The following is a 57671-nucleotide window of genomic DNA, read 5'->3' as shown; positions in this document are numbered from 1 at the left end:
CCATCAACGCCAAGCCCACCAACCCGGTGAGGATCACCGCCGTGGTGCGGTTGATCAGCTTGGGCGCGATGTTCTGGAAGTCATTGGTGGGCGAGACGATGTTTGCAGCGGTGTTGGTGGACAACGTGGCGACGATAATCAGCGCCATGGCCACGGCCACCCATACCGGGCTCTGGATATGGCCGATCAGGGTCACCGGGTCGGACACGCTGACGCCCACCAGTTTCACCGAGGCGGCGGTCATGATCACGCCGAGGGCGGCGAACAGGAACATGGTCAGCGGCAGGCCGAAAATCTGCCCGAGGATCTGGTCCTTCTGGCTTTTGGCGTAGCGGCTGAAGTCGGGAATATTCAGCGACAAGGTGGCCCAGAAGCCCACCATCGCGGTAAGGCCGGCCATGAAGTAACCGGTCAGGCTCGCGCCTTCGGGACGCTTGGGCGGGATTGCCATCAACTCGCTGATCGACACGTTGGGCATCGCCCATACCAGCAGGCCGATGCCCACCGCCACCAGCAACGGCGCCGACAAGGTTTCCAGGCGCTTGATCGACTCGGCACCGCGCAGCACCACCCACAGATTCAGGCACCAGAAGATCATGAAGCCGATCACTTCGCCGGTGCCGCCGAGGGATTTCCATCCCTCGAAAATCGAGCCCAGGAACAGATGAATCGCCAGCCCGCCGAACATGGTCTGGATCCCGAACCAGCCGCAGGCCACCAATGCCCGAATCAAACACGGCACGTTGGAGCCGAGGATGCCGAAGGACGAACGCAGCAACACCGGAAACGGAATGCCGTACTTGGTGCCGGGGAAGGCATTGAGGGTCAGCGGGATCAGCACCACGATATTGGCCAGCAAAATCGCCATCAGCGCCTCGCCCACCGACAGGCCGAAATACGCGGTGAGCACACCGCCCAGGGTGTAGGTGGGCACGCAGATCGACATGCCGACCCACAGCGCGGTGATGTGCCACTTGTTCCAGGTGCGTTCGCGCACCTTGGTCGGTGCCATGTCGTGGTTGTAGCGAGGGCTGTCGAGGACGTCGGGGCCGGCGTCGAGTTCGTACAGGCCGTTGCGCTCAATGACTTGCGATCTGTTCTGTTGCATGGCCGCTCCACGGTTTTTTCGAATTATTGTTGCTCACCCCGCGCTGAACACAGGGTGGCCGGAGTACCTCGTAAACAACATGACATCACGGGCCCGGCCAGCCGCCACTGCACTCAATAACCGTGCCGACAACTGCCCTTTGACCCGCACCGCTTATATAACTCGCTGATGTTAATCAGCTTTCCGATTGTGCCTGCGGTACTTGCCGCGCTACTCAGGCTAAATAACGCGCCAATTATCCGAACTGTCAGGACTCAATCTGGTGCACCACAATTATTTTTATTGACCGACCCCGTCAAGAGGCATGTCTCAAGCGTCTGATTTGCAATAAGAAATGTTGCTCATATTGGGAACCTGTCAAGTGCGTCAAAATGGTGAGAGACCGCTACATTTTGGTGATTTTGTATTTTTATCCTTATAAATCAATGGACTAAATAAGATATAAGCTTATAAAAAATCTTCTTGCTCAATCGAAAAACTCAGTCTAGTTTCTATTCCTGTCACCGATGACAGGAATTAACCGACCATCGGCGCGTAGCCATACAACACTTAGAACTGGCACAAGCCGGTCAAGCCTGTGAGGAACTCGACATGTCGCTGTTGATCCGTGGCGCCACCGTTATTACCCATGATGAAAGTTACCGCGCCGATGTTTTATGCGCAGGCGGTCTGATTCGCGCCATTGGCACGGACCTGGATATTCCCGCCGGCACAGAACAACTCGATGGCAGCGGACAATATTTGATGCCCGGCGGCATCGATCCCCATACCCATATGCAACTGCCCTTCATGGGCACGGTGGCCAGTGAAGATTTTTTCAGCGGCACGGCGGCGGGTCTGGCCGGGGGCACCACTTCGATTATCGACTTCGTGATTCCCAACCCGCAGCAATCGTTGATGGAAGCGTTCCATCAGTGGCGGGGCTGGGCGGAAAAATCCGCGTCCGACTATGGCTTTCATGTAGCAATCACCTGGTGGAGCGAGCAGGTGCGCGAGGAAATGGCCGAACTGGTCAGCCAGCACGGCATCAACAGCTTCAAGCATTTCATGGCCTACAAGAACGCGATCATGGCGGCCGACGATACCCTGGTGGCCAGCTTCGAACGCTGCCTGGAACTCGGCGCCGTGCCCACCGTGCATGCGGAAAACGGCGAGCTGGTGTACCACCTGCAACGCAAACTGATGGCCCAGGGCATCACCGGGCCGGAAGCGCATCCGCTGTCGCGCCCGTCCCAGGTGGAAGGCGAAGCGGCCAGCCGCGCGATCCGTATCGCCGAGACCATCGGCACGCCGCTGTACCTGGTGCACGTGTCCACCCGGGAAGCGCTGGATGAAATCACCTACGCCCGGGGCAAGGGCCAGGCGGTCTACGGCGAAGTGCTCGCCGGCCACCTGCTGCTGGACGACAGCGTCTACCAGCACCCCGACTGGCAAACCGCCGCCGGCTATGTGATGAGCCCGCCGTTCCGCCCGCGCGGGCATCAGGAAGCGCTGTGGCATGGCCTGCAATCCGGCAACCTGCACACCACCGCCACCGACCACTGCTGCTTCTGCGCCGAGCAAAAAGCCGCCGGGCGTGACGACTTCAGCAAGATCCCCAACGGCACCGCCGGTATCGAAGACCGCATGGCGCTGCTGTGGCACGAAGGGGTCAACAGCGGGCGCCTGTCGATGCAGGAATTCGTCGCGCTGACCTCCACAAACACCGCGAAGATCTTCAACCTCTACCCACGCAAAGGCGCGATCCGCGTGGGTGCGGATGCCGACCTGGTGCTGTGGGATCCCGAAGGCACGCGGACCATTTCCGCCAAGACCCATCATCAAAAGGTCGACTTCAACATCTTCGAAGGCAAGACCGTGCGCGGCGTGCCGAGCCACACCATCAGCCAGGGCAAGCTGGTCTGGGCCGATGGCGACCTGCGCGCCGAGCGTGGCGCCGGGCGCTATGTGGAACGGCCGGCATATCCGTCGGTGTTCGAGCAGTTGAGCAAGCGGGCGGAGCATTCCAGGCCGGTTGCTGTGAAGCGCTGAGACCGCTATCGGGGGCAAGCCCCCCCCACACTTGACCGCATTCATTCAGATACAACTCGGTCGAATGTGGGAGGGGGCTTGCCCCCGATGAGGCCCGAACAGGCAACAAAAATGCCCACTTAGAGGCAATCCAAAAAAACCGTGAGGCTCACACCGTGATCCAGACCCTGACCCACCTCCCCCATCCCCATGAAGACGGCGCCACCCTCGCCAGCCATTTCACCGACCTGGCGCCGCCCCTCAACGCGCGCCAGGCCCAACTGGAAGCCTCGCGCTGCCTGTATTGCTATGACGCCCCGTGCGTGAACGCATGCCCCAGCGAAATCGACATCCCGTCGTTCATCCGCAATATCCACACCGACAACGTCCAGGGCGCCGCGCAGAAAATCCTCTCGGCCAACATCCTTGGCGGCAGCTGCGCGCGAGTTTGCCCAACGGAGATCCTCTGCCAACAAGCCTGCGTGCGTAACAACGCCGAAGAGTGCGCTCCGGTGCTGATCGGCCTGTTGCAGCGCTACGCCATCGATAACGCCCACTTCAGCGAACACCCGTTCCAACGTGCCGCCCCCACCGGCAAACGCATCGCCGTGGTCGGCGCAGGTCCCGCAGGGCTGGCCTGCGCCCATCGCGCCGCTGTGCACGGGCACGACGTGGTGATCTTCGAAGCGCGGGAAAAGGCCGGCGGCCTGAATGAATACGGGATAGCCAAGTACAAGCTGGTGGACGACTTCGCCCAGAAGGAACTGGATTTCCTCCTGCAGATCGGCGGCATCGAAATCCGCCACGGCCAACGCCTGGGCGACAACCTCACCCTGAGCGAACTGCACCAGCAATTCGACTCGGTGTTCCTCGGCCTGGGCCTGGCGGCCAGCAAGCAACTCGGTCTACCCCATGAGGACGCCCCCGGCCTGCTCGCCGCCACCGACTATATCCGCGAACTGCGCCAGGCCGACGACCTGAGCCAACTGCCCCTGGCCGACCGCTGCATTGTGCTCGGCGCCGGCAATACCGCCATCGACATGGCCGTGCAAATGGCCCGGCTCGGTGCCCGTGATGTGAACCTCGTCTACCGCCGTGGCCTGGCCGATATGGGCGCCACCCACCATGAGCAGGACATCGCCAAGGCCAATCAGGTGCGCCTGCTGACCTGGGCCCAACCCGAAGCAGTCCTGCTCGACGACCAGGGCCACGTACGCGGCATGCGCTTCGCCCGCACCCGCCTGGAAAACGGCCGCCTGCAATCCACCGGAGAAACCTTCGAACTGGCCGCCGATGCCATCTTCAAGGCCATCGGCCAGGGCTTCGACAACGACGCCTTGCACGATCCCCTGGCGCAACAGCTGCACCGCGTCGGCGAGCGTATCTTCGTCGACGAACAGCTGCGCACCAGCATCCCTGGGGTCTATGCCGGCGGTGACTGCGTCAGCCTCGGCCAGGACCTCACCGTGCAGGCGGTGCAACACGGCAAGCTGGCCGCCGAAGCCATGCACGCCCAACTCATGCTGAATGTGGAGGCTGCGTAATGGCCGATCTCTCGATTGTGTTCGCCGGTATCAAGGCCCCCAACCCGTTCTGGCTGGCCTCCGCGCCGCCCACCGACAAGGCCTACAACGTGGTCCGCGCATTTGAAGCCGGCTGGGGCGGCGTGGTGTGGAAGACCCTGGGTGAAGACCCGGCGGCGGTCAACGTGTCATCGCGCTACTCGGCGCACTACGGCGCCAACCGTGAAGTGCTGGGCATCAACAATATCGAATTGATCACCGACCGCTCCCTGGAGATCAACCTGCGGGAAATCACCCAGGTCAAAAAGGACTGGCCCGACCGCGCGCTGATTGTGTCGCTGATGGTGCCCTGCGTAGAGGAGTCCTGGAAAAACATCCTGCCCCTGGTGGAAGCCACCGGCTGCGACGGTATCGAGCTGAACTTCGGCTGCCCCCACGGCATGCCCGAACGCGGCATGGGCGCGGCGGTGGGCCAGGTGCCGGAATACGTGGAACAGGTGACGCGCTGGTGCAAGACCTATTGCTCGCTGCCGGTGATCGTCAAGCTCACGCCGAATATCACCGACATCCGCGTGGCGGCGCGGGCGGCGTATCGCGGCGGTGCGGACGCGGTGTCGCTGATCAACACCATCAACTCCATCACCAGCGTGGACCTGGAACGCATGGTCGCCCTGCCGATGGTCGGCACCCAGAGCACCCACGGCGGTTACTGCGGTTCGGCGGTCAAGCCGATTGCCCTGAACATGGTTGCCGAAATCGCCCGTGACCCGCAAACCCAGGGCCTGCCGATCTGCGGGATCGGCGGCATCGGCAACTGGCGCGACGCCGCGGAATTCGTCGCCCTCGGTTGCGGCGCGGTGCAGGTGTGCACGGCGGCGATGCTGCATGGTTTTCGCATCGTGGAAGAGATGAAGGATGGGCTGTCGCGGTGGATGGACAGCCAGGGCTACACCAGCCTGCAAGAATTTTCCGGGCGCGCGGTGGGCAACACCACGGACTGGAAGTACTTGGACATCAACTACCAGGTGATCGCCAGGATCGACCAGGCGGCGTGCATTGGCTGTGGGCGTTGCCATATTGCCTGTGAGGACACCTCGCACCAGGCCATCGCCAGCCTGAAACAGGCGGACGGCACGCATAAATACGAAGTGATCGATGACGAGTGCGTGGGCTGCAACCTGTGCCAGATCACCTGCCCGGTGGCGGATTGCATCGAGATGGTGCCCATCGACACGGGCAAGCCGTTTTTGAATTGGACGCAGGATCCGAGGAATCCGTACCGGGAGGCTGTGTAGTCCTGTAGACCGCTATCGGGGGGGGGGGCAAGTCGAATCGTCGCACCGCCCCTCCCACCTTTTGATTTGTGAACACAGTCAAGTGTGGGAGGGGGCTTGCCCCCGATGAGGCCCTCAGCCCCACCACAACACTCAAGGCTCCAACCCAATCCCGCGCAAAATCACACTGGTCACCGTCTGGATCGCCTTCTCGAACTGCATATCCGACAACGGCTGGTGATCATTCAAAATCTTCACCTGGTGATCAAAGTCGGCATAGTGCTGGGTCGACGCCCAGATCATGTACAGCAGGCTCGACGGCTCCACCGGCAGGATGCGCTTGTCTTCCACCCACTGGCGAATTTTCGCTTCCTTCATCTTGGCCCAGTCGTACAGGCTTTCATCCAGGGCCTCACCGAGTGTCGGCGCGCCGTGGATGATTTCGTTGGCCCAGACCTTGGAGCCATAGGGCCGCGTGCGCGAGCGCTGCATCTTGGCGCGGATATAGCTGCTGAGCACCACCCGGGGGTCATCGAAGGTTTCGAAGCTGAGGGCGTCCTGCTTCCACACTTCCAGCAGGTCGAACAGCACCGCGCTGTACAGCTCGCTCTTGGTGGTGAAGTAGTAATGCAGGTTGGAGCGCGGCAGTTGCACTTCTTCGGCGATATCGGCCATGGCGGTGCTGCCGTAGCCCTTTTCGGCGAAGATTTTCTCCGCCGCCAGCAGGATTTTCTCGACGTTGACCCGGCGAATTCCGCTCTTGTGATTGCCCATAAGGGCTCCCTGAAAAAGACATGCCCCAAAGACTACCACCGCTCTAGATCGGGGCGACAGGCGCAGTCGAAACTTCGTACACTGCCCGCTCCTTACCATTGATGGGTATTGCACCATGTCGATCAAGAAAACCCTGACCACTGTCGCCCTGCTCGCCTCCCTGCTGGGTGCCTCGGCGGCGTTTGCCCATGCTCATCTGAAAAGCGCCACGCCTGCGGCGGACAGCAGCGTCACCGCGCCCGAAGACCTGCGCCTGACCTTCAGCGAAGGCGTCGAAGCCACCTTCACCAAAGTCTCCTTGAGCAAGGACGGCACCGAAATCGCCATCAAAGGCCTGGAAACCCCGGACGCCGACAAGAAAACCCTGGTGGTGACACCGGCCGCCCCACTTGCGGCGGGCACCTACAAGGTGGTGTGGAATGCGGTGTCGGTCGACACCCACAAAAGCAACGGTGAATACAGCTTCAAGGTCGGCCAATAACCCATGGCAACGCTGCTGGTGCTGTGCCGGTTCGTGCATTTCATCGTCGTGCTGTTGATGTTCGGGGCCAGTGTATTCAGGCCCTGGCTCCTCGGCGCTGCAGCGCAGCCCATGCTCGACCGGCAATTGCTGCGCATCACCCGTGGGCTGGCATGGACGGCCCTCGCGTCGGGGCTGATCTGGCTGGGGTTGATTACCGCCAGCATGGCCGGTTCATGGCCGGCGGCGCTGGAACTGTCGACCGTGCAGTTGGTGCTGGGCAAGACCTTTTTTGGCCAGGTATGGACCTGGCACCTGATCGTCAATGGCTTGCTGGTCATCGCCCTGATGACCCCGTGGAAAGCCCCGCGCCTGCCATTGCTCACACTGCTGCTGATGACCCTCGCCCCGGTCGGGCATGGCGCCATGCTCGACGGGCTGAGCGGACAGTTGTTGATCCTCAACCAAGTGGTGCACCTGATATGCGTCGGCGCATGGCTGGGTGGGTTACTGCTGCTGGTATTGATCCTCAGGCAGCCACACCGTGTTGAACTGGCGCCTGTCCTGCGTCGTTTCAGCGGCGTGGGTTATGGCCTGGTCACCGGCTTGCTGGTGACCGGCCTGATCAATGTGCGCGTACTCACCGGACAGCTGTGGCCCACGCCGTTGTTCAGTGGTTTTGCCCTGATTCTGTTGATCAAGGTGATGCTGGTACTGGGCATGTTGGCGCTGGCACTGTTGAACCGGTTGCGCCTGGATAACGGCGAACAGCGGCTGGGCAGCTTGAAGGCCAGCGTGATGCTGGAATGGCTGCTCGGTGTTTGTGCAGTCGCGGCCGTTTCACTCCTTGGCACTTTGCCGCCGATGGTCCTGGCGGGCTGAATGTGGAAGGGGCAAGTCGAATCGTCGCATCGCCCCTCCCACATTGACCCTGTGCGCTCTGGATCAACCCACACCTAGTCATCGTATAACTTCTGCTTGACACACCCTGAAAACCCCGCAAATATCCGCTCCAATGTTGTACGACGACGTATAACAAATAATAAAAACAACAAATGAAAGGGAGCGTCACTGTGAGTCCATTCGCCCGCAATTCGTCCGCGCGTCTCAGTGTTATCGGCCTGTTTACCCTGCCCCTCCTCGCCCACGCCGACGGTTTCGTCGACGACGCCAAGGCCACGCTCAACCTGCGCAACGCCTACTTCAACCGCAACTTCACCAACCCGAGCAACCCCCAGGGCAAGGCCGAAGAGTGGACGCAGAGTTTTATTCTCGACGCCAAGTCCGGCTTCACCCAGGGCACCATGGGGTTCGGCATTGATGTGCTGGGGCTGTATTCCCAGAAGCTCGATGGCGGCAAAGGCACCGGCGGTACCCAGTTGCTGCCGATCCACGATGACGGCCGCCCCGCCGACAACTTCGGGCGCCTGGGCGTGGCGCTGAAAACCAGGCTGTCGAAGACCGAATTGAAGGTCGGCGAATGGATGCCGGTGCTGCCGATCCTGCGCTCCGACGATGGCCGCTCGCTGCCCCAGACCTTTCGCGGCGGCCAGGTGACGTCCAACGAAATCGCCGGCCTGACCCTCTACGGCGGCCAGTTTCGCGGCAACAGCCCGCGCAACGACGCGAGCATGGAAGACATGTTCATGAACGGCAAAGCGGCGTTCACCTCCGATCGCTTCAACTTCGGCGGCGGCGAATACACCTTCAACGACAAGCGCACCCAGGTCGGCGTGTGGTACGCCGAGCTGGCCGATATCTACCAGCAGCAGTACCTCAACCTGACCCACAGCCAGCCCGTGGGCGACTGGACCTTGGGGGCCAACCTCGGTTTCTTCAACGGCAAGGAAGACGGCAGCGCCCTGGCCGGCGACCTCGACAACAAAACCACGTTCGCCCTGCTCTCGGCCAAATACGGCGGCAACACCTTCTATGTGGGCCTGCAAAAACTCACCGGCGACAGCGTGTGGATGCGCGTCAACGGCACCAGTGGCGGCACCCTGGCCAACGACAGCTATAACGCCAGCTACGACAACGCCAAGGAAAAATCCTGGCAGGTGCGGCATGACTTCAACTTCGTGGTACTCGGCGTGCCAGGGCTGACCCTGATGAACCGCTATATCAGCGGCAGTAACGTACATACCGGGGCGATCACCGATGGCAAGGAATGGGGGCGCGAATCGGAGCTGGCCTACACCGTGCAGAGCGGTGCGTTGAAGAACCTCAACGTTAAGTGGCGCAACTCGACCATGCGTCGAGATTTCAGCAACAACGAGTTCGACGAAAACCGGATCTTTATCAGCTACCCGATCTCCTTGCTTTAACTCACGCCGGCCGCCCTAGCGTAGCAGCTGTCGAGCCCCGGCGAGGCTGCGTCGGCCGCGACTCGAGCTTGAATCGGCAGCGCGCCCGACGCAGCCTCGCTTGCGCTCGGCAGCTGCTACGGTTTTGCGCGGATTTGGATAAGACGGTATCTACGTGCGGACTAATTCGATCAATGGCGCGTTGACAACCTGGGGGATCCCTAACAATACTTCGGCATAGTCATACGACAACCTACAACAAAAATTTGGAATCCCCATGACCACGACCACCCCCACTCCCTTCAACCGCCTGCTGCTCACCGGTGCCGCCGGCGGCCTCGGCAAAGTCCTGCGCGAACGCCTGCGTCCCTACACCCAGGTGCTGCGCCTGTCGGACATCGCCAGCATGGCCCCGCCGGTGGATGCCTCGGAAGAAGTCCAGGCCTGCGACCTCGCCGACAAACAAGCGGTGCACCACCTGGTGGAAGGCGTCGACGCCATCCTGCATTTCGGTGGTGTATCGGTGGAGCGTCCGTTTGAAGAAATCCTCGGCGCCAATATCAGCGGTACCTTCCATATCTACGAAGCCGCACGCCGCCATGGGGTAAAACGTGTGATCTTCGCCAGTTCCAACCATGTGATCGGCTTTTACAAGCAGACCGAAACCATCGACGCCCACTCCCCACGCCGTCCCGACAGTTACTACGGCCTGTCCAAGTCCTACGGCGAAGACATGGCGAGTTTCTACTTCGACCGCTACGGCATCGAGACCGTGAGCATCCGTATTGGCTCCTCGTTTCCCGAACCGCAGAACCGCCGGATGATGCACACCTGGCTGAGCTTCGACGACCTGACCCAACTGCTCGAACGCGCGCTGTATACGCCGAACGTCGGCCACACCGTGGTCTACGGCATGTCGGATAACCTCGACACCTGGTGGGACAACCGCTACGCCGCGCACCTGGGCTACGCCCCGAAAGACAGTTCCGAAGTCTTCCGCGCCCAGGTCGAAACCCAGCCACCGGTGGCCGCCGATGACCCGGCCAAGGTCTATCAGGGTGGGGCGTTCTGCGCCGCCGGGCCGTTCGGTGACTGAGTTCACACCAACCCAAGGGAATGAGTGGCCATGACTGCTGAATTGATTGTCGACGCCCGCAATGCCGTGGGCGAATGCCCGGTGTGGGTGCCCGAGGAAAACGCCCTGTACTGGGTGGATATCCCCAACGGCGGCCTGCAAAAATGGAGCGCCGCCAGCGGCCACGTTGCCGCCTGGAAAGCCCCGCAGATGCTTGCCTGCATTGCCCGCACCACGGCGGGCAACTGGGTCGCCGGGATGGAAACCGGTTTCTACCAACTCACGCCGCACAACGACGGCAGCCTCGATACCGCGCCGTTGGCCAGTGTCGAGCATCCACGCCCGGACATGCGCCTGAACGACGGCCGTTGCGACCGCCAGGGCCGTTTCTGGGCCGGCAGCATGGTGCTGAACATGGGCGCGAATGCGGCCGAAGGTATCCTCTATCGCTATGCATCGGGTTCAGCCCCCCACGCCCAGCTGGACGGTTTTATCACCCTCAACGGCCTGGCCTTCAGCCCCGATGGCCGCACGATGTATGCCTCGGATTCGCACCCGCTGGTCCAGCAGATCTGGGCCTTCGACTACGACATCGACACCGGCACGCCGTCCAACCGTCGCGTGTTCGTCGACATGCACAACTTCCTCGGCCGCCCCGACGGCGCCGCCGTGGACGCCGATGGCTGCTACTGGATCTGCGCCAACGACGCCGGCCTGATCCACCGTTTTACCCCCGACGGGCGCCTGGACCGCTCCCTCACCGTACCGGTGAAAAAACCCACCATGTGCGCCTTCGGCGGCAGCCGCCTGGACACTCTGTTCGTCACCTCGATCCGTGACGACCAGAGTGAACAGTCAGTGTCCGGCGGCGTGTTCGCCCTCAACCCCGGCGTCCAAGGACTGCCTGAACCGACGTTCACCCTCTAGCTGCATCGCTGTGCCTTGAATACAACAATAACAACACAGGAGTGACCTCCCATGGACTTCAAACGCACCTTGCTCGCCGCCGCAGTCTTTACCCTCAGCAGCGCCGCCCATGCGCTGGAAATCAAATTCGCCGACATCCACCCCGCCGGCTACCCCACCGTCGTCGCCGAAGAAAACATGGGCAAGGCCCTGACCAAGGAAAGCAACGGCGAACTGACCTTCAAGTACTTCCCCGGCGGCGTGCTGGGCTCCGAGAAGGAAGTGGTCGAACAGGCCCAGGTCGGCGCCGTGCAGATGACCCGCGTCAGCCTCGGCATCGTCGGGCCGGTGGTGCCGGACGTGAACGTGTTCAACCTGCCGTTCGTGTTCCGCGACCAGGCGCATATGCGCAAGGTCATCGATGGCGAGATCGGCGATGAAATCCTCGCCAAGATCACCGACTCCGAGTTCGGCCTGGTGGCCCTGGCCTGGATGGACGGCGGCACACGCAACCTCTACACCAAGAAGCCGGTGCGCAAGATCGAAGACCTCAAGGGCATGAAGATCCGCGTGCAAGGCAACCCGCTGTTCATCGACGCCTTCAACGCGATGGGCGCCAACGGCATTGCCATGGACACCGGCGAGATCTTCAGCGCCCTGCAGACGGGGGTGATCGACGGCGCGGAGAACAACCCGCCGACCCTGCTGGAACACAACCACTTCCAGAACGCCAAGTACTACACCCTCACCGAGCACCTGATCCTGCCTGAGCCCATCGTGATGTCGAAAATCACCTGGAACAAGCTCACCCCGGCGCAACAGGTCATGGTCAAAAACGCCGCCAAGGCCGCTCAGGCCGATGAGCGCGCGCTGTGGGATGCCAAGTCCGCCAGCAGTGAGGAAAAACTCAAAAAGGCCGGTGTCGAGTTCATCACCGTCGACAAAAAGCCCTTCTATGACGCCACCGCAGCGGTTCGCGCCAAGTACGGCGCGCCTTACGCCGACATCATCGCGCGCATCGACGCCGTTCAATAACCTCCCCTGCCTCTCGCACAAGGCCCGGCGCGGTCTGCACCGACGCGCCCGGTTACGGTGAACGCCATGAAGAATCTACTGCTGCGCATCAACGACCGCATCTACATGACCTGCATCTGGGTCGCCGGCCTTTCGGTTCTCGGCGTCGCGCTGATCATTCCCTGGGGCATCTTCGCCCGCTACGTCCTCGGCACCGGCTCCAGCTGGCCGGAGCCCACCGCCATCCTGCTGATGCTGGTGTTTACCTTTATCGGTGCCGCCGCCAGCTACCGCGCCGGCGCGCATATGTCGGTGGCCATGGTCACGGACCGCCTGCCGCCCGCCCAGCGCCGCATCGTCGGCATCCTGTCGCAACTGCTGATGGGCACCATCTGCCTGTTCATGGCGATCTGGGGCACCAAGCTGTGCCTGTCCACCTGGAACCAGTTCATGAGCGCCATCCCGACCCTGCGCGTGGGCATCACCTATATGCCGATCCCGATTGGCGGGCTGCTGACCCTGATCTTCGTGGTGGAAAAACTCCTGCTCGGTGACCAGAGCAACCGGCGCGTGGTGCGCTTCGACCTGGTGGAAGAAAGCGAAGGGGCTGCCTGATATGGACGCATTGATTCTGCTGGGCAGCTTTATCGCCTTGATCCTGATCGGCATGCCGGTGGCCTACGCCCTGGGGCTGTCGGCACTGATTGGCGCATGGTGGATCGACATCCCGTTCCAGGCCCTGATGATTCAGGTGGCGGGCGGGGTAAACAAATTCTCGCTGATGGCGATTCCGTTCTTCGTGCTGGCGGGGGCGATCATGGCCGAGGGCGGCATGTCGCGGCGCTTGGTGGCATTTGCCGGGGTGCTGGTGGGGTTTGTGCGCGGTGGCCTGTCGCTGGTGAACATCATGGCCTCGACGTTCTTTGGCGCCATCTCCGGCTCGTCGGTGGCCGACACCGCCTCGGTCGGCTCGGTGCTGATCCCGGAAATGGAGCGCCGTGGCTACCCACGGGAATTTGCCACCGCCGTCACCGTCAGCGGTTCGGTGCAGGCGCTGCTGACCCCGCCCAGCCATAACTCGGTGCTCTACTCCCTGGCGGCGGGCGGCACGGTGTCCATCGCCTCGCTGTTCATGGCCGGCGTGGTGCCCGGCTTGCTGATGAGCGCGTGCCTGATGGTGCTGTGCCTGATCTTCGCGAAAAAACGCAACTACCCCAAGGGCGAAGTGATCCCACTCAAGCAGGCGCTGAAAATCTGCGCCGACGCGCTCTGGGGCCTGATGGCCATGGTGATCATCCTCGGCGGCATCCTGTCGGGCATCTTCACCGCCACCGAGTCCGCCGCGATTGCCGTGCTGTGGGCGTTCTTCGTGACCATGTTCATCTACCGCGACTACAAATGGAGCGAGCTGCCCAAGCTGATGCACCGCACGGTGCGCACCATTTCCATCGTGATGATCCTGATCGCCTTCGCGGCCAGCTTCGGCTACATCATGACCCTGATGCAGATCCCGGCGAAGATCACCACGCTGTTCCTGACCCTGTCGGACAACCGCTACGTGATCCTGATGTGCATCAACGCCATGCTGCTGTTGCTCGGCACGGTGATGGACATGGCGCCGCTGATCCTGATCCTCACGCCGATCCTGCTGCCGGTGATCCTCGGTATCGGCGTCGACCCGGTGCACTTCGGCATGATCATGCTGGTCAACCTCGGCATTGGCCTGATCACCCCGCCGGTGGGCGCGGTGCTGTTCGTGGGCGCGGCGGTGGGCAAGGTGAGTATCGAGAAGACCGTGAAGGCGCTGCTGCCGTTTTATGGCGTGCTGTTCCTGGTGCTGATGGCGGTGACGTACATTCCGGCGCTGTCGTTGTGGCTGCCGAGCGTGGTGCTGTGATGATTGAACTCGAAGATAACCTGACCCACCTCACCGTGAATCCGGCCGTGGGCGGCAGCCTCGTCAACTGGACGGTGCGCGCCACCGGCCAGCCGTTGTTGCGCCATAACGACCAGCAGGCGATCCATACCGGTTTGCCGGGCAAGCTGGGGTGCTATCCATTGGTGCCCTGGTCCAACCGCATTGCCCACGGCGGTTTCGACAACCCCGACGGCTGGCTCGCGCTCACGCCCAACAGCCTCACCGATCCGCTGCCGATCCATGGCTCGGCCTGGCAACAGGCGTGGCAGGTGGTCAGCCACACGGCGGATGAAGTGGTGCTGGAGGTACTGTGCGAGACACCGTTTGCCTATCGCGCCGAGCAGCGGATTCGCTTGAGCGATGGGATGCTGAGTATCGAGCTGCATGTGACGCACCTGGCCGAAACAGCCGCATGGCATGGCCTGGGCTTGCATCCGTACTTTCCGCGCCGGCCGGGTACCCGGTTGCAGGCCAGGGCCGCACAGGTGTGGATGAGTGACGCATCCAAGCTGCCGACGGGGTTGGCGCCGGTGCCGGGCGAGTGGGATTTCCAGGCATTGAAGCCCCTGCCCGAAGGCCTGGTGGACAACGGTTTTTGCCAGTGGGACGGCTATTGCCGGATCGAACAGCCGGACCTGGGCTATGCGCTGGAATGCCAGGCCAGCGGGGCCGATTACTTCCTGCTGTACTGCCCGCCGGGGCTGGGGTTCTTTTGCATCGAGCCGGTGAGCCATCCGGTGAATGCTCATCACCTGGCGGGACGGCCGGGCCTGAAACTGCTGGAACACAATCAGTCGGTCCAACTCAATTTCAACCTGAAATACACCCCCCTGTAGGAGCGAGCTTGCTCAAGGTGGGGAGTTTTTGAGGCGGCCGGCGGTATCGATACTCACGACAACCGACAACCCCGGCCGCAACCGCTCGCTCTCAGCCTGATCCGGGTCCACCGTAATCCTGACCGGCACGCGCTGGGCAATCTTCACAAAGTTGCCCGTCGCGTTGTCCGCCTGCAACAGGCTGAACTCCGAGCCCGTGGCTGGGGAAATATGCTGCACCGTGCCGCGAAACCTGCGGTGGTTGAGCGCATCCACGGTGAAAGTCACCGGCTGGCCGACCTGCACATTGTCCATCTGGGTTTCCTTCATGTTGGCGATCACCCACAGCTGCTTCGGCACCAGCGCCATCAACTGCGCGCCGGAGTTGACGTAGGCCCCCAGGCGCACGCCAATCTGCCCCAACTGCCCGTCACGCGGCGCGGTAATGCGGGTGTTGGACAGGTCGATCCGCGCCAGCTCCACCGCCGCCTCGGCACTCGCGACCGCCGCTTCCAGGGAGCCGCGATTGACGATCACCGTCTGCAAATCCTGCCGCGCGATTTCCAGGCTGGCCTGGGCCTGGGCCACCGCCGCGATGGTCTGGGCATTGGCGGCGCGGGTCACGTCCAGCTCGCGCCGGGATACCGAACCGTCGCTGATCAGCTCTTCGTTGCGGCGCAGGTCGGCGGTGCTTTTGCGCGCCTGGGCCTGGCTGTCCACCAGTGCGGCCTGGCGCAGCTTGATGGTGGCTTCGGCACTGTTGCGTTGCTGCACCACATTGGCCAGCGCGGCCTTCTGCACCGCCAGTTGCGCCAGGGCCTGGTCGAGGCGCTGCTTGTAGATGCGGTCGTCCAGGCGCACCAGCAGGTCGCCGGCCTTGACGTACTGGAAGTCCTGCACCGGCACCTCGAACACATAGCCGCTGAGCTGCGGGCCGATAATGGTCACCTGGCCGCGCACCAGGGCGTTCTCGGTGGTTTCCACCGCGCTGCTGAACGGCGGCAATTGCCAGGCATACAGCACGATCAGCACGCCGACGATGGCAATCGCGGCAAAGCCCAGGGACGAGAGAATGCGCACGCGCAAGGAGCGCGGCTCGGTGACCGTGGCGCCGGGCGGCGTGGTGCCTTCCGGGGTGGCGGCGATGGCGTTGGTGGTCGTGGTGGTGGGTTCGGTCATGAAGTAGCGCCGCTGGGTTGAACGGGAGTGGCTGCTTTAGTGGTGCTCATCAGCCACAGACTGCGGATAAAGATCCAGATCATGGTCAGGATCGCGACAATCGCGATCAGCATGAACACATCGTTGTAGGCCATGACATTGGCCTCGCGGGTCGCCGCCGTGGCCAGGCTGCGGATGCCCATGAGGTTCCGCAGTTCCGGGTCGGCGACGATACCGCCATAGGCCGAGCCGCCGCCCTGCACCCGCGCGGCCACACGCGGGTCGAGCAGCGTCAGGTGCTCGACAATCATGCTGGAATGATACTTCTCGCGCACGATCTGGAACGTGCCGAGCAAGGCCGCGCCGATCAGGCCGCCGAGGTTCTGGCAAATCCCGAACATCACCGAAAAGCTCACCAGGTTACGCGGGTTGGCCAGCACGTTTTTGGTCCCCAGCACCATGGTCGGCCCCAGGAAGAAGGTGCCACCGAAGCCTAGCAGGAACTGGCTGATGTACAGGTTCTGCGGGCGCGTGAGGTTGCTGGAGAAACTGTCCATCACCGAGCCGGTGGCCATCAGCGCCAGGGAAATCACCAGCGGCATCAGCAGGTGCGCCGGGTTGATCGTCAGCGCACTGACCGCCAGCCCGCTGATCGCGCCGGCCAGCATCACCACGTACAGCGTATGCATCTGCTGGTAGCTCATGTTCAGCATCTGCATGAACCCCACCGCACCGGTGGACTGCTCGGACAGCACCATGCGAATCAGGATCACCGCCAACGCCAGGCGGATCATGGTGCCGCTGCCCAGCCAGCGGGTCATCAGCATCGGGTTGGCGCGGTTATGCTCGATGGCCAGGCCGGCCATGATCAGCACCAGGGAACAGGCCGAGGCCACGCCGATCCACGGCGCTTCCAGCCACCAGTCGATACGCCCCAGGGACAGCACCGCACACAGCAGCGCGACACCGCTGGCGAGAATGGCGAAGGTGACGAAGTCGAGTTTTTCAAAGGTCTTGAAGCGGTCGCCGGGGGGCAGTTTGAGCAGGAATACACACCCCAGGCAGATCAGCGCCAGGCCCAGTTCGAACAGGTAAAGCCCGCGCCATTCGGCGATCTGCAGCAAGTCCTCGGAGAACAGTCGCGCCAGGGGCAAGGCCAACTGCGCCGTGCCCAGCCCCAGCACCAGGGATTTCAACCGCCACTTGGCCGGGAACGCCTGGATCATGTAGTACAAGCCCAACGAACTCAGCGCCGCACCCACCATGCCATGGGCCGCCCGTACGGCGATGGCCGAGTTGAGGTCGTTGACGAACAAGTGGCCGAAGGTCACCAGCGCATACAGCACCAGGAACACCTCGGTAAACGCCCGCAGACCGAATTGCTGGCGGAACTTCACCAGCAGCAGGTTCATGCACACGTTGGTCATCACATAGGCGGCGGGCAGCCAGGCCATTTCCGCGGTGGTCGCACCGAGGGCGCCTTGCAGGTATTGCAGGTTGGCGATGACCAGCGCGTTGCCCAGGCCACCGGTGATTGCCACCAGCACGCCGACCATCGCAAACAGCCAGCGCTTGTGCGTCGGATGCAACGGCGTCGACGGCGAGCCCGGCAGGCTCGGGCGCTCGTGGGGTTCCCAGGGGCGGGGGGTGTATTTGTCCATTCGATGACCTAGATGAGCCGACGGGTGACGTCGGTAAAACCACTACTCAGAGTAGTAAACCTGAGCGGGGTTCATCTTGCCATCTTGGGCGCGTCGGTCAGCGCCCATCTTGCCACTCATGCGCTGCTTTCTTTACTCGATGGCAGGGATGCCATTATCTCAGCGCGGCACGTTTCCAATATTTCATCCGCCAGGGCCGAGTCATCCGGACACGCCCGCGACAGCATGATCGCACCGATTGCATGGGCCAGCAGGGCGATCATCTTCGCGCGTGCCTCTTGCCTGGTGACATCCACCGCCTGCGCGTACTTGTCCCCAAGGGCTGCAAGCGTATTTTCAACGCCACTGGCAAAGGTCGCCTTCAGTTCATCGGACTGGCGGGCGGCGTCACCACACAGGGCTGCCAGGGTGCACCCCGCTCCCCTGCCATCTCGGTGATCCCTGGACACGTACAGGTTTACAAATCCCGGCACGTCGAGATCGCAGATACTCGACAGGGATTTGGCCAGGCTGTTTTCGGCCGCTTCGGCCATCAGGTCGGCCTTGGAGCCAAAGTGTTTGTAGAAGCCTCCCTGGGTAAAACCCGCAGTAGCCATAAGCTCTGCCACACCCACACCGTCATAGCCACGCTCACGAAACAGCTCTGACGCCGTCTCCACAATATGAGCTCGATTGGCGAGTGATTGCGTCTTGGTGATCTTCATTTCGCGGCCCTTACGACTCCTGAACAATGACCTGATCATACTCTGATGTCGGTCATAATCAAAACCATTGACAGCTTTGATTATGATAGACATCATAAAACCACCCGCACCTATCCCTGCGGCTGTGTGGCGCCGATCGCCGTACCTGATCATCCTGAACACTCAAGAGCACCCATTTATGAGCACTCCCGAAACCGTACTGATCACTGGCGCCTCCACGGGCATTGGCGCGACCTACGCCGAGCGTTTTGCCCAACGTGGGCACGACCTGGTGCTGGTTGCCCGCGATAAAGGCCGACTGGACGCACTGGCCTCGCAGCTGCGTGAGAAACACGCGGTGTCCATTGACGTGATCCAGGCCGACCTGACTCAAACCGGTGACCTGGCCCGCGTCGAAGCACGCCTGCGTGACGACGCCAGTATCGGCATCCTGGTGAACAATGCGGGCGCCGCCCTCTCCGGCAGCTTCATCGAGCAATCCATCGACAGCGTTACCAACCTGGTCGCGCTCAACACCACCGCCCTGGTGCGACTCGCCAGCGCCATCGCGCCACGCCTGGTACACGCCGGTAACGGCGCGATCATCAACATTGGCTCGGTGGTGGGGCTGGCACCGGAATTCGGCATGAGCGTCTACGGTGCAACCAAGGCGTTCGTGCTGTTTCTATCCCAGGGGCTGAGCCTCGAACTCTCGCCCAAGGGCGTCTACGTGCAAGCCGTTCTTCCAGCCGCCACCCGCACGGAAATCTGGGATCGCGCAGGCATCGACATCAATACTCTGAGCGAAATCATGAGCGTGGACGAGTTGGTCGATGCTGCGCTGGTCGGTTTTGATCGTCGCGAGCCGGTGACCATTCCGCCATTGCAAGACGCCGCCCGCTGGGATGCCCTGCAAGCCGCCCGCCAGGGTTTGCTGTCAGAGATTCGCCAGTCGGTCGTCGCCGAGCGCTATCAAGCCAAGGCGTGATTGTCACGTATAGCCATGGGAATTGAACGATGAAAGCCTTCCTGATCGACCGTTACGGCAAGCATCAAGGACGCCTTGCCGAGGTACCGGACCCGGAACCGGGCATCCACGACGTACTGGTCAAGGTACATGCCAGCAGCGTCAACCTGCTGGATTCGAAGATCAGCAAGGGTGAATTCAAACTGATCCTGCCCTACAGATTCCCGCTGATCATGGGCAACGACGTGGCCGGCGTCGTCGTGCGCGTAGGGTCAGGCGTGCGCACCTTCAAGCCCGGTGACGAGGTCTACGCGCGCCCGCCCGAGGCGCGCATCGGTGGCTTTGCCGAGCTGATCGCGATTGAGGAAAGTGCCCTCGCACTGAAACCCAACAACACCAGCATGGAACAAGCCGCCGCCCTGCCCCTGGTGGCACTGACCGCCTGGCAGGTGCTGGTTGAAACAGCCCGCGTGAAGAAGGGGCAAAAAGTCTTTATCCAGGCGGGCTCCGGTGGTGTCGGCAGCATTGCCATCCAGCTGGCAAAACACCTGGGGGCTTTCGTTGCCACCACGACCAGCACCGCCAACGTGGAGTGGGTCAAGGCGTTGGGAGCAGACGTGGTCATCGACTACACGCAGCAAAACGTCGAAAACGTGTTGCGTGACTACGACGTCGTCTTGAACAGCCTCGGCCCCGCCGAACTGGAAAAATCCCTACGCATTCTCAAGCCGGGTGGGCAGCTCATCTCCATCTCGGGACCACCGACCGCCGAGTTCGCACGCGAGCAAAAGCTGTCCTGGGGACTGGGCTGGGTCATGCGCCTGTTAAGCAGCGGCATACGCAGAAAAGCCCGCAGGCAGGGTGTTGACTACGGGTTCGTGTTCATGCGTGCGAGCGGTGCGCAATTGCAGCAAATCACCGCGCTCGTCGAGTCCGGCGCTATCACACCGGTGATCGACCGAACCTTCCCTCTCGAGGCAACGGCTGAGGCCTTGAGCTACGTCGAACGGGGCAGAGCCAAGGGGAAGGTGGTGATCAAGGTCCTATGACTAAGCCCACCCAACGCTCAAGCTGATGGCGATGCAGACTTGTCCCCCGTGAGGGTGCGAAGCGCCCCCAATGAAGGACGAATGGGGTGTACCCGATATTGCGCAGTGGCTGGTTTTGGGGCTGCCGAGCAGCCCAGCGCGGGACAAGCCCGCTCACCACATCCACAGTGGATCCCATGGGCATCCACAAGCGCATTTCAAATCAGATCCAACCGAGCCAGCTCCAGTAAGTCGCCGCAAACACCAACATCAACCCATACCCGATCAACGTCACCAGGATCCCCACCTTGGCAAACTGCCGCGCCGTAAACGTCCCGGTCCCCAGGCACACCATGTTCTGCGGCGCATTGATCGGCAGGATAAACCCGTAGCTCATCACAAACCCCAACAGCATGGTCATGCCCAAGCGGTTGAACTCCCCCGGCAAGGTCTGCAGCACCGCAATCAATATCGGCAACAACGCCGAAGTCAGTGCCGTGGCGCTGGCAAAGCCCAGGTGGATCACAATCAGAAACGCCCCAAGGATCGCAAACACCCCCAGCGGCCCGACCTGATCCAGGCCGGTGTGCGCCACCACCTGGGACCCCAGCCATTGCCCGGCCAGGGTGGTCAACAATGCGGTACCGAGGCTGATGCCCACGCCAAACACAATCACCGTGCCCCACGGGATGCGCGATTGCACATCCTTCCAGGTCATCACCCCGATGCCCGGCAGCAGCAGGAACACCAGCCCGGCGTAGGTGGTCGAGGTGGTGTCGAACGGGTGCAGACGCCCTTCCGTGGCCCACGCCAACAGCAGCAGCACCGACACCGTCAGCAAGCGTTTCTGCGGGCCGGTCATCGGGCCGATGTCCACCAGGGACTGGGCCACGGCCTCCTTGCCACCGGGGATGCTGTCGGTTTCCGGCGGCAGCAGCTTGATCACCAGGAACAGCAACACCGCCGACATGATCACCGCCCACGGCGCGCCGGCGATCAGCCAGTCGATCCACGACACGCGCTGGCCGAGCATCTTGTCCATAAAGCCCACGGTCAGCAGGTTTTGCGCGGCGGCGGTCTGGATGCCGACGTTCCAGATGCTGGTGCCCTGGGCTACCACGATCATCAGGCCGGCGGCGATGTTGGAGCGCTTGTCCACGCCGAACGCGGCGACCACGCCCATCATGATCGGCACCACACAGGCGCTGCGCGCCGTGGCGCTGGGGACGACGAGGCTGAGCAGGATCGTCACCGCAATCGCCCCCAGCAGAATGCCGCGGGTACTGGTGCCGACGCGGGTCAGGGTCACCAGGGCGATACGCCGGTCCAGGCCGGTGTGGGTCATGGCCGCCGCAATGAACAACGCGCCCGCCACCAGGGCCAGTGCCGGGTTGGAAAAGCCGGTGAGCGCCATGCTGATGGCAGGGCTGGAACCGATCAGGTGCGTGGGGTCTTGCAGCGACGGCGCGGTGCCGAGCAAAAACGCCATGAGCGAGGTGATCATGATCGCGCTGGCTTCATAGGACACCGCCTCGGTGATCCACACCACCACGGCAAACGCGAGGATCGCCAGCATGCGCTGCCCGGCCACCGGCAGGTCGGCGGGCAGCGGCAACAGCAGCACGCCGACCATCACCAGTACGCCGATCACCAGGCCCAGGGGCAACTTGAAAGAGGCTGCGGTTGTTGCGGGGGCGTTCATGGCGGGCTCCGTCGGGCGCTGAATCAGAGCCCGCAGCATGGGGCAAAGCGCCGCAACAGGTGTTGACGGGTATCAACCCTAGGTCAATAACTGGCTCAATACCGCCCGCAACTTGCCGGGCTTGAGCGGTTTGTTCAGCAACGGTGCGTCCAGGCGGCGCAGCGCGCGGCGGCACTGGTCGGTGCGGTCGGCGGTGATGATCACGGCGGGGATGTTCTGCGCGAAATGCTCGCGCAAGTGCTTGACCACCGCACAGCCCACCACCCCATGGTCGAGGTGGTAGTCGGCGAGGATCAGCTCCGGCGCCCTGCCCTGCAATGCCAGCAACGCCCCGGCCTGGTCGGTGGCGGTAACTACCTCGCAGCCCCACTGCGCCAGCAGCGCACGCATGCTGTCGAGGATGCTCACCTCGTTGTCGATTACCAGCAAACGCCGCCCCGGCAGCGGGTTACCCGTGGTCGGCAGCACCGGCAGTTGGCTGATCGCCAGGGGCATCTCTTCGCTGATGGGCACCTCGATGCTGAACATCGAGCCGCGCCCCGGCCACGAACGGACCGCCACCGGGTAGCCGAGGATCTCGGCGATGCGCTCGACAATCGCCAGGCCCAGCCCTACGCCTTTGCGGTCCGAGGCACGGCCGACGTCAAGCTGGTTGAATTCAAGGAAGATCGCGTCGAGGCGGTCGGCCGCGATGCCGCGCCCGGTGTCCCACACTTCCAGGCGCAAGCGATCGCCACGGCGGCGCGCGCCGAGCAGGATGCAGCCCTCGTCGGTGTAGCGACAGGCGTTGCTGAGGAAGTTACGCAGGATCCGCGTCACCAGGCGCAGGTCGGTGCGAATCGCATAATGGCCGGTACGCGCGCGCAGGTTCAGCCCGGCCGCCAGCGCCACCGACTGGAACTCCGAGACCAGCGGCGCAAACAGCTCATCCAGGCGATACAGCGCCACATCGGGCTTGACCGCCGCCTGGTCGAGCCGCGAAATATCCAGCAGGTCGGTGAGCAAATCCTCGGCGCCTTCCAGGGCCTGGTGCGTACGTTCCACCAGCACCTGTTCGACGCTGGGCAGGTTGCGCTCGCGCAAGGTGGAGATCAGCAGTCGCGCGGCGTTGAGCGGCTGCAACAGGTCATGGCTGGCGGCGGCGAGGTATTTGTCCTTGCTGCGGTTGGCGGCCTCGGCGGCATCGCGGGCGTCACGCAGCTCCTGCTCGACCTGCTCGCGCTGGGCGATCTGCTGTTGCAGGTTGTGGTTGGCTTCCAGCAGTTCATCGGTGCGCGCCGCCACGCGCTGCTCCAGTTCATCGTTGAGACGGATATAGCGGTTGCGCTCGGCCTCCAGCTCGTCGAGACGCGCAGTGAGTTCCGGGTAGTGGCTCTTGCGCGCCGAGTGATTACCCAGGCCCAACAGACCGGCGAGGGCCTGTTGCTGGTCGTCAGAGCGCTTCGCCATACACCACCTCGACATCACGCTGGCTGGACTCACGCGGGTTGGTGAGGATGCACGGGTCGTGCATCGCATGCTGGGACAGGAACGGAATGTCCGCCACGCGCACGCCATGCAGGCCGAGGGTTTCATGGAAGCCGATGGCGTGTTTCAGGGCAATCAGGTGTTCCACCAGGCGCCCACAGATCTGTCGGTGGTTGAGGCCACGGCAATCGATGCCGAAGGTCTCGGCAATCACCTTGAAGCGCTCCGGCGCCGAGTTGTAGTTGAACGCCACCACGTGTTCCACCAGCACCGCGTTGCACAAGCCATGGGGCAGGTCGAGAAACCCGCCGAGGCTGTGGGACATGGCATGCACCGCGCCGAGGATCGCATTGGAGAACGCCAACCCCGCCTGCATGCTGCCGAGCATGATCTTCTCGCGCAGGGCAATATCGCCGGGGTTGGCGATCATCTGCACCAGGTTGCCGTTGATCAGGCGCATGGCCTCCAGCGCATGGGGGTCGGTCAGCGGGCCATGGCCGGTGGATACGAACGCCTCGATGGCATGCACCAGCGCGTCGATGCCGGTACAGGCGGACAGGAACGGGTCCATGCTCGCCGTGGTTTCCGGGTCGATCAGCGACACATCCGGCACCACCGCCTTGCTGACGATGGAGAACTTCATGCGTTCCTGCTGGTTGGAAATGATCACGAACTGTGAGACATCCGCCGAGGTGCCGGCGGTGGTGGGGATCAGGATCAGCGGCGGGCTCGGCACGCGGATGGTGTCCACGCCTTCGAACTCGAGGATGCAGCGCCCATGGGCGACCACAATGCCGATGGCCTTGCCGCAGTCCATGGGGCTGCCGCCGCCGATGGCCACGATCACGTCGCAATGGTTTTCCCGGTACACCTCGGCACCGAGCATCACTTCCTCGACGCGCGGGTTGGGCGACACGGCGCTGTACAGGCAGTAGTCGATGCCGATGGCCTGCAGGCTGGCTTCCACATCGGCGACCCAACCGGCGGCGATCACACCGGGGTCGCTGACCACCAGGACCTTGCGCGCACCAAAGGTCTTGGCGTAGTTACCGACGTTGTGCCGACAGCCGGCACCGAAGATGATTTCAGGCGAGACGAATTTACGCAGGAGGCTCAGATTGGGGCTCATTGGAAAGCCTGTTGTTATTATTTTTGGGAGATGCGCTCCACACTAACCCATTCCCAGGCGTTTGCAATCAGACCAAAGGGTCATTCCCAATAGGACACCGGCCAGCGCGAGGCTGGCCGGAGATGGATCAGCGGCTGGCGAAGTACATGGTCACTTCGAAGCCGATACGCAGGTCGGTGAAGGCGGGTTTGGTCCACATGGGGAGAGTCCTCTTGTTGTGCCGGAAGATTCCGGTAAAGGCATTAATGCATGGGGGGATGGGGGTGCGAATGCTACTTTCGAAGTAAATGCCGCACTGCATTAGTCGCGAATGTACAGGGAGCAAAATGTGGGAGGGGGCTTGCTCCCACACTTGATTGCATTTCAAGTTGGAATCAGAAGAAACCCAGTGGATTGATGTCGTAGCTCACCAACAGGTTCTTGGTCTGCTGGTAGTGATCGAGCATCATCCTGTGGTTCTCACGCCCCACGCCCGACTTCTTGTAGCCGCCAAACGCCGCATGCGCCGGGTACAGGTGATAACAGTTGGTCCATACGCGACCGGCCTTGATCGCCCGGCCCATGCGGTAGGCGCGGTTGATGTCGCGGGTCCACAGCCCGGCGCCGAGGCCGAATTCGCTGTCGTTGGCAATCGCCAGGGCTTCGGCTTCGTCCTTGAAGGTGGTGATACCCACCACCGGGCCGAAGATTTCTTCCTGGAACACGCGCATCTTGTTGTGGCCCTTGAGCAAGGTCGGCTGGATGTAGTAACCGCTGGACAGGTCGCCCTCCAGGCGCTCGGCCGCGCCGCCGGTGAGCAGCTCGGCGCCCTCTTCCTGGGCGATCTTGAGGTAGGAGAGGATCTTGTCGTACTGCTGCTCGGACGCCTGGGCGCCGACCATGGTCTCGGTGTCCAGCGGGTTGCCGCGCTTGATCTTGACGATTTTCTTCATCACCACTTTCATGAAGTCGTCGTAGATCGACTCCTGCACCAGCGCCCGCGACGGGCAGGTGCACACTTCGCCCTGGTTGAAGAACGCCAGCACCAGGCCTTCGGCGGCTTTTTCGATGAACTGCGGCTCAGCCTGCATGATGTCTTCGAAGAAGATGTTCGGCGACTTGCCGCCCAGTTCCACGGTGGAGGGAATGAGGTTCTCGGCGGCCGCATGCATGATGTGCGCACCGATTGGGGTCGAGCCGGTAAAGGCAATCTTGGCGATGCGCTTGCTGGTGGCCAGCGCCTCCCCGGCTTCGCGGCCAAAGCCCTGGACGATATTCAGCACGCCCGGTGGCAGCAGGTCATTGATCAACTCGGCAAACACCATGATCGACAGCGGCGTCTGCTCGGCCGGCTTGAGCACGATGCAGTTACCGGCGGCCAGGGCCGGGGCGAGTTTCCAGGCGGCCATCAGCAGCGGGAAGTTCCACGGAATGATCTGCCCGACCACGCCCAAGGGCTCATGGAAGTGATAGGCCGCGGTGTGTTCGTTGATCTCGGCGGCGCCGCCTTCCTGGGCGCGGATGCAGCCGGCGAAGTAGCGGAAGTGGTCGGCGGCCAGGGGCACGTCGGCGTTGAGGGTTTCGCGCACGGCCTTGCCGTTGTCCCAGCTTTCGGTCACGGCCAGCACTTCGAGGTGCTGCTCGATACGGTCGGCGATTTTCAGCAGCACCAGGGAGCGATCCTGTGGCGAAGTCTTGCCCCAGGCGTCGGCGGCGGCATGGGCAGCGTCGAGGGCCTTGTCGATATCGGCGGCGTTGGAACGCGGGAATTCGGCGATCACTTCACCGGTCACCGGCGAGGTGTTGGTGAAGTACTCACCGCTGAGCGGGGCGACGAACTCGCCGCCGATGTAATTGCCGTAGCGCTGCTTGAAGCTGACGATGGCGCCAGGGGTGCCAGGTTGTGCGTAGATCATGTTAAAGCCTCTGTCTGGGTCCGGGCCTGTCGGTCAACAGGCGATGACCCGATAGTAAAGAGCCCCCGCTGGCGGGCGAATGCGCCGTTGGCAGGGGGGCACTTGTCATTTGGTCGTAGTTTCAGTGCCTGGCGACCAGCTCTTTGGGCAGCTTGAAGGTCCAGAGCATGCCGCCCTGGTTGAAGTCCTTGATGCGCTTGGCCACTTCACCGCCCCACAACGGCACGGCGCCGCCCCAGCCGGAGAGCACCGAGACGTACTGTTCGCCGTCCATTTCCCAGGTCACAGGCGAGCCGAGCACGCCGGAGCCGGTCTGGAATTCCCAGACCTTCTCGCCGGTCTTGGCGTTGAACGCCTGCAGGAAGCCTTCCGGCGTGCCGGTGAACACCAGGTTGCCCTTGGTGGTCAGCACCCCGCCCCACAGCGGCGCAAAGTTCTTGTGGCGCCAGACTTCCTTGCCGGTCTTCGGGTCGATGGCGCGCAGTACGCCGATGTAGTCTTCGTTCAGCGGCTTGATGGTGAAGCCGGCGCCAAGGAACGCCGCGCCCTTCTTGTAGGCGATGCCTTCGTTCCAGATGTCCATGCCCCACTCGTTGGACGGCACATAGAACAGCCCGGTGTCGCGGTTATAGGCCATCGGCATCCAGTTCTTCGCACCGAGGAACGCCGGCGCGACAAACACCGAGGTGCCCTTGGTTTCGCTGCCCGGCGCGCCTGGGCGGCTGGCTTCGTTGTAGATCGGTCGACCGTCCTTATCCAGGCCGCTGGCCCAGGTGATCTTGTCGACAAACGGGAAGCCGCGGATGAACTTGCCGTTGGTGCGGTCGAGCACGTAGAAGAAGCCGTTGCGGTCGGCGGTGGCCGCCGCTTTGATTTCCTTGCCGCCTTCGGTGTAGTTGAAGGAGATCAGCTCGTTGACGCCGTCATAGTCCCAGCCGTCGTGGGGCGTGCTCTGGAAGTGCCACTTGATGGTGCCGTCGTCCGGGTTCAGCGCCAGGCGCGAAGACGAGTAGAGGTTGTCGCCGGGGCGCAGGTGCGAGTTCCACGGCGCCGGGTTGCCGGTGCCGAACAGCAGCAGGTTGGTTTCCGGGTCGTAGTAGCCGCCCAGCCACGGTGCGGCGCCGCCGGTTTTCCACAGGTCCCCCGGCCAGGTCTTGCCCGCCTCGCCGCCGGAGATGCCGTTTTCCACGGCTTTGCCGTCCTTGTAGACATAACCCATATGGCCTTCGACCGTCGGGCGGCTCCACAGCAGCTCGCCGTTTTTCGGGTCATAGGCCTGGATCTTGCCGACCACGCCGAATTCGCCACCGGCCACGCCGGTGATCAGCTTGCCGTTGACCACCAGGGGCGCGGCGCTGATCGAGTAGCCTTCCTTGTGGTCGGCGACCTGCTTGCTCCACACCACTTTGCCGGTGTCTTTGTTCAGCGCCACCAGCTTGGCGTCGAGGGTGCCGAAGAACACCAGGTCGCCGTACAGCGCCACGCCACGGTTGATCACGTCACAGCACGGGCGGATGTCATCGGGCAGACGCGCATCGTACTGCCAGAGCTTCTTGCCGGTGCGCGCATCCACCGCGAACACCCGCGAGTAGGAACCGGTGAGGTACATCACCCCGTCCTTGATCATCGGCTGCGCCTGTTGCCCACGCTGCTTCTCGCCGCCAAAGGAAAACGCCCAGACCGGGCGCAGTTCCTTGACGTTGTCGACGTTCAGGCTGTCGAGGGGGCTGTAGCGCTGGCCCTGCACGCCGAGGCCGTTGGTGACGATCTGCCCGGGGTTTTTCGGGTCCTGGAGGATGTCCTCATCGGTGACCGAGGCCATGGCCTGGCCGGATAACAGGATGGCACCGAGCAACACACTCAAGGCGAAGGGTTGGCGACGTGCGGGTTGGGTCATGACGGCTACCTCTGCGGTTTTTTGTTATACCCGGGAAATTTTCCCGGTCTGGTGCAGATTCTTGGGCGCAGGGGCCGTTGTCACAATTGACCGCAGTATCGAGTTTGCTAGTTCCTTAGTAGCGGGTCAGCGCGGCGAATCCACGCGTTGCATCTGTTCGCGCTCGTACCGTGGGTACAGGTGGCTGACGCTGCGGATCAATTCATAGCGGCTCAGGCTGATCGCGGCGAAGCGTGCGGGGATGGGGCTGCGGATCATCTCGGCCATGTCGCTGCCCTGGGCCGCGCCGTCACGCAAAAGTTGATCGAGCCAGGTCAGGTAGTCGCGCATCTGCGTAAAGGGTTGCGCGTCGCTGGCCACCGGGCCATGGCCGGGCACGATCAGGGTCCAGGGCAAGGCTTGCAGGGTGCCGAGGTCAGCCTGCCACACCGCCAGCCCCGGGCTGTTGGGGGTGGTGAGGGCGCGCTGGTAAAACACCAGGTCGCCGGCGAACAGCACGCCGGTGCTCTGGTCGAAGATCGCCAGGTCGGCGCCGGTGTGACCGCTGAGCGCGAGCAGGCGCAAGTCGTGGCGGCCGACGCTCAGCACACCGGGCTGCAGCACCTGGGTGGGCAACACCACCTCGGTGCCGCGCATCCAGTCGCCGACCATGCGATAGAGGTTTTCCGCCATGCCGTCGCCCTGCTCGTGCAGCAGCCGCGTGGTCTCGGCCAGGGCGCCGATGGGCACGTCCTTGAAGGCCTGGTTGCCCAGCGCATGGTCGGGGTGATGATGGGTAATCAGCACCTGGATCACCGGCTTGGGGGTGACACGGGCGATGGCCTCGCGCATGGCTTCGCCGTAGCGCCGCGACGGTCCGGTATCGATCACCACCACACCGGCCTCGGTGACGATGAAGGCGGTGTTGACGATATTGCCGCCGTTGGCCTTGGCAAAATTGTCGGTGCTGCCTTCGAGCAGCCAGGTGTCGTCGGCGATCAGCCGGGGCTTGAGGGCGTAGTCGAGGTCCGCCAGGGCGGGCAGGCTCAGGCCCAGGCATAACAATAGAATCCAGCGCATGCCGCGCTCCTTCTGGTCAGGGAATGGCCGCGTCGAACTCATTGCCGCTGTTGTCGCGCAGCACCAGGCGGGTGGGCCCCGGCGCGTCGATGTCGAAGGCCAGGTTGGGGTTCTCGCTGACCGCCGGGAACAGCTCAAGATCAGCCAGCACCTGGCCGTCCTGGCCGCGCAGTTGCGCATGGTTGATAAAAAACTCGGGGATGCCGCTGACCATGCCGTTGTCCATCGGGTGCGCCACCTGCACACGTACGCGGCTGAACTCGCCACGCGGGTAACGGCCGCCGAGCACTTCGCCGATGTGCTCTTCCCAGCCTGGCTGGGTGCGTACCACGCTGGGCGCGGTGCAGCCGCCACCGGCCGCGTCGATCAAGGTCGAGCCCACGTGCCACAGGCCGTCATCGGTGAGCACCGCCGCCCGCAACGGCGTGGCCTGCTCGATACGAATCCGCAGCGACAGCCACGGCAGCACCCCGGCCTTGGGCTGGAAGTCGACGATTTTCGGCAACGGATTGAGCTCAGCCCAGGCGAGGATCTTCACCACATGGCCATTGAAGGCGCGGGCGTCGATTTCCAGGGGCACCTGGCGCGCATCTTCGGCGAACGGCGGCGCGAGCAGCTTGACTCGGTCGTCGAACACGAACGGCGCCTCGGCCAGGAACTGCTTGTGATAGAAGGCCCACATCACCGACGGCACCGGATCGACCTCCACGGCGTGCGCCGCCAGCGGCAGCCAGCAGGCCAGGATGCAGCTCAGTCGCCAGTTCATCACCTGCTCCTATTGATACATCTCGGGCACTTCGTACTGCAGGCCGTAACGGGCATAGATGGCTTGCACCGCGCCGTCGCGGATCAGGCCTTCCAGCGCCTCTTCCACCGCGTAGGCCAACTGGCGATTGCTCTCGTGCACCGCCATGCCGATCTCCCAGCGTTGCTTGCCCATGTTCGGATAGGCGTTTTCGGCCAGGGCCAGTTGCGGGTCATAGGCCTCGTGCACCTGCCAATCGACTTCGCCGCGCATCGCCATCACCGCATCGACCTCACCGGCTTTCATCGCCGCAAAGGCCTGGGGCACGTCGGGGTAGTGATGGGTCTTGGCGGCTAGCATGCCGTTGAACACCGAGGTGAGGTAGAACGACGGCACGCTGTCGACTTCGACGCCAATCGGGTGCTGTTCGAACACCGCCACGCTGGCAACCGTGTCCAGGCGCCGACGGTCATAAGCCACCTGCCATTGTTCGTTCTGGTACGGCCCGAACATCACCACATGGCCGTTTTCCAGTTCGCCCTGGTCGTTGCGCTTTTGTGCGTAATCGCGGTCGTAGGGCGCGCGCATCATCAGGTCGGCCAGTTGCTGGTTGTGCAACGGGCTGCCGCGCCAGATGTAGTCGCGCAGGTCGTCGTCGAGCTTCTCGCCGGCCGGCGCCCAGATCAACTTGAGCCGTACCCCCAGCGCCGTGGCCAGGGCCTGGGCCAGTTCTACGTCGACCCCGCGCGCGGTGGCGCCGTCTTCGAAACTGTAAGGGGCAAAGTCCTTGTACACCGCCACGTTGATTTCGCCGGCGGCGATCATCTGGTCATAGCTGCGCACCTGCGCCTGTGCCGGCTGGCAACACAGCAGGGCCAGGCCAAGCACATAAGCGAACAGGCGCATGGCTTACTCCTCGACGTGCACGCTGTCCAGGTAGGTACGCACGGCCCACAAGGCCTCCTGGCTCAGGTAGTCGGCCATTTTCGGCATGTACACGCGACCGTCACGCACCGCGCCATGGCGCACGCGCTCGACGAACCACTCATCACCGGCTTCGCCCACATCGAGCATGCGCAGGTCGGGGGCGATGCCGCCGGACTTGGCTTCCAGGCCGTGGCAGGCGGCGCAGTTCTGGTTATAGGCGGACGAGCCGATTTCCACGGCGCGGTCGTGTTCAGGCGAGGTGCGGTACGGATTGACCGCCGCCCAGCCGTCTTCGTTGACCGGTACGCCGGCGTCCTTGATCGAGGTCAGGCCCTTGGTTTCCACCGCTTGCGGGACCACGTTGCCATGGGCCCAGGCGGAGCCCCCGGCGATCACACCGACCAACAGCCCGGCGACGAGCAAGGCATTGTGTTTTGTTGTCATTATTTTTGCCCTCAGGATTGCACGCAAAACCTCATTGCAGAGGCTATGGCAACCATCTTAGAAACCCCGGGGCATGGGCCGTATGCTGCTTTGGTGGCCGCCCTCTCCTCCCTTGGTAGTAGGGCTTGTGGGGCACGCCTAAAACAGCGGCGCCTCGGGAAGTCTTCCCGGCCACAGCGGGAGTTTTTCCGTATCCGCCCGGCGCCCCGGCGTTCCACCCTGTGCAGGCCAAAACCTCCACTGGGAACTGCAACCATGACAATAAGATCGCTACCCGCCCGCTCACCTTTAAGCCTTGCCGTGCAAACCTTCGTGCTGGTGGGCAGCCTGTCCCTCAGTGCCGTAACGTTCGCGGCCGCCGAACCCGCCAAGCCGACGCACAATGTCACCTGGGAAGACATCGCCAACGACCACCTGACCACCCAGGACGTGCTGCAATACGGCATGGGCACCAACGCCCAGCGCTGGAGCCCGCTGGCCCAGGTCAACGACAAGAACGTGTTCAAGCTCACCCCGGCCTGGTCCTACTCGTTCGGCGATGAGAAGCAACGCGGCCAGGAATCCCAGGCCATCGTCAGCGACGGCGTGGTCTACGTCACCGGCTCCTATTCCCGGGTGTTCGCCCTCGACGCCAAGACCGGCAAGCGCCTGTGGACCTACAACCACCGCCTGCCCGACAACATTCGCCCGTGCTGTGACGTGGTCAACCGTGGTGCGGCGATCTTCGGCGACAAGATCTACTTCGGCACCCTCGACGCGCGCCTGATCGCCCTCGACAAAAACACCGGCAAAGTGGTGTGGAACAAGAAGTTCGGCGACCACGCCGCCGGCTACACCATGACCGGCGCCCCGGTGCTGATCAAAGACAAGGTCAGTGGCAAGGTGCTGCTGATCCACGGCAGCTCCGGCGATGAGTTCGGCGTGGTCGGCCAGCTGTTTGCCCGCGACCCGGACACCGGTGAAGAAGTGTGGATGCGCCCGTTCGTGGAAGGCCATATGGGCCGCCTCAACGGCAAGGACAGCACCACCACCGGCGACGTCAAGGCGCCTTCGTGGCCGGATGACCCCACCACCGCAACCGGCAAGGTCGAGGCCTGGAGCCACGGCGGCGGCGCCCCTTGGCAGAGCGCGAGCTTCGATGCCGAGACCAACACGATCATCGTCGGCGCCGGTAACCCCGGCCCGTGGAACACCTGGGCGCGCACTGCCAAGGACGGCAACCCCCACGACTTCGACAGCCTCTACACCTCCGGCCAGGTCGGCGTCGACCCGAGCACCGGCGAAGTGAAGTGGTTCTACCAGCACACCCCCAACGACGCCTGGGACTTTTCCGGCAACAACGAGCTGGTGCTGTTCGACTACAAGGACAAGGACGGCAAGGTGGTCAAGGCCACCGGTCACGCCGACCGCAACGGCTTTTTTTATGTGGTGGACCGCAACAACGGCAAGCTGCAGAACGCCTTCCCCTTCGTCGACAACATCACCTGGGCCAGCCATATCGACCTGAAGACCGGGCGTCCGGTGGAGAACGAAGGCCAGCGTCCGGCCAAGCCCTTGCCGGGTGAAACCAAAGGCAAGCCGGTGGAAGTCTCGCCGCCGTTCCTGGGGGGCAAGAACTGGAACCCCATGGCCTACAGCCAGGACACCGGCCTGTTCTACATCCCGGGCAACCAGTGGAAAGAGGAATACTGGACCGAAGAGGTCAACTACAAGAAAGGCTCGGCGTACCTGGGCATGGGTTTTCGCATCAAGCGCATGTATGACGACCACGTCGGCACCCTGCGGGCGATGAACCCGACCACCGGCAAGGTGGTGTGGGAGCACAAGGAAGCCTTGCCGCTGTGGGCCGGCGTGCTGGCGACCAAGGGCAACCTGGTGTTTACCGGTACCGGCGACGGTTTCTTCAAGGCCTTCGACGCGAAAACCGGCAAGGAGCTGTGGAAGTTCCAGACCGGCAGCGGCATCGTCTCGCCGCCGATCACCTGGGAGCAGGATGGCGAGCAGTATGTCGGCGTCACCGTCGGCTACGGCGGCGCGGTGCCGTTGTGGGGCGGCGACATGGCGGAGCTGACCAAGCCGGTGGCACAAGGCGGGTCGTTCTGGGTGTTCAAGATCCCGAGCTGGGATCAGAAGACCGCGCAAAAATAACCCCCGCGAGAATGCCGGGCCGCCTTTTGCAGCAAGCGGCTTCTTCCCTTGTGGTGAGCGGGCTTGCCCCGCGCTCGGCTGCGCAGCAGTCGTAGAACCTGAGCGCCCGGTGGTGCTGGAGGAATGCCGGGGCCGCTTCGCAGCCCAGCGCGGGGCAAGCCCGCTCACCACTGCAAGCCCCTCACCACAACAAGCCCGCTCACCACAGGATCCCCAGAGGTCGCACGATGAACTACCTGCCCTTGTTACTCCTGCTCTGCCTGCCCGTGGCCCACGCCGAGGATGGCGACGACGCGCCGCTGATCATCAACGGCTGTACCATCGCCGAACACAGCCAATGCCCCGGCGCCAACCTCAAGGGCGCCAACCTGCGCAATCAGGACTTGAGCAAGATGAACCTGGCCGGCGCCGACCTGCGCGAGGCGGATCTGCGCCATGCCAACCTCGACCTGGCCAACCTGGAAAAAGCCCGACTGCAAGGCGCCAACCTGACCCGCGCCAGCCTGCAACAGGCCAACCTGCGCCTGGCCGACTTCAGCGGCGCCACGTTGATGGCGATCCAGGGTTGGGGCCTGTTCGCCCAGGGCGCACAGTTCGAAAACGCCAACCTCAGCGCGGCCTACCTGCAATTTGCGCGGCTGTCGGGGGCGAAAATGCACAAGGCCAACCTGCGCGCGGCCGACCTGGAAATGACCTGGCTGAGCAAGGCCGACCTGCAAGGTGCCGACCTCAGCGATGCCAACCTGCAGGAAGCCAAGTTCGGCGAGAGCAACCTGGAACAGGCCACCCTCACCGGCAGCCGCCAGCACTACGCGAACTTCCAGGATGCCAATATGGAAGGCTGCATCGACTGCCCCACCACCTGGGATCGCTAGCCCCCACCTCCCACAGTGGATGTGTGCGCACCCGGTTATCCAACCACCCGCACCACGCCCATGTCGATCCCCAGGTGCACCAGCTCGGCATGGGAACTCACCTGCAATTTGCTCTTGAGCAAGGTCAGGTGATTGGACACGGTCTTGCTGCTGATATTCAGCTGGTCGGCAATCGTTCGGGTGGGCGTGCCCCTGGCCAGCATCAGGAAAATCTCCAGTTCACGCGGGGTCATGCCCTGCAAGCGTTGATCGCTGGGGGTATAGGCCAGTTCGGTGGCCAGGGCCTGCTCGATGTAGGCGTGGCCGTCGAGGATGCGCCGCACCGCTTCGATCAACACTTCGGGTGCCGAGCTTTTGGTCAGGTAGCCTGAGGCCCCGGCCTCCAGGGCCTGGCGCACCAGGGGCAACTCGTCGTGCATGCTGAAAAACAGCACGCGCAGGTGCGGCAGGCGCTGGCGCAGGCGGCGGGTGGTTTCCAGGCCGCTGATGCCCGGCAGGCCGAAGTCCATGATCACCAGGTGCGGCAGCGCTTCCTGGACCCGGCTCAACGCCTCTTCGCCACTGGCCGCCTCGCGCACTTCAACGGCCGGCAGCAGCGCACGCAACAGGCTGGCATAGCCCTGGCGTACCACCGCGTGGTCATCCACCAACAGAATATTCATGAGGCCTCCAACGGCATGTTCAACGCCAACGCCCAGCCGGCGCCGGGGTGGCTGATGATCTTCAATTCGCCGCCCAGGCAACGGGCGCGTTCGGCCATCGAATACAGGCCCACGCCGGGGCGCTGGGGCGGGTGGGCACCGCGACCGTTATCGCGCACCCACAGGCGCAGGCGCGAACCGTGGTGTTGCAGGCGCACGTGCACCTGGCTGGCGTCGGCATGCCGCAGGATGTTGGTCAGGGCTTCCTGGAGCAGGCGGTACAGATGAGTCTTGCTGGCGCCGGGCAACAGCGGCAGGTCGGTGCTGACCTGCAGGTGGCAGGGAATGCCGTGGCTGGCCTGCCACTGGGTGACCAGCAGCGCAAACGCCTCGGCCATCGGCAGGTGTTGCAGGGCCACCGGATAAAGGTCGTGGACCAGTGCCCGGAAGCCTTGCTGCAAGTGCTCGCAGTGATCCTCGAGTTGCGCCACCGTGGGCGCCAGCAGGTGCGGCTGGTCGGTGGCCAGGCGCAACAGGCAGGCCTGGGCGCGAATGCCGGCCAGGTATTGGCCGAGGTCATCGTGCAGGGTCTGGGCCAGGTGGGTGCGCTCCTGCTCCTGCACCGCCAGCAGGGTCTGGGTAAGCCGGGTGTTATCGGTGCGCGCCTGCTCCAGGGCGTCGGTCATGCGGTTGAAGTGCAGCGCCAGTTGGCGTGCTTCCGGCGCGCCTTGGCTGCGCAGGCGCACATTGAGCTGGCCGGCGCACACCTGTTGCAGTGCGCGCAGCAATTCATCCAGCACGCCCATGCCCCGGCGCACCGCCCAGCGGATGGTCAACAGGCTCAGGGCCAGGGCCAGGGCGCACAGGCCCAGCAGTTGTTGCAGGGAGTCCCAGACCTCGTCGATTTCATCCCGTGGGTCGACAGCGATGGACACACGCCGGCCGTCCGGCAAGTCCAGCACCTGGGCACTGCGCCGCGCCTCGGCAAACAATAGCTGCCCGAGCCAGGCGTCCAGCCCGTCCGCGTCCGGCGCTTGCACGGTGTCGCCGCTCGCCAGCCAGTGCACGCGGACATGGCGCAAACTCGCGGTGAGGTGGGGTTGCAGGCTGGCCGGATCGCGCGCGGCGGTTTCGCTCAGGTAATGCACCACCGCTTCGGCCGATTGCAGCTCGCGCCCCACATCGGCCAGGGCCTGATGCAGCAACAGCGCGGTGCAGGCGCAGGTCACCAGGGCGAAAAAGCCGCACACCCATAGGTTGATGCGCCACAAGGCCGACAAGACGCGCATGCTGGTGTCACTCCTGTGGATAGAGCCCGTGGTGCTCCATGCTAAAACCACACCGCGCGCCCGGGGCTACTACCTTGGTACTGCCCCAGCGCTACTTTCTGCATATTTGCAGCGACGTTCAGGGTTCCTATGCTGGCGCTACCTGTCATGGAGTGCCCTATGCGCCAGCTCGCCCCCTACGCCGTGATCTGCCTGCTGGCAATCGCCTGGGCCGCCACCGGCCAGGCCGCCGAAGCGCCCTTGCAGGTGCAGATCGGCTACCTGGGCTATCGGCCCGATCCGGGCCCGCTGCTCTCGAATGTGATTGCCGAGCCCGCCGATACCGGGCAGCGCGGCGCTGAACTGGCGATCATCGACAGCAACAGCACCGGCGCCTTTCTCAACCAGCGCTACAGCCTGACCAGCGCCACGGTGGACACCCCGGACGCCCTGCTCGCCGCCGCCCAGGCCCAGCATGCCCAGGGCCTGCGCCTGTTCGTGATCAACGCACCCGCCGCCAGCCTGCGCCAACTCAGCGCAGCCCTGCCCGACAGCCTGCTGTTCAACGCCGGCAGCCCGGATGACCGCCTGCGCAGCAGCGACTGCCTGGGCAACGTGCTGCATACCCTGCCCAGCCGCGCGATGCTCGCCGATGCCCTGGCGCAGTTCCTGGTAGTGCGCAAATGGCAGAAAGCACTGCTGATCGTCGGCCCCACCGAGGATGACCAGGCCTACGCCGCCGCCCTGCGGCGCGCCGCCAAACGCTTCGGCGTGCAGCTGGTGGCGGAAAAGGCCTGGCGCTTCGATAACGACCAGCGCCGCAGCGCCCAGGCGGATATGCCGCTGTTCACCCAGACCGCCGAATACGACGTGGTGCTGGTGGCCGACGAGCGCGGCGACTTCGGCGAGTACGTGCCCTACCAGACCTGGTACCCGCGCCCCGTCGCCGGCACCCAGGGCCTGACGCCCACCGGCTGGCACAAAACCGTCGAGACCTACGGCGCCGCCCAATTGCAGAAACGCTTCGAGGCCCTGGCCGGGCGCTGGATGAACGACCGTGACTTCGCCGCCTGGATGGCCGTGCGCAGCGTCGCCAGTGCAGTGAGCAAGTTGCGCCAGGTCGAGCCCATGGCGATCCGCCAAGTGGAAATCAGCGAGCAACTGCCCCTGGACGGCTTCAAGGGTCGCAAGCTCAGCTACCGCCCCTGGAACGGCCAACTGCGCCAGCCGATTCCCATCGTGCAGCCCCGCGCGCTGGTCAGCACCTCGCCCCAGGACGGTTTCCTGCACCCCACCAACGAAATGGACAGCCTGGGCTATGACAAACCCGAGGTGACCTGCCGCTTCCCTTGATCACCTACCCACAATAATAAGGAATCCGCCATGCGCCGCACCCTGCTCCCATGCGCCCTGCTGCTTGCCGCCGGGCACGCCGTGGCCAGTACCGCCTGGGTCTCCAACGAGAAAGACAACAGCCTGAGCCTGATCGACATGCAGACCCTGCAAGTCACCGACACCCTCAAGGTCGGCCAGCGTCCGCGAGGCTTGCTGCTGTCCCATGACAACAAGCTGCTGTACATCTGCGCCAGCGACTCGGACCGCGTGCAGGTGATGGACGTGGCCACGCGCAGGATCATCAAGGAACTGCCCTCCGGCAAAGACCCCGAGCAGTTCGCCCTGCACCCCAATAACCGCTGGCTGTACGTATCCAACGAAGACGATGCGCTGGTCACCGTGATCGACACCGAGACCTCCAAGGTGCTCGGCCAGATCAACGTCGGCGTCGAGCCCGAAGGCATGGCCGTGAGCCCGGATGGCAAGTGGGCGGTGAACACCAGCGAAACCACCAACATGCTGCACTGGATCGACACCAGCACCCAGACCCTGGCCGACAGCACCCTGGTGGACCAGCGCCCGCGCTTCGTCGAGTTCAACCACGATGGCTCGCAGCTGTGGGCCTCGGCGGAAATCGGCGGCACCGTGACCATCCTCGACGTGGCCAGCCGCGCGATCCTCAAGACCCTGACCTTCAAGATCAAGGGCGTGCACCCGGACAAAGTCCAGCCGGTCGGCATCAAGCTCAGCGCCGACGGCAAGTACGGCTTTGTCGCCCTCGGCCCGGCCAACCATGTGGCGGTGATCGACGCCAGGACCTTCGAGGTCCTCGACTACCTGTTGGTGGGCCGCCGCGTGTGGCAGATGGCATTTACCCCGGACGAGAAACAGTTGCTGGCCACCAACGGCGTGAGCGGTGATGTGTCGGTGATCGATGTGGACAGCCTCAAGGTGATCAAGTCGGTGAAGGTCGGGCGTTATCCGTGGGGCGTGGTGGTCACGCCATGAACGCCCTGGAGGTGCGCGACCTGAACTTCGCCTACGGCGCACGGCAGGCCTTGTGCGAGGTGAGTTTCAGCCTGGCGCCAGGGCGTTTTGCGGCGCTGCTGGGGCCCAATGGCGCCGGCAAATCCACCTTGATCGCCCTGCTCACGCGGCTGTATGACCTGCAAAGCGGCGATATTCGCGTGGGCGGTCATTCCCTGCGTGAGGCGCCGCGTGCGGCCCTCACCCAGCTGGGTGTGGTGTTCCAGCAGAGCACCCTGGACCTGGATTTGAGCGTGGAACAGAACCTGCGCTACCACGCCGCGCTGCATGGTTTATCGCGGCGCCAGACCGACCTGCGCGTCGCCGCCGAACTGGCCCGCCAGGCCCTCACCGAACGGCGCCGGGAAAAAGTCCGCGAACTGAACGGCGGGCACCGCCGCCGCGTGGAAATCGCCCGCGCATTGCTGCATGAGCCGCGCCTGCTGCTGTTGGATGAGGCCAGCGTCGGCCTCGACCCCGCCAGCCGCCTGGCGCTGAACCAGCACGTGCGCGGCCTGTGCCGCGAACAGGGCATCAGCGTGCTGTGGACCACTCACCTGCTCGACGAAGTACAGGCCGACGATGCCTTGATGATCCTGCATCAGGGCCGCCTGGTGGCCAGTGGGCAAGTCGCTGCCTTGATCGCGCAGCAAGGCGGCGATCTGGGCAGCGTGTTCGCGCACTTGACTCGCCCCACCACGACGGGAGCGGCGGCATGAACGCTTACTGGCAATGCCTGCGCGGCATCGTCCTGCGCGAGTGGCTGCGCTTTGTGTTGCAGCGCACGCGGTTTCTCAGCGCGCTGGTGCGCCCGTTACTGTGGCTGCTGGTGTTCGCCGCCGGGTTCCGCGCTGCGCTGGGCATCTCGGTGATCGAACCCTACGACACCTACATCCCCTACGAGGTGTACATCATTCCGGGGCTGGCCTGCATGATCCTGCTGTTCAACGGCATGCAAGGCTCGCTGTCGATGGTCTACGACCGCGAGATGGGCAGCATGCGCGTGCTGCTGACCAGCCCGTTGCCGCGCACATTCTTGCTGTGCAGCAAGCTGTTGGCCACCGCGCTGATTTCGCTGTTGCAGGTGTATGGGTTCCTGGCGATCGCCTGGGTGTACGGCGTGCAACCGCCGGCCATGGGGCTGGTCGTCGCCCTGCCGGCGTTGCTGCTGGTGGCCTTGATGTTGAGTGCCCTGGGCCTGTTGCTGTCGAATGCGATTCGCCAGCTGGAGAACTTTGCCGGGGTGATGAACTTCGTGATCTTCCCGCTGTTTTTCCTGTCATCGGCGCTGTACCCGCTGTGGAAGATGCGCGACTCCAGTGAATGGCTGTACTGGCTGTGTGCGGTCAACCCGTTTACCCACGCCGTGGAGCTGGTGCGCTTTGCCCTGTACGAACGCTTCGCCGGCCTGGCCCTGGCGGTGTGCCTGGGCTTGACCGTGCTGTTCGCAGTGTTGGCGGTGCTGACCTTCAATCCCCAGCATGCGGCGTTGCGCAAAAAAGGCTAAGGGTGGCAAAACTACTACTTTGGTACTGGTTTTCCTGTCTATCGTCGCATTCCCAAGGGCTCGGGACTCACGTGTAATGCATGCATAACGATAAGGATTGTCCTGCCATGCTGCCTGCCCGACTGCCTCTATTGGCGCTGCTGTGCCTGTTCGTCGCCCACGTCCAGGCTGACGCCCCACTGTTTTCCGCCGAGGGCTACCGCATCAGCCTGTACCGCAGCCCCACGCCCGACCACCTGCCAGGCGCCACGATCGTCGACACCGCGGCCCTGCAAACCCTGCTCAACCAAAGCCCGGCGCCAGTGCTGATCGATGTGTACCGCCGCCAATGGCTGCAAGGCCGCTTCATCGAAGACCAGCCCCACGCCAACCTGCCCGGCAGCCACTGGCTGGCCAATACCGGCGACGGCGACCTGACGCCGGAGTGGCAAAGCTATTTCGTGCGCCACTTGTATGCCTACAGCGGCGGCGACCTCAAGCGACCGTTGGTCTTCTATTGCCGCTCCGATTGCTGGCTGAGTTGGAACGCGGTAAAACGTGCCGCCAACCTCGGCTATACCTCTGTGTACTGGTATCGCGACGGCCTGGATGCCTGGGAAGCGGCGAAGCTGCCGGTGACGGTCGCCCAACCCGAGCCATTTCAAACCTCACAATAAGAAAGGTGAACGGCCATGTACAAAATCCTGATTGCCGACGATCACCCACTGTTTCGCGAAGCGATCCATAACGTCATCAGCGACGGCTTCCCCGGCAGCGAAGTGATGGAAACCGCCGACCTCGACAGCGCCCTGGCATTGACCCAGGAACACGACGACCTCGACCTGATCCTGCTCGACCTGAACATGCCCGGCATGCATGGCCTCAATGGCCTGATCAACCTGCGCAACGAGGCACCGACCATTCCGGTGGTGATCGTCTCGGCCGAGCAGGACAAGCAGGTCGTGCTGCAAGCCATCACCTACGGCGCCGTGGGTTTTATCACCAAGTCCTCGCCGCGCCTGCAAATGACCGAGGCGATCCAGCAGATTCTCAACGGCAACGTGTACCTGCCGCCGGACATCATCCGCACCCAGAAGCCCGGCACCCACCGGCGCCTCAACGAAAACCCCGGCTTCGCCCCCGAACTGCTGCAAGCCCTGACGCGCAAGCAGTTGCTGGTGCTGGAGCGCATGACCAAGGGCGAGTCGAACAAGCAGATCGCCTACACCCTGGAGATTGCCGAGACCACGGTGAAGGCCCATGTGTCGGCGATCCTGCGCAAGTTGAATGTGCATAACCGGGTGCAGGCGATCCTCAGTGCCGGGGATATCGATTTCGGCTCGTACCTGCGCCGCTGACCCATCTGACACAACACAAATCAAAGGTGGGAGGGGGCTTGCCTCGATGGCGGTGCATCAGTCAATTAGATGTCGACTGACACTCTGCTATCGGGGGCAAGCCCCCTCCCACATTGGTTCTCTGTTTGTCAGGGCCGGCCGAGCAGGTGGCTCATGGCGGTCTTGAGTTTCATCGGGCGTACCGGCTTGTGCATCAGCGTGTGCCCCAACTCGCGAATTTGCAGCTTGAGTTCATTGCTGTAGTTGGCGGTGATCATCAGCGCCGGGATCGCGCGGCCGCGGCGCCCATTGATGCGGGCGACGGCGTCGACGCCGTTCTGGTCGTCGTCGAGGTGGTAGTCGGCGATCAGCAGGTCGGCTTCGGCATGGTAGTTGTCCACCTGCCGCGCCAGGTCCTGCTCGGACAACGCGGTGATCACCTGGCAGCCCCAGCCTTCGAGCAAGGTGCGCATGCCCGCGCAGATCGCCGCGTCGTTATCCAGGACCCACACCCGCGCGCCTTGCAGGCGTTCGAGCATCGGCTCGCTCATGGCCAGCATTGGCAGCGACTTGGGCGCCGTGGCGCTCAACGGCACCTCTACCGAGAACATCGAGCCCTTGCCCGGCCAGGATTTGACGCTGATGCGATGCCCCAGGATCCCGGCGATCTTTTCCACGATCGCCAGCCCCAGGCCCAGCCCACGGTCCTGGTCGGGCCGCTGCACATCGCCGCGCTTGAACTCCTGGAAGATCTCTTCCAGGCGCTCCTCGGCGATACCCATGCCGCTGTCCCACACCTGGATCGACAAACGCTGATGCTGGCGGCGACAGCCCAGTACCACCCGCCCCTTGTAGGTGTAGCGAAGCGCATTGCTCAGCAGGTTGCGCAGAATCCGCGCCAGCAACTGGATATCGCTGCGCACCAGTGCCGAACAGCCGACAAAATGCAATTCCAGGCCTTCGCTGCGGGCCAATTCGGTGTACTCGACGGCCAGGTTGTCGAGCAATTCACTCAGGGCAAACGGCGCGATGTCGGCCTTGATCACCCCGGCATCCAGCTTGGAAATATCCACCAGGGTGCCCAGCAGGTTTTCCACGTCTTCCAGGGAATTGCTCACGTTGCGCACCAGGGTTTCGCTGGGCCGCTCCAGCAATGCGCTGGTAAACAGGCGCGCCGCGTTCAGGGGTTGCAGCAGGTCATGGCTGACGGCGGCGAGAAATTTGGTTTTCGACAGGTTGGCCTGCTCGGCCTCGAGCTTGGCTTCGCGCAGGCGCGCCTCCATGCGCCGGCGCTCGTCGATCTCCTGCAATAACTGATCGTTGAGCGCGGTGAGTTCCGAGGTGCGCTGGGCCACGCGTTGCTCCAGGTGCTGATAGGCCTGGTGCAGGGCTTCGGCGGTACGGCGGCGTTCGGTGATGTCGCGGATCAGCACGAAGATCCCCACCACTTCGCCGCTGGCCAGCATATTCGGCACATAGGAACGCAGCATGTAGCGCTCCTGGTTATTGATGTTGGTCTCGGCGAATTCGAAGGTCACGCTTTCCCCGGCCAGGGCGCGGGCGACGTAGGCATCCAGGCGCTGGCAATGCTGTTCGCTGTGGACTTCACGCAGGCTCTGGCCGAGCATCATGCCGCGCGGCCAGCAATACCATTCTTCATAGACTTTATTGGTGAACTCATAGACCAGGTCGGCATTCAGGTAGCCGATCAGGGCCGGGACGTTATCGGTGATCAGGCGAATCCAGCGTTCGCTTTCCTGGGCCTTTTGCGCCGCCGCCTGTTCGCCGCGCAGGGTTTCGGCGCGCAGCCGGGCGTTGATCAGCAAGTGGTTGCTGGCCTTGAGTTCGGCCATCGCCTGGTTCAGCGCGTCGGTGCGTTCGCGCACCTGCTCGGCCAGCACCACCGAATGCTGGAAGGTGGTGTAGGGGTTATTGCCCTGGGCCATGCCGGACTCGATGCGCTCGATCAGCGCCGCGTTGATCCGTGCCAGCTTGTGGTTGTCCTGTTGCAGCTGGGCAACCTGGGCGAGCAGTTCAGCGCCGGCCTCGGGCAATGGCGACCCCGGTGAAGGTCTGGTTGATATGCATGCCATTGAACTGTTCTCCGTAGGTGTTGAAACCCATCACCCGCTGGTCGCGCAGGAAACCGCCGATCTGTTCCAGATTGCCTGAGTCTTCCAACTCCAGGCGGCGCAGGAAGCAGTCGCAGCCGATGGTCAACAGCAGGTCGCCAAGGCGCGCTTGCAGGCCGTCGAACAGGGTTTGCAGGTTTGGCAGGATCGGTCCGGGCTTCATCACGGTAAGGACGATGCCGTTTTCCACCGCGCAGTAGAAACTCAGGCTGAGGTCGTCGTGCACTTGCTGGATCGCGCGCACGTAGTACTGGTCATGGATGCGCACCGCCAGCGGGTGCGCCGCGAAGACGCGGTGGTCGAGGTCGGCCACGGCCACGCCGATATGCCGCGCGTACTCTTCGGCGGCGGGTTCGGCGTTAAGCTCGAAGACCCGGCGCGACGGGCTGTCGGCGCCGGTCACCACCAGTTTTTCGCTGCGCGGCAGGATGTGGTGGGTGGTGAACACCTCGAAATCCAGCCAGGTATTGACCAGCACCACCACCGCCGCGCCGCTGTGGAAGGCGCCGTTGAAGTACACGTGGGTGTGGGTGAGGAAGTTGTCGTCGCCGGCCGAACCGCCGAAATGCGGAATGTCGCCGAGCGCCGCGCTGAGGGCGGCGAGCACCATTTCTTCGCGACTGGACAGGCCATCGAGCAGGGTCAGGGCGAAGGTGTTGCCCTTGATCGGTGCCAGGGTATTGCTGCGGCAACCGCCGACCAGACGTTCGACCATCTGCTGGGCGTCGATCAGGCTGAAGTGTTCCACCTGGTCGATCAGTTCCGTGGCGATGGAAAAGTGCGCATGGTTGAAGCCCATCGCCGTAATGCAATTGCGGCCGTAGCCCTGGGGCGTGATCTCGCCAGCGCTGGTGCAGCCCACCACGCGTACGTTGCCGAAACACTCCTGCAGGGCGCGGCCCAGGGCCTGCAGGTCGTAGGACGCCGAGCAGAAAAACAGCACGAAGCCCAGGTACGGATGCAACAGTTGCCGCGCCAACTCCTCGGCGGCCTGCCCGGCATCGGTGGCCTGGGACATGGCACTGACTACGCCTTCACTGTTGTGCATCGTTGCCTCCCCCTCTGAAGCATGAGTGTACGAAGGGCGGAGGGTGGGACCTATGCTACTTGGGTACTGGGTGGGGGCATGCGATGGGATGAATCGCTCAAAAACAAGGGAGACTCAAATGTGGGAGGGGGCAAGCCCCCTACCACATTTGGATTGCATTTCAGGTTCAGAGCACGGCGTTGACCAGCATGCCAATCGCCACCAGCACACAAAGGCTGGCAAACCCCACCTGCAAGGTGCGTGCGGCAATCACCGAACACAAGCGCCGGCCGATCAGCATGCCGACGATACTCGCCGCGATGAACACCCAACCCATGGGTTCGATGCGCACCCCGGCATGGAACGCGCCGGCCACGCCGATCAGCGAAATCAGGCTGATCACCATCAGCGACGTGGCGACGATGCCGCGCATCTGCACGTCGGTGAGTTGCTTGAACGCCGGTACGATCAGAAAGCCGCCGCCCACCCCGAGCAAACCCGAGACCGCCCCGGTCACCGCGCCCAGTGCGGCCAGGGTGGCGCTGCATTTGGCGGTCCAGGCCAGGCGCCCGGTCTGCTGGTTGAGCATGCAGTTCTTCTGGCCCCAGAACGCCGCGCCATGATCGCTCGGCCCGGCCTCAAGCTTTTCGCGCTGCAACATGCGCCAGGCCACCAGCACCATCAAGGCGCTGAACAGCCCCATCAATACGGGCTCCGGCATTTGGTGGGCGAGAAACACCCCGACCGGCGAAAACAGCGCGCCAAGCAACGCGATCAACAGCGCGGCGCGGTAACGCACCAGGCCGTGGCGCAAGCCGTCAATCGCCCCGACGGCCGCGGCCGCGCCCACCGCCAGCAACGACACCGGCGCGGCCTGGGTCATCGTCAAGCCCAGCCCCAGCACCAGCGCCGGTACCCCGAGGATGCCGCCGCCCGCGCCGGTCAGGCCCATGACCAGGCCCATCAACATCCCCAACACACTGGCCAGCAGCATTCAATCCACCTTGCTCAGACGGGTCAGCCACTCGCGGCCCTTGAGCATGCCGTTCCAGTAGAACCACGGCAGCAATGTGGCTTTGAGGAACCACATCGAACGGCGCGCCCGGGTCGGGTCGAGGGGAAAGGTCGGCAGCAGCTTGCCGCCGTAGCCGAACTCGGCCAGCACCACCTTGCCCTTCTCCACCGTCAGCGGGCACGAACCGTAGCCGTCGTACTTGAGCGGCAGCGGCGCCTGTTTGCGCAGGGCCAGCAGGTTTTCGGCGACCACCACGATTTGCTTGCGCACCGCGGCGGCGGTCTTGGCATTGGTGGTGCCGCACACATCGCCCAGGCCGAAGATGTGCGGGTAGCGCAGGTGTTGCAGGCTGTGGGGGTTCACCTCGCACCAGCCGGCGGCGTCGGCCAACGGGCTGTGGCGAATGAAATCCGGCGCAACTTGCGGCGGCACCACATGCAGCAGGTCGAAGGATTTTTCCTCGACGGTGACGTTGCCCTCGGCGTCCTTCACCTCGAACCAGGCCTTGCGCACCGGTCCGTCGACCTTGACCAGGTTGGCGTTGAACGCCAGGCGCGCGTGGTATTTCTCCACGTACTTCATCAACGGCGGCACAAAGGTCGCCACGCCGAACAGCGCCGCGCCGGCCAGGTTGAATTCGACGTCGATGTGCTTGAGGTCGCCCTGCCTGAGCCAGTGATCGCAGGACAGGTACATGGCCTTTTGCGGCGCACCCGCGCATTTGATCGGCATGGCCGGCTGCGTAAAGATCGCCTTGCCGCCCTTGAGTTGCTGCACCAGTTGCCAGGTGTAGGCGGCGCTTTCGTAGCTGTAATTGGAGGTGACGCCGTGCTGGCCCAGGGTCTCTTCCAGGCCTTCGACCTTCTCCCAGGCCAGGCGCAGGCCGGGGCAGACGATCAGGTTGTTCCAGGTCACCCGCTGGCCGCTGTCGAGCACCAGGGTGTCCTCATCCGGCAGCAACTCGGTAACGGCAGCCTGCACCCAAGTGACGCCATTGGGCAGCACGTCGGCCAGGGGGCGTCGGGTTTTTTCCAGGTCGTAGGCGCCGCCGCCGACCAGGGTCCAGGCCGGCTGGTAGCAGTGATGATCGCTGGGTTCGATCAGGGTGATGTTGAGGTCGGGGTCGCGCTTGAGCAGGCTGGCCAGCAGGCCGATGCCTGCCGAACCGCCGCCGATGACGACGATATCGCCACTGATGGTTGGCCCCCAGTGTTGGTCGGTCATGGTCTATTGCCTTTTATCGTCAATGCACACAAGGGTCGCTGCCGTATGGCGTCACGCCCAGCTTTTTATCACCGCGCCGCAGTAAAGGCCGGACAGTGTCTTCATCACTTGGATCACTTCATGGCTGGCCAGCCCGTAGAAGATGTACTTGCCTTCGCGACGGGTGGCGACCAGCCCTTCGTCACGCAGGATGCCCAACTGCTGTGACAGCGTGGGCTGGCGTACGCCGGTCATGGTTTCCAGCTCGCCGACGTTGCGCTCGCCCTGGGTCAACTGGCACAGAATCAACAACCGATCCTCATTGGCCAGGGCCTTGAGCAAGGCACAGGCCTTGGACGCCGACGCGCGCAACTGGGCGACTTCGCCTTCACTCAGAGTAGATTCCATTTGCCTCGGGTCCTTTGCGTCACTTAAGCTCAAAACATTATGTGTAAATGTAAAGTGATTGTAATCACTTTTTTCAACATCAGGGGCAGCCGTCATGTCAGCGTTGATTCATTCCTTTCTGGACGAGGCATCGTCGACCTACACCTACGTCGTCTATGAAACGGACGGCGGCCCCTGTGCCATCGTCGATTCGGTGCTCAATTACGACCCGGCCTCCGGACGCACCGACACCGCCCAGGCCGACAAGGTCATTGCCTTTGTGCGTGAGCACGGCTTGCAGGTGCAATGGCTGCTGGAAACCCACGCCCATGCCGACCACCTGTCGGCTGCGCCGTACCTGCGCCGCACCCTGGGCGGCAAGATCGCCATCGGCCAGAGCATCAGCAAGGTGCAGGACGTGTTCAAGCATCTTTTCAACCTGGAGCCGGAATTTCGCGTCGATGGCTCGCAGTTCGACCACCTGTTTGCGCCGGATGAAATCTTCCACATCGGTACCATCAAGGCCCAGGCCCTGCACGTGCCCGGGCATACCCCGGCGGACATGGCCTACCTGATCGACGACCGCTTGATCCTGGTGGGCGACACCCTGTTCATGCCCGATGTCGGCACCGCCCGCTGCGACTTCCCCGGCGGCGATGCGCGCCAGCTGTATGCGTCGATGCGCAAACTGCTGGCCTTTGCCCCCGACACCCAGCTGTATGTATGCCATGACTACCCGCCCGAAGGCCGCGAGGCCAAATGCCTGACCAGCGTGGCGGAACAGCGCGCGGGCAATATCCATGTGCATGACGGGGTGGATGAAGCGGCGTTCGTGGCGATGCGCACCCAACGCGATGCCGGGCTGGGGATGCCCACGCTGTTGTTGCCGGCGATCCAGGTGAATGTGCGGGCCGGTCATATGCCGCCAGCGGAGGAGAACGGGGTGGTGTACTTGAAGATTCCGTTGAACCAGCTCTAAGGCCGTCCTGCATGGCGTCCATGCCGTTCCATGCTCCTGGGGTGTTGCGCAGGTGTGATCAGGCTACGGCAAATTTCGACACGATCTGCTTGAGGTCCACCGCCAGCCTCGACAGTTCTTGACTGGCGATCGAGGTCTGGCCGGCCGCTGAAGAACTCTGGATGGAAAGATCACGGATGCTGATCAGGTTCTGGTCCACCGAGCGGGCCACATGGGCCTGTTCCTCGGAGGCTGTGGCGATCAACAGGTTGCGGTCATTGATGTCGGCGATGGCCTCGGTGATCTGAGTAATCGCCAGGCCTGCTTCATGGGCGATCTTCAGTGAATCCACCGCTTCGTTGCGGTTGAGGGCCATGGACGACACCGCTTCGCTGGAGCACGTCTGGATTTTCGCGATCATCTGCTCGATTTCCTGGGTCGAGGTCTGTGTTCTATGGGCCAGTGCCCGCACTTCGTCGGCCACCACCGCAAAGCCCCGGCCCTGCTCCCCTGCCCTGGCGGCTTCAATGGCGGCGTTCAAGGCCAGCAGGTTGGTTTGCTCGGCAATCGAGCGGATCACTTCAACCACCCGCGCAATATCCTGGGCCTGCTTGGCGAGCCCTTCGACTTCGACGCCGGTCTGCTGCACCGTGGCGCTGAGCTTCTCGATGGAGGCGATGGTTTGCGTCACACGCTCCTGGCCGACTTTGGCCGAGCGTTGGGAGTCCTGGGTGGACTGGGACGCCGACACCGCATTGCGCGCCACTTCTTCAACTGCTGCCGTCATTTGGTTCACCGCCGTGGCGGCCTGATCGGTTTCCATGCTTTGGCGTTCAATACCGGCGCTGGACTCGCGGGTGATGGCGCTCATCTCCTCCGCCGCCGAAGCCAATTGCCCGGACGCCTCGGAGATGTGCTGCAAGGTACTTTTCAGGTTCATTTGCATGGACGCGGTGGACCGTTGCAACGCGGTCAACTCGTCATTGCCATTGATGGCAATCGCCACGCGCAGATCGCCGTCGGCAATCTTGCCGGTCGATACCAGCAATTCACGCACCGGAGTAATGATGCTGCGGGTAAACAGGCTTGCTACCACGACGGTGATCAGCAAGGAGGCGGCCATCAATATCCAGGTGAACAGACGCGCCGCGTCATATTCGCTGGAAGCCACCTGCACCGCCGCCTTGGAGCCCCGTTCATTCAACGCGATCAACTCGCTGATGGAACGCTGCACATCCAGGGCAATCGGCCCGTTGACTTCGCGCAGGTAGGTCGACATCTGTTCAGCGGACAGGGTGGAGGCTTGCGCAAGAAATTCGTCTATCTTCTGGCTGTAGTTCTTTATGCCGGTTAAGGCGTCGTTGTACTTGGCTTGCTCTTCGGGGCCTGAGACTAACGGCCCATAGCGTTCGGCAATTTCGAGGGCTTCGGTACGGGTCGCCTTGAGTTTTTCCAGGGAGGCCGGATCCTGGCGGCTGATATCCATGGCATAACGACGTAGATCGAGACGAAGTTTATAAAACGCCGAATCTATTTCACCCGCCAACCGAATACTGGGGAGCCAGTTAGTTTCGATTTCAACCGTCGACGAATAGACCTTATCGACTTTTATCAGGGTCATTGCCCCTTGTATCAGCAGCAAAAGGCACACCAGGCCAAAACACAGTGTGGTACGGAAGTTCAACTTCAAGGCTCTCATGGACATCGCGGCTTACCCCTTCCTGGGCCGCGAACTTCACGGCCTCATGGGGCCAATGTGTTGAAATGCGTGTGAAAAATACGTGACCGCTGATGCAATTTTTCATTAACTAAAAATAAAAAGCCCGCCCTGATTATTACTTGGCTAACTATCAGGATCAGCGGTGCAGCCTCCTATTGGGATCAAACCATTAATCCACCCGGCGGCAATGGCAGCGCCGTCTTGTAGCGCACTTGCTTGAGGGCAAAGCTCGAGCGGATGTTGGCGACCCCCGGCACCTTGGTCAGGAAGTCCATCATGAAACGCTCCAGCGACTGGATCGTCGGCACCAACACCCGGATCAAATAGTCCGGATCGCCGGCCATCAAGTAGCACTCCATCACCTCGGGCCGGTCGGAAATCGCGCCTTCGAACTGCTGCAACGCCAGCTCGTTCTGCTTTTCCAGGCTCACATGGATAAACACGTTGACGTGCAGCCCCAGCAGATCGGCGTCAAGCAGCGTGACTTGCTCGCGAATCAGGCCCAGTTCCTCCATCGCCTTGACCCGGTTGAAACAGGGTGTAGGCGACAGGTTGACCGAGCGGGCCAGGTCGGCGTTGGTAATCCGCGCATTCTCCTGCAGGGCGTTGAGAATGCCGATATCGGTACGGTCCAGTTTGCGCATGAGACAAAATCACCTGTTTATTATGTTTATGCAGGTTTTTTATCCGCAAATGATCGCGGGCGCAATGAAACACAGATAAATATTCTTCTAAGCCACGCCTATGATTGTTGTAGGACAAGATTTCTTCTACCCGAAGACGGACTGTCAGCTAGCGCGCCCACTACAAGAAATTCACAAGATAGAGCGTAGAAAGCCATGACCCAGCAGTACGAACCCCTTCGCCTGCACGTGCCCGAACCCTCGGGCCGTCCAGGCTGCAAGACCGACTTTACCTACCTGCGCCTGACCGACGCAGGCCTGGTGCGCAAACCCGCCATCGACGTAGAACCCGCCGACACCGCCGACCTGGCCAAGGGCCTGATCCGCGTGCTCGACGACCAGGGCCAGGCCCTGGGCCCGTGGGCCGAAGGGGTTCCCGTTGAAGTCATGCGCAAAGGCATGCGCGCCATGCTCAAGACGCGGATCTTCGACAACCGCATGGTGGTCGCCCAGCGTCAGAAAAAAATGTCGTTCTACATGCAAAGCCTTGGCGAAGAAGCCATCGGCAGCGCCCAGGCCCTGGCCTTGAACATCGACGACATGTGCTTCCCCACCTACCGCCAGCAAAGCATCCTGATGGCCCGCGACGTGCCGCTGGTGGACCTGATCTGCCAGTTGCTGTCCAACGAGCGCGACCCGCTCAAGGGTCGCCAGTTGCCTATCATGTATTCGGTCAAGGACGCAGGTTTCTTCACCATTTCCGGCAACCTTGCCACCCAATTCGTACAGGGTGTGGGCTGGGGCATGGCCTCGGCCATCAAGGGCGATACCAAGATCGCCTCGGCCTGGATCGGTGACGGCGCCACCGCCGAATCCGACTTCCACACCGCCCTCACCTTCGCCCACGTGTACCGCGCGCCGGTGATTCTCAACGTGGTCAACAACCAGTGGGCCATCTCCACCTTCCAGGCCATCGCCGGTGGTGAAGCCACCACCTTCGCCGGACGCGGCGTCGGCTGTGGCATCGCCTCCCTGCGCGTGGACGGCAACGACTTTATCGCGGTGTACGCCGCCTCCGCCTGGGCCGCCGAGCGTGCGCGCCGCAACCTCGGCCCAACCCTGATCGAATGGGTCACCTACCGTGCCGGTCCGCACTCCACCTCGGACGATCCGTCCAAATACCGCCCCGCCGACGACTGGAGCCACTTCCCGCTGGGCGACCCGATTGCCCGCCTCAAGCAGCACCTGATCAGGATTGGCCAGTGGTCCGAAGAGGAGCACGCGGCGGTCAGTGCCGAACTGGAAGCCGAGGTGATCGCCGCGCAGAAACAGGCCGAACAGTACGGCACCCTGGCCGGTGGCCAGATCCCAAGCGCCGCGACCATGTTCGAAGACGTCTATAAAGAGATGCCGGAGCACCTGAAGCGCCAGCGTCAAGAGTTGGGGATCTGACATGAACGATCACAACAACAGCATCGAATTGGAAACCGCCATGACCACCACCACCATGACCATGATCCAGGCCCTGCGCTCGGCCATGGATGTGATGCTTGAACGTGATGACAACGTGGTGGTGTTCGGCCAGGACGTCGGTTACTTCGGCGGTGTATTCCGCTGCACCGAAGGCTTGCAGACCAAATACGGCAGCTCGCGGGTGTTCGACGCACCGATCTCCGAAAGCGGCATTATCGGCGTGGCCGTGGGCATGGGTGCCTACGGCCTGCGGCCGGTGGCCGAGATCCAGTTCGCCGACTACGTCTACCCCGCCACCGACCAGATCATCTCCGAAGCGGCGCGCCTGCGTTATCGCTCGGCCGGCCAGTTCACCGCGCCCTTGACCATGCGCATGCCCTGCGGCGGCGGCATCTACGGCGGCCAGACCCACAGCCAGAGCATCGAAGCGGTGTTCACCCAGGTCTGCGGCCTGCGTACGGTGATGCCGTCCAACCCCTATGACGCCAAGGGTCTGCTGATTGCCTCCATCGAGAACGATGACCCGGTGATCTTCCTTGAGCCCAAGCGCCTGTACAACGGCCCGTTCGACGGCCACCACGACCGCCCGGTAACACCGTGGTCGAAACACCCGCAAGCGCAAGTTCCGGACGGTTACTACACGGTGCCGCTGGACGTGGCCGCCATCGTGCGTCCGGGCTCGGCCGTCACTGTGCTGACCTACGGCACCACTGTGTATGTGTCGCAGGTCGCCGCCGAAGAAACCGGCATCGACGCCGAAGTCATCGACCTGCGCAGCCTGTGGCCGCTGGACCTGGATACCATCGTCAAGTCCGTGAAGAAGACCGGCCGTTGCGTGGTGGTGCACGAAGCCACCCGCACCTGCGGCTTTGGTGCCGAGTTGGTAGCGCTGGTGCAGGAGCATTGCTTCCACCACCTGGAAGCGCCGATCGAACGCGTCACCGGTTGGGACACCCCCTACCCGCACGCGCAGGAGTGGGCGTATTTCCCAGGCCCGTCCCGAGTGGGCGCGGCGTTGAAACGGGTCATGGAGGTCTGAATGGGCACGCACGTTATCAAGATGCCGGACATTGGCGAAGGCATCGCGGAAGTTGAATTGTCGCAGTGGCATGTGAAGGTCGGCGACATGGTCGTCGAAGACCAGGTGCTGGCGGATGTGATGACCGACAAGGCGATGGTGGACATTCCCTCGCCGGTCCATGGCAAGGTGATTGCCCTCGGCGGCGAGCCGGGTGAAGTCATGGCGGTGGGCAGTATTCTGATCAGCATTGAAGTGGAAGGTGCGGGTAACGCCAAAGACGTGCCGGTGGCGAAAGAAGCGCCCAAGGCTGCGCCCGTTGTCGAGGCCAAACCTGCACCGGTGGTTGAAAACAAGCCCGCGCCCGTCGTGACCGCACAGGCCCCCGTGGCCCGCGAGGCCGACGAACGCCCCCTGGCCTCCCCCGCCGTGCGCAAGCATGCGCTGGATGCCGGGATTCAACTGCGTCTGGTACAGGGCTCCGGCCCCGCCGGGCGGATCCTGCACGAAGACCTCGAGGCCTACCTGCAACAAGGGGCTTCAAAGCCTTCGACGGCCGCCAATCCTTACGCCGAACGCAACGACGAAGAACAGATCCCGGTGATCGGCATGCGCCGCAAGATCGCCCAGCGCATGCAGGACGCCACCCGGCGCGCCGCGCATTTCAGCTATGTGGAAGAGATCGACGTCACCGCCCTCGACGAGCTGCGCGTGCACCTCAACGAGAAGCACGGCGCCACGCGCGGCAAGCTGACGTTGCTGCCGTTTATCGTGCGCGCCATGGTCATGGCGCTGCGGGACTTCCCGCAGATCAACGCGCGCTACGACGACGAAGCCCAGGTCATCACCCGCCTCGGCGCAGTGCATGTGGGCGTCGCCACCCAGAGCGACGTGGGCCTGATGGTGCCGGTGGTGCGTCACGCCGAAGCGCGCAGCCTGTGGGGCAACGCTGAGGAAATCGCGCGCTTGGCCAGCGCCGCGCGCAATGGCAAGGCCAGCCGCGATGAGCTGTCCGGTTCGAGCATTACCCTGACCAGCCTGGGCGCCCTGGGCGGTATCGTCAGCACCCCGGTGCTGAACCTGCCGGAGGTGGCCATCGTCGGCGTCAACCGTATCGTCGAGCGGCCGATGGTGATCAAGGGCCAGATCGTGATCCGCAAGATGATGAACCTCTCCAGCTCCTTCGATCACCGCGTGGTCGATGGCATGGACGCGGCGCAATTCATCCAGGCCATTCGCGGCCTGCTCGAACAACCCGCCAGCCTGTTCCTGGAGTAAGGGCATGACCCAGACATTGCATACCACGCTGCTGATTATCGGCGGCGGCCCTGGCGGTTATGTGGCCGCCATTCGTGCCGGCCAGCTGGGCATCCCGACCATCCTGGTGGAAGGCCAGGCGTTGGGCGGCACCTGCCTGAATATCGGCTGCATTCCGTCCAAGGCCTTGATTCACGTGGCCGAGCAGTTCCAGCAAACCGTGCACCACAGCCAGGGTTCCCGGTTGGGAATCGAGGTGGACGTGCCGACCCTGGACATCCGCAAAAGCGTGGAATGGAAAGACGGCATCGTCGACCGCCTGACCACCGGTGTCGCCGCACTGCTTAAAAAGCACAAAGTGCAGGTGATCCACGGCTGGGCCAAGGTGGTGGACGGCAAGACCGTCGACGTCGGCGACCAGCGCATCCAGTGCGAACACCTGCTGCTGGCCACCGGTTCGACAAGCGTCAACCTGCCGATGCTGCCGATTGGCGGGCCGATCATCTCGTCCACCGAAGCCCTGGCGCCGACCCGCGTGCCCAAGCGCCTGATTGTGGTGGGCGGCGGCTACATCGGCCTGGAGCTGGGGATTGCGTATCGCAAGCTCGGCGCCGAGGTCAGTGTGGTCGAGGCCCAGGACCGCATCCTGCCGGCCTACGACGCCGAGCTGACGCAACCGGTGCACGAATCCCTCAAGCAGTTGGGCGTGAAGCTGTACCTCAAGCACAGCGTCACGGGTTTTGCCGATGGCAGCCTGCAAGTACGCGACCCGAATGGCGACATCCTGTCGCTGACAACCGATCAGGTGCTGGTTGCCGTTGGTCGCAAACCCAACACCCAGGGTTGGAACCTCGAAGCGCTGAACCTGGAGATGAACGGCGCGGCGATCAAGATAGACAGCCGCTGCCAGACCAGCATGCGCAACGTGTATGCCATCGGCGACCTGAGCGGCGAGCCGATGCTGGCGCACCGAGCGATGGCCCAGGGAGAAATGGTCGCCGAACTGATCAGCGGTCAATCCCGCGAATTCAACCCGGCCGCGATCCCGGCGGTGTGCTTCACCGACCCGGAACTGGTGGTGGTCGGCAAGACGCCCGACGACGCCAAGGCCGCCGGCCTGGACTGCATCGTGTCGAGCTTCCCGTTTGCCGCCAACGGCCGCGCGATGACCCTGGAGTCGAAAACCGGCTTCGTGCGGGTGGTGGCGCGACGGGACAATCACCTGATTGTCGGCTGGCAAGCGGTCGGCGCCGGCGTGTCCGAGCTGTCCACCGCCTTCGGCCTGAGCCTGGAAATGGGCGCGCGCCTGGAAGACGTGGCCGGCACTATCCACGCCCATCCGACGCTTGGCGAGGCGGTGCAGGAAGCTGCGCTGCGGGCCCTGGGCCACGCCTTGCACCTATAGCGTTTGTGGCGAGGGCGCTACAGGGGATGCGAACGGGCCCGGGAATGAAGTATTGTTGCGCCCATTCAGAAAAAAACCGACTTGACCAAAGATAGAGGGTGTCATGGGTAACGAAAGCATCAATTGGGACAAGCTGGGTTTTGACTACATCAAGACCGACAAGCGGTTTCTCCAGGTCTGGAAAAACGGCGAATGGCAAACCGGCACCCTGACCGACGACAACGTGCTGCACATCAGCGAGGGCTCTACCGCCCTGCACTACGGCCAACAGTGCTTCGAAGGCCTCAAGGCCTACCGCTGCAAGGACGGCTCGATCAACCTGTTCCGCCCGGACCAGAACGCCGCGCGCATGCAGCGCAGCTGCGCCCGCCTGCTGATGCCCCACGTCCCGACCGACGCGTTCATCGACGCGTGCAAGCAAGTGGTCAAGGCCAACGAGCGGTTCATCCCGCCCTACGGCAGCGGCGGCGCGCTGTACCTGCGCCCATTCGTGATCGGCACCGGTGACAACATCGGCGTGCGCACCGCGCCGGAGTTCATCTTCTCGGTGTTCTGCATCCCGGTCGGCGCCTACTTCAAAGGCGGCCTGGTGCCGCACAACTTCCAGATCTCCACCTTCGACCGCGCCGCGCCACAGGGCACCGGCGCGGCCAAGGTCGGTGGCAACTACGCCGCCAGCCTGATGCCGGGCTCGGAAGCGAAGAAATCCGGTTTCGCCGACGCGATCTACCTGGACCCGATGACCCACTCGAAAATCGAAGAAGTCGGCTCGGCCAACTTCTTCGGGATCACCCACGACAACCAGTTCATCACACCGAAGTCACCTTCGGTGCTGCCAGGCATCACCCGCCTGTCGCTGATCGAACTGGCCCAGACCCGCCTGGGCCTGGAAGTGGTCGAAGGCGAGGTGTTCATCGACAAGCTGGATCAGTTCAAGGAAGCCGGTGCCTGCGGGACTGCGGCAGTGATCTCGCCGATCGGCGGTATCCAGTACAACGGCCAGTTGCATGTGTTCCACAGCGAGACCGAAGTCGGCCCGATCACCCAGAAGCTCTACAAAGAGCTGACCGGCGTGCAGACCGGCGACGTCGAAGCGCCAGCGGGTTGGATCGTTAAGGTCTAACAGGCTCAACGCATATCCCATGTGGGAGGGGGCTTGCCCCGGTACAAACCGGGGACATCGTTTACATTTCTAACCGGGGACATGGTTTACAGGCTAATACGCATGATCAGGAGGTAACTGATCATGCCCTGGAACCAAGAGTCCCCCATGAATCAAAGAATCAAGCTGGTAGCTGATTGGCTTTCTGGCAACTTCACCAAAAGCCAGTTGGCACGCCGCTTTGACGTTAGCCGACCTACCGTCGATAAGTGGATTGCCCGGCACGACGGCGA

Annotated in this window: 53 protein-coding genes (1 of these 53 running past the window's edge); 29 read left to right on the top strand and 24 right to left on the bottom strand. The window is 63.1% G+C overall.

The window, feature by feature from the left end; all coding sequences use genetic code 11:
• Positions 1 to 1108 carry the 5' portion of an NCS1 family nucleobase:cation symporter-1 gene (locus BM416_RS28890; RefSeq protein ID WP_092490257.1) on the bottom strand. The gene continues 374 nt to the left of window position 1, outside the view, so 1108 of the gene's 1482 nt are visible here — the first part of the coding sequence; its start codon is at positions 1106 to 1108; its stop codon lies beyond the left edge, outside the window.
• A gap of 591 nt (positions 1109 to 1699) precedes the next feature.
• Between BM416_RS28890 and hydA the strand changes: the two genes are divergently transcribed.
• The 3 genes from hydA (at position 1700) to preA (ending at position 5936) form a co-directional block, all read left to right on the top strand.
• The gene (gene hydA / locus BM416_RS28885) at positions 1700 to 3139 is read left to right on the top strand and encodes a dihydropyrimidinase (protein WP_092490256.1); all 1440 of its coding nucleotides are present in this window, start codon (positions 1700 to 1702) and stop codon (positions 3137 to 3139) included.
• Positions 3140 to 3294: 155 nt separating this feature from the next.
• Entirely contained in the window at positions 3295 to 4662 is a 1368-nt protein-coding gene (locus BM416_RS28880) for an NAD(P)-dependent oxidoreductase (RefSeq protein WP_092490255.1), read from the top strand.
• Positions 4662 to 5936: an NAD-dependent dihydropyrimidine dehydrogenase subunit PreA gene (preA, locus tag BM416_RS28875; protein WP_065927011.1), complete on the top strand. Its 1275-nt coding sequence runs from the start codon at positions 4662 to 4664 to the stop codon at positions 5934 to 5936. The genes BM416_RS28880 and preA overlap by 1 nt, the downstream gene beginning before the upstream one ends.
• A gap of 132 nt (positions 5937 to 6068) precedes the next feature.
• On the opposite strand, the gene BM416_RS28870 is transcribed toward preA, so the two are convergent.
• Positions 6069 to 6689 carry a TetR/AcrR family transcriptional regulator gene (locus tag BM416_RS28870; RefSeq protein ID WP_027606227.1) on the bottom strand — a complete coding sequence of 207 codons (621 nt, stop codon included), beginning with the start codon at positions 6687 to 6689 and terminating at the stop codon, positions 6069 to 6071.
• Positions 6690 to 6804: 115 nt separating this feature from the next.
• On the opposite strand from BM416_RS28870, the gene copC reads away from it, so the two are divergent.
• The 9 genes from copC (at position 6805) to BM416_RS28825 (ending at position 15201) form a co-directional block, all read left to right on the top strand.
• The gene (gene copC, locus BM416_RS28865; RefSeq protein ID WP_092490254.1) at positions 6805 to 7170 is read left to right on the top strand and encodes a copper homeostasis periplasmic binding protein CopC; all 366 of its coding nucleotides are present in this window, start codon (positions 6805 to 6807) and stop codon (positions 7168 to 7170) included.
• Between the two features lie 3 nt (positions 7171 to 7173).
• Positions 7174 to 8031, top strand: a complete 858-nt coding sequence (gene copD / locus BM416_RS28860) for a copper homeostasis membrane protein CopD (RefSeq protein ID WP_092490253.1) — start codon at positions 7174 to 7176, stop codon at positions 8029 to 8031.
• A gap of 191 nt (positions 8032 to 8222) precedes the next feature.
• Positions 8223 to 9473, top strand: coding sequence for an OprD family porin (locus tag BM416_RS28855; RefSeq protein ID WP_092490252.1), 1251 nt, complete (start codon positions 8223 to 8225; stop codon positions 9471 to 9473).
• Between the two features lie 256 nt (positions 9474 to 9729).
• Positions 9730 to 10548 carry an NAD-dependent epimerase/dehydratase family protein gene (locus BM416_RS28850; RefSeq protein WP_092490251.1) on the top strand — a complete coding sequence of 273 codons (819 nt, stop codon included), beginning with the start codon at positions 9730 to 9732 and terminating at the stop codon, positions 10546 to 10548.
• Positions 10549 to 10578: 30 nt separating this feature from the next.
• Positions 10579 to 11454, top strand: coding sequence for an SMP-30/gluconolactonase/LRE family protein (locus BM416_RS28845; protein ID WP_092490250.1), 876 nt, complete (start codon positions 10579 to 10581; stop codon positions 11452 to 11454).
• A 51-nt stretch (positions 11455 to 11505) separates the two neighbouring features.
• On the top strand, positions 11506 to 12468 hold the full coding sequence (locus tag BM416_RS28840) for a TRAP transporter substrate-binding protein (protein WP_053138521.1): 963 nt from the start codon (positions 11506 to 11508) through the stop codon (positions 12466 to 12468).
• A 66-nt stretch (positions 12469 to 12534) separates the two neighbouring features.
• Positions 12535 to 13062 (top strand): TRAP transporter small permease, encoded by a 528-nt coding sequence (locus BM416_RS28835; protein WP_027606220.1) that lies wholly within the window; start codon positions 12535 to 12537, stop codon positions 13060 to 13062.
• Between the two features lies 1 nt (position 13063).
• Positions 13064 to 14344 carry a TRAP transporter large permease gene (locus BM416_RS28830; protein WP_092490249.1) on the top strand — a complete coding sequence of 427 codons (1281 nt, stop codon included), beginning with the start codon at positions 13064 to 13066 and terminating at the stop codon, positions 14342 to 14344.
• Positions 14344 to 15201, top strand: coding sequence for an aldose 1-epimerase (locus tag BM416_RS28825; RefSeq protein WP_092490248.1), 858 nt, complete (start codon positions 14344 to 14346; stop codon positions 15199 to 15201). Before BM416_RS28830 ends, BM416_RS28825 begins: the two co-directional genes overlap by 1 nt.
• 12 nt (positions 15202 to 15213) lie before the next feature.
• Here the strand turns inward: BM416_RS28825 and BM416_RS28820 are convergent, their stop codons facing one another.
• From BM416_RS28820 to BM416_RS28810, 3 genes are all read right to left on the bottom strand, one after another.
• Positions 15214 to 16359, bottom strand: coding sequence for an HlyD family secretion protein (locus BM416_RS28820; RefSeq protein ID WP_092490247.1), 1146 nt, complete (start codon positions 16357 to 16359; stop codon positions 15214 to 15216).
• Positions 16356 to 17999 carry an MFS transporter gene (locus BM416_RS28815; protein ID WP_092490246.1) on the bottom strand — a complete coding sequence of 548 codons (1644 nt, stop codon included), beginning with the start codon at positions 17997 to 17999 and terminating at the stop codon, positions 16356 to 16358. The genes BM416_RS28820 and BM416_RS28815 overlap by 4 nt, the downstream gene beginning before the upstream one ends.
• 116 nt (positions 18000 to 18115) lie before the next feature.
• Entirely contained in the window at positions 18116 to 18703 is a 588-nt protein-coding gene (locus tag BM416_RS28810; protein ID WP_092490261.1) for a TetR/AcrR family transcriptional regulator, read from the bottom strand.
• A gap of 178 nt (positions 18704 to 18881) precedes the next feature.
• Here BM416_RS28810 and BM416_RS28805 point away from each other — a divergent pair, with 178 nt between their 5' ends.
• A complete protein-coding gene (locus BM416_RS28805) occupies positions 18882 to 19670 on the top strand; it encodes an SDR family NAD(P)-dependent oxidoreductase (protein ID WP_092490245.1) in 789 nt (262 codons plus the stop codon).
• Positions 19671 to 19699: 29 nt separating this feature from the next.
• Positions 19700 to 20698, top strand: coding sequence for an NADP-dependent oxidoreductase (locus tag BM416_RS28800; RefSeq protein WP_092490244.1), 999 nt, complete (start codon positions 19700 to 19702; stop codon positions 20696 to 20698).
• A gap of 202 nt (positions 20699 to 20900) precedes the next feature.
• Here the strand turns inward: BM416_RS28800 and BM416_RS28795 are convergent, their stop codons facing one another.
• The 10 genes from BM416_RS28795 to pedF form a co-directional block, all read right to left on the bottom strand.
• Complete coding sequence (locus BM416_RS28795) at positions 20901 to 22379, bottom strand: DASS family sodium-coupled anion symporter (RefSeq protein ID WP_092490243.1); 1479 nt, start codon at positions 22377 to 22379, stop codon at positions 20901 to 20903.
• 78 nt (positions 22380 to 22457) lie between these two features.
• Entirely contained in the window at positions 22458 to 23828 is a 1371-nt protein-coding gene (locus BM416_RS28790) for an ATP-binding response regulator (protein ID WP_092490242.1), read from the bottom strand.
• Positions 23812 to 24975, bottom strand: a complete 1164-nt coding sequence (gene ercA / locus BM416_RS28785) for an alcohol dehydrogenase-like regulatory protein ErcA (protein WP_065926995.1) — start codon at positions 24973 to 24975, stop codon at positions 23812 to 23814. The genes BM416_RS28790 and ercA overlap by 17 nt, the downstream gene beginning before the upstream one ends.
• 127 nt (positions 24976 to 25102) lie before the next feature.
• Entirely contained in the window at positions 25103 to 25174 is a 72-nt protein-coding gene (gene pqqA / locus BM416_RS28780) for a pyrroloquinoline quinone precursor peptide PqqA (protein ID WP_010209364.1), read from the bottom strand.
• Between the two features lie 175 nt (positions 25175 to 25349).
• Positions 25350 to 26870 carry an acetaldehyde dehydrogenase ExaC gene (locus BM416_RS28775; RefSeq protein WP_092490241.1) on the bottom strand — a complete coding sequence of 507 codons (1521 nt, stop codon included), beginning with the start codon at positions 26868 to 26870 and terminating at the stop codon, positions 25350 to 25352.
• Positions 26871 to 26991: 121 nt separating this feature from the next.
• Positions 26992 to 28767, bottom strand: a complete 1776-nt coding sequence (locus tag BM416_RS28770; protein ID WP_092490240.1) for a PQQ-dependent methanol/ethanol family dehydrogenase — start codon at positions 28765 to 28767, stop codon at positions 26992 to 26994.
• A 126-nt stretch (positions 28768 to 28893) separates the two neighbouring features.
• The gene (locus BM416_RS28765; protein ID WP_092490239.1) at positions 28894 to 29826 is read right to left on the bottom strand and encodes a quinoprotein relay system zinc metallohydrolase 1; all 933 of its coding nucleotides are present in this window, start codon (positions 29824 to 29826) and stop codon (positions 28894 to 28896) included.
• A 16-nt stretch (positions 29827 to 29842) separates the two neighbouring features.
• Complete coding sequence (locus BM416_RS28760; RefSeq protein WP_092490238.1) at positions 29843 to 30592, bottom strand: quinoprotein dehydrogenase-associated SoxYZ-like carrier; 750 nt, start codon at positions 30590 to 30592, stop codon at positions 29843 to 29845.
• Between the two features lie 9 nt (positions 30593 to 30601).
• Complete coding sequence (locus tag BM416_RS28755; RefSeq protein WP_092490237.1) at positions 30602 to 31477, bottom strand: substrate-binding periplasmic protein; 876 nt, start codon at positions 31475 to 31477, stop codon at positions 30602 to 30604.
• Between the two features lie 3 nt (positions 31478 to 31480).
• Complete coding sequence (gene pedF / locus BM416_RS28750; RefSeq protein WP_027606205.1) at positions 31481 to 31942, bottom strand: cytochrome c-550 PedF; 462 nt, start codon at positions 31940 to 31942, stop codon at positions 31481 to 31483.
• Between the two features lie 255 nt (positions 31943 to 32197).
• Here pedF and exaA point away from each other — a divergent pair, with 255 nt between their 5' ends.
• Positions 32198 to 34090: a quinoprotein ethanol dehydrogenase gene (gene exaA / locus BM416_RS28745; RefSeq protein WP_092490236.1), complete on the top strand. Its 1893-nt coding sequence runs from the start codon at positions 32198 to 32200 to the stop codon at positions 34088 to 34090.
• A 227-nt stretch (positions 34091 to 34317) separates the two neighbouring features.
• On the top strand, positions 34318 to 34965 hold the full coding sequence (locus BM416_RS28740) for a pentapeptide repeat-containing protein (protein WP_092490235.1): 648 nt from the start codon (positions 34318 to 34320) through the stop codon (positions 34963 to 34965).
• 35 nt (positions 34966 to 35000) lie between these two features.
• Here BM416_RS28740 and BM416_RS28735 read toward each other — a convergent pair whose 3' ends face one another.
• Positions 35001 to 35627 (bottom strand): response regulator transcription factor, encoded by a 627-nt coding sequence (locus BM416_RS28735; protein WP_092490234.1) that lies wholly within the window; start codon positions 35625 to 35627, stop codon positions 35001 to 35003.
• Complete coding sequence (locus tag BM416_RS28730) at positions 35624 to 36886, bottom strand: sensor histidine kinase (RefSeq protein ID WP_092490260.1); 1263 nt, start codon at positions 36884 to 36886, stop codon at positions 35624 to 35626. Before BM416_RS28730 ends, BM416_RS28735 begins: the two co-directional genes overlap by 4 nt.
• 168 nt (positions 36887 to 37054) lie before the next feature.
• Here BM416_RS28730 and BM416_RS28725 point away from each other — a divergent pair, with 168 nt between their 5' ends.
• The 6 genes from BM416_RS28725 (at position 37055) to BM416_RS28700 (ending at position 42079) form a co-directional block, all read left to right on the top strand.
• Positions 37055 to 38227 (top strand): ABC transporter substrate-binding protein, encoded by a 1173-nt coding sequence (locus BM416_RS28725; protein ID WP_092490233.1) that lies wholly within the window; start codon positions 37055 to 37057, stop codon positions 38225 to 38227.
• Between the two features lie 30 nt (positions 38228 to 38257).
• Positions 38258 to 39217, top strand: coding sequence for a YVTN family beta-propeller repeat protein (locus BM416_RS28720; protein ID WP_065940185.1), 960 nt, complete (start codon positions 38258 to 38260; stop codon positions 39215 to 39217).
• Positions 39214 to 39954, top strand: a complete 741-nt coding sequence (locus tag BM416_RS28715; RefSeq protein ID WP_092490232.1) for an ABC transporter ATP-binding protein — start codon at positions 39214 to 39216, stop codon at positions 39952 to 39954. Before BM416_RS28720 ends, BM416_RS28715 begins: the two co-directional genes overlap by 4 nt.
• The gene (locus tag BM416_RS28710; RefSeq protein WP_092490231.1) at positions 39951 to 40742 is read left to right on the top strand and encodes an ABC transporter permease; all 792 of its coding nucleotides are present in this window, start codon (positions 39951 to 39953) and stop codon (positions 40740 to 40742) included. The genes BM416_RS28715 and BM416_RS28710 overlap by 4 nt, the downstream gene beginning before the upstream one ends.
• 107 nt (positions 40743 to 40849) lie before the next feature.
• Positions 40850 to 41398: a PQQ-dependent catabolism-associated CXXCW motif protein gene (locus tag BM416_RS28705; RefSeq protein ID WP_092490230.1), complete on the top strand. Its 549-nt coding sequence runs from the start codon at positions 40850 to 40852 to the stop codon at positions 41396 to 41398.
• A gap of 15 nt (positions 41399 to 41413) precedes the next feature.
• Positions 41414 to 42079 carry a response regulator transcription factor gene (locus BM416_RS28700; RefSeq protein WP_010209341.1) on the top strand — a complete coding sequence of 222 codons (666 nt, stop codon included), beginning with the start codon at positions 41414 to 41416 and terminating at the stop codon, positions 42077 to 42079.
• 128 nt (positions 42080 to 42207) lie between these two features.
• Here the strand turns inward: BM416_RS28700 and BM416_RS28695 are convergent, their stop codons facing one another.
• The 5 genes from BM416_RS28695 to BM416_RS28675 form a co-directional block, all read right to left on the bottom strand.
• Entirely contained in the window at positions 42208 to 44151 is a 1944-nt protein-coding gene (locus tag BM416_RS28695; protein ID WP_092490229.1) for a PAS domain-containing hybrid sensor histidine kinase/response regulator, read from the bottom strand.
• Positions 44093 to 45238, bottom strand: a complete 1146-nt coding sequence (nosP, locus tag BM416_RS28690) for a nitric oxide-sensing protein NosP (RefSeq protein ID WP_074847233.1) — start codon at positions 45236 to 45238, stop codon at positions 44093 to 44095. Before nosP ends, BM416_RS28695 begins: the two co-directional genes overlap by 59 nt.
• Before the next feature lie 166 nt (positions 45239 to 45404).
• The gene (locus BM416_RS28685; protein WP_092490228.1) at positions 45405 to 46211 is read right to left on the bottom strand and encodes a sulfite exporter TauE/SafE family protein; all 807 of its coding nucleotides are present in this window, start codon (positions 46209 to 46211) and stop codon (positions 45405 to 45407) included.
• Positions 46212 to 47456 (bottom strand): NAD(P)/FAD-dependent oxidoreductase, encoded by a 1245-nt coding sequence (locus BM416_RS28680; protein ID WP_092490227.1) that lies wholly within the window; start codon positions 47454 to 47456, stop codon positions 46212 to 46214.
• Positions 47457 to 47507: 51 nt separating this feature from the next.
• Positions 47508 to 47843 carry an ArsR/SmtB family transcription factor gene (locus tag BM416_RS28675; protein WP_017527038.1) on the bottom strand — a complete coding sequence of 112 codons (336 nt, stop codon included), beginning with the start codon at positions 47841 to 47843 and terminating at the stop codon, positions 47508 to 47510.
• Positions 47844 to 47937: 94 nt separating this feature from the next.
• On the opposite strand from BM416_RS28675, the gene BM416_RS28670 reads away from it, so the two are divergent.
• On the top strand, positions 47938 to 48801 hold the full coding sequence (locus BM416_RS28670) for an MBL fold metallo-hydrolase (RefSeq protein WP_092490226.1): 864 nt from the start codon (positions 47938 to 47940) through the stop codon (positions 48799 to 48801).
• Positions 48802 to 48859: 58 nt separating this feature from the next.
• On the opposite strand, the gene BM416_RS28665 is transcribed toward BM416_RS28670, so the two are convergent.
• Together BM416_RS28665 and BM416_RS28660 are read right to left on the bottom strand one after the other, a co-directional pair.
• A complete protein-coding gene (locus tag BM416_RS28665) occupies positions 48860 to 50479 on the bottom strand; it encodes a methyl-accepting chemotaxis protein (protein WP_371856076.1) in 1620 nt (539 codons plus the stop codon).
• A 182-nt stretch (positions 50480 to 50661) separates the two neighbouring features.
• Positions 50662 to 51144, bottom strand: coding sequence for an Lrp/AsnC family transcriptional regulator (locus tag BM416_RS28660; RefSeq protein ID WP_027606189.1), 483 nt, complete (start codon positions 51142 to 51144; stop codon positions 50662 to 50664).
• Positions 51145 to 51339: 195 nt separating this feature from the next.
• Between BM416_RS28660 and BM416_RS28655 the strand changes: the two genes are divergently transcribed.
• From BM416_RS28655 to BM416_RS28630, 6 genes are all read left to right on the top strand, one after another.
• Positions 51340 to 52575, top strand: a complete 1236-nt coding sequence (locus BM416_RS28655; RefSeq protein WP_092490224.1) for a 3-methyl-2-oxobutanoate dehydrogenase (2-methylpropanoyl-transferring) subunit alpha — start codon at positions 51340 to 51342, stop codon at positions 52573 to 52575.
• A 1-nt stretch (position 52576) separates the two neighbouring features.
• Positions 52577 to 53635: an alpha-ketoacid dehydrogenase subunit beta gene (locus BM416_RS28650; protein ID WP_065884833.1), complete on the top strand. Its 1059-nt coding sequence runs from the start codon at positions 52577 to 52579 to the stop codon at positions 53633 to 53635.
• The gene (locus BM416_RS28645; protein WP_092490223.1) at positions 53636 to 54892 is read left to right on the top strand and encodes a dihydrolipoamide acetyltransferase family protein; all 1257 of its coding nucleotides are present in this window, start codon (positions 53636 to 53638) and stop codon (positions 54890 to 54892) included. It abuts the gene before it with no gap.
• A gap of 4 nt (positions 54893 to 54896) precedes the next feature.
• Positions 54897 to 56276, top strand: coding sequence for a dihydrolipoyl dehydrogenase (gene lpdA, locus BM416_RS28640; RefSeq protein ID WP_092490222.1), 1380 nt, complete (start codon positions 54897 to 54899; stop codon positions 56274 to 56276).
• Between the two features lie 103 nt (positions 56277 to 56379).
• The gene (locus tag BM416_RS28635) at positions 56380 to 57399 is read left to right on the top strand and encodes a branched-chain amino acid aminotransferase (protein WP_065940198.1); all 1020 of its coding nucleotides are present in this window, start codon (positions 56380 to 56382) and stop codon (positions 57397 to 57399) included.
• A 123-nt stretch (positions 57400 to 57522) separates the two neighbouring features.
• A partial coding sequence (locus BM416_RS28630; RefSeq protein WP_092490221.1) for a helix-turn-helix domain-containing protein occupies positions 57523 to 57671 on the top strand: 149 nt, incomplete at its 3' end.

This window comes from Pseudomonas sp. NFACC42-2 (assembly GCF_900116055.1).
In the GTDB taxonomy this organism is placed as follows: domain Bacteria; phylum Pseudomonadota; class Gammaproteobacteria; order Pseudomonadales; family Pseudomonadaceae; genus Aquipseudomonas; species Aquipseudomonas marginalis.
This window is presented reverse-complemented; position numbering and strand designations above follow the sequence as displayed.

Coding starts and splice junctions, on each gene's coding strand:
- hydA (WP_092490256.1), top strand. CDS start 1,700: ATGTCGCTGTTGATCCGTGGCGCCACCGTTATTACCCATGATGAAAGT.
- preA (WP_065927011.1), top strand. CDS start 4,662: ATGGCCGATCTCTCGATTGTGTTCGCCGGTATCAAGGCCCCCAACCCG.
- BM416_RS28870 (WP_027606227.1), bottom strand. CDS start 6,689: ATGGGCAATCACAAGAGCGGAATTCGCCGGGTCAACGTCGAGAAAATC.
- copC (WP_092490254.1), top strand. CDS start 6,805: ATGTCGATCAAGAAAACCCTGACCACTGTCGCCCTGCTCGCCTCCCTG.
- copD (WP_092490253.1), top strand. CDS start 7,174: ATGGCAACGCTGCTGGTGCTGTGCCGGTTCGTGCATTTCATCGTCGTG.
- BM416_RS28850 (WP_092490251.1), top strand. CDS start 9,730: ATGACCACGACCACCCCCACTCCCTTCAACCGCCTGCTGCTCACCGGT.
- BM416_RS28845 (WP_092490250.1), top strand. CDS start 10,579: ATGACTGCTGAATTGATTGTCGACGCCCGCAATGCCGTGGGCGAATGC.
- BM416_RS28840 (WP_053138521.1), top strand. CDS start 11,506: ATGGACTTCAAACGCACCTTGCTCGCCGCCGCAGTCTTTACCCTCAGC.
- BM416_RS28835 (WP_027606220.1), top strand. CDS start 12,535: ATGAAGAATCTACTGCTGCGCATCAACGACCGCATCTACATGACCTGC.
- BM416_RS28830 (WP_092490249.1), top strand. CDS start 13,064: ATGGACGCATTGATTCTGCTGGGCAGCTTTATCGCCTTGATCCTGATC.
- BM416_RS28825 (WP_092490248.1), top strand. CDS start 14,344: ATGATTGAACTCGAAGATAACCTGACCCACCTCACCGTGAATCCGGCC.
- BM416_RS28820 (WP_092490247.1), bottom strand. CDS start 16,359: ATGACCGAACCCACCACCACGACCACCAACGCCATCGCCGCCACCCCG.
- BM416_RS28815 (WP_092490246.1), bottom strand. CDS start 17,999: ATGGACAAATACACCCCCCGCCCCTGGGAACCCCACGAGCGCCCGAGC.
- BM416_RS28810 (WP_092490261.1), bottom strand. CDS start 18,703: ATGAAGATCACCAAGACGCAATCACTCGCCAATCGAGCTCATATTGTG.
- BM416_RS28805 (WP_092490245.1), top strand. CDS start 18,882: ATGAGCACTCCCGAAACCGTACTGATCACTGGCGCCTCCACGGGCATT.
- BM416_RS28800 (WP_092490244.1), top strand. CDS start 19,700: ATGAAAGCCTTCCTGATCGACCGTTACGGCAAGCATCAAGGACGCCTT.
- BM416_RS28795 (WP_092490243.1), bottom strand. CDS start 22,379: ATGAACGCCCCCGCAACAACCGCAGCCTCTTTCAAGTTGCCCCTGGGC.
- BM416_RS28790 (WP_092490242.1), bottom strand. CDS start 23,828: ATGGCGAAGCGCTCTGACGACCAGCAACAGGCCCTCGCCGGTCTGTTG.
- ercA (WP_065926995.1), bottom strand. CDS start 24,975: ATGAGCCCCAATCTGAGCCTCCTGCGTAAATTCGTCTCGCCTGAAATC.
- BM416_RS28775 (WP_092490241.1), bottom strand. CDS start 26,870: ATGATCTACGCACAACCTGGCACCCCTGGCGCCATCGTCAGCTTCAAG.
- BM416_RS28770 (WP_092490240.1), bottom strand. CDS start 28,767: ATGACCCAACCCGCACGTCGCCAACCCTTCGCCTTGAGTGTGTTGCTC.
- BM416_RS28765 (WP_092490239.1), bottom strand. CDS start 29,826: ATGCGCTGGATTCTATTGTTATGCCTGGGCCTGAGCCTGCCCGCCCTG.
- BM416_RS28760 (WP_092490238.1), bottom strand. CDS start 30,592: ATGAACTGGCGACTGAGCTGCATCCTGGCCTGCTGGCTGCCGCTGGCG.
- BM416_RS28755 (WP_092490237.1), bottom strand. CDS start 31,477: ATGCGCCTGTTCGCTTATGTGCTTGGCCTGGCCCTGCTGTGTTGCCAG.
- pedF (WP_027606205.1), bottom strand. CDS start 31,942: ATGACAACAAAACACAATGCCTTGCTCGTCGCCGGGCTGTTGGTCGGT.
- exaA (WP_092490236.1), top strand. CDS start 32,198: ATGACAATAAGATCGCTACCCGCCCGCTCACCTTTAAGCCTTGCCGTG.
- BM416_RS28740 (WP_092490235.1), top strand. CDS start 34,318: ATGAACTACCTGCCCTTGTTACTCCTGCTCTGCCTGCCCGTGGCCCAC.
- BM416_RS28735 (WP_092490234.1), bottom strand. CDS start 35,627: ATGAATATTCTGTTGGTGGATGACCACGCGGTGGTACGCCAGGGCTAT.
- BM416_RS28725 (WP_092490233.1), top strand. CDS start 37,055: ATGCGCCAGCTCGCCCCCTACGCCGTGATCTGCCTGCTGGCAATCGCC.
- BM416_RS28720 (WP_065940185.1), top strand. CDS start 38,258: ATGCGCCGCACCCTGCTCCCATGCGCCCTGCTGCTTGCCGCCGGGCAC.
- BM416_RS28715 (WP_092490232.1), top strand. CDS start 39,214: ATGAACGCCCTGGAGGTGCGCGACCTGAACTTCGCCTACGGCGCACGG.
- BM416_RS28710 (WP_092490231.1), top strand. CDS start 39,951: ATGAACGCTTACTGGCAATGCCTGCGCGGCATCGTCCTGCGCGAGTGG.
- BM416_RS28705 (WP_092490230.1), top strand. CDS start 40,850: ATGCTGCCTGCCCGACTGCCTCTATTGGCGCTGCTGTGCCTGTTCGTC.
- BM416_RS28700 (WP_010209341.1), top strand. CDS start 41,414: ATGTACAAAATCCTGATTGCCGACGATCACCCACTGTTTCGCGAAGCG.
- BM416_RS28695 (WP_092490229.1), bottom strand. CDS start 44,151: ATGGCATGCATATCAACCAGACCTTCACCGGGGTCGCCATTGCCCGAG.
- nosP (WP_074847233.1), bottom strand. CDS start 45,238: ATGCACAACAGTGAAGGCGTAGTCAGTGCCATGTCCCAGGCCACCGAT.
- BM416_RS28685 (WP_092490228.1), bottom strand. CDS start 46,211: ATGCTGCTGGCCAGTGTGTTGGGGATGTTGATGGGCCTGGTCATGGGC.
- BM416_RS28680 (WP_092490227.1), bottom strand. CDS start 47,456: ATGACCGACCAACACTGGGGGCCAACCATCAGTGGCGATATCGTCGTC.
- BM416_RS28675 (WP_017527038.1), bottom strand. CDS start 47,843: ATGGAATCTACTCTGAGTGAAGGCGAAGTCGCCCAGTTGCGCGCGTCG.
- BM416_RS28670 (WP_092490226.1), top strand. CDS start 47,938: ATGTCAGCGTTGATTCATTCCTTTCTGGACGAGGCATCGTCGACCTAC.
- BM416_RS28665 (WP_371856076.1), bottom strand. CDS start 50,479: ATGAGAGCCTTGAAGTTGAACTTCCGTACCACACTGTGTTTTGGCCTG.
- BM416_RS28660 (WP_027606189.1), bottom strand. CDS start 51,144: ATGCGCAAACTGGACCGTACCGATATCGGCATTCTCAACGCCCTGCAG.
- BM416_RS28655 (WP_092490224.1), top strand. CDS start 51,340: ATGACCCAGCAGTACGAACCCCTTCGCCTGCACGTGCCCGAACCCTCG.
- BM416_RS28650 (WP_065884833.1), top strand. CDS start 52,577: ATGAACGATCACAACAACAGCATCGAATTGGAAACCGCCATGACCACC.
- BM416_RS28645 (WP_092490223.1), top strand. CDS start 53,636: ATGGGCACGCACGTTATCAAGATGCCGGACATTGGCGAAGGCATCGCG.
- lpdA (WP_092490222.1), top strand. CDS start 54,897: ATGACCCAGACATTGCATACCACGCTGCTGATTATCGGCGGCGGCCCT.
- BM416_RS28635 (WP_065940198.1), top strand. CDS start 56,380: ATGGGTAACGAAAGCATCAATTGGGACAAGCTGGGTTTTGACTACATC.